The 55,598-nt window shown below is 72.3% G+C and carries 56 protein-coding genes and 4 tRNA genes (2 of these 60 cut by a window edge); 29 read left to right on the plus strand and 31 right to left on the minus strand.

Annotated features, from left to right (window positions below):
* Positions 1-1,041, minus strand: partial view of a DNA-directed RNA polymerase subunit beta gene (rpoB, locus tag IEX22_RS05730; protein WP_188667314.1) — the start only. 2,451 nt of this gene lie to the left of the window's left edge; 1,041 of the gene's 3,492 nt are visible here — the first part of the coding sequence; its start codon is at positions 1,039-1,041; its stop codon lies beyond the left edge, outside the window.
* A gap of 345 nt (positions 1,042-1,386) precedes the next feature.
* Between rpoB and IEX22_RS05735 the strand changes: the two genes are divergently transcribed.
* The gene (locus tag IEX22_RS05735) at positions 1,387-2,583 is read left to right on the plus strand and encodes an acetyl-CoA C-acetyltransferase (RefSeq protein WP_188667315.1); all 1,197 of its coding nucleotides are present in this window, start codon (positions 1,387-1,389) and stop codon (positions 2,581-2,583) included.
* A 108-nt stretch (positions 2,584-2,691) separates the two neighbouring features.
* Here the strand turns inward: IEX22_RS05735 and rplL are convergent, their stop codons facing one another.
* From rplL to IEX22_RS05780, 9 genes are all read right to left on the minus strand, one after another.
* Complete coding sequence (gene rplL, locus IEX22_RS05740; RefSeq protein ID WP_188667316.1) at positions 2,692-3,081, minus strand: 50S ribosomal protein L7/L12; 390 nt, start codon at positions 3,079-3,081, stop codon at positions 2,692-2,694.
* A gap of 157 nt (positions 3,082-3,238) precedes the next feature.
* On the minus strand, positions 3,239-3,769 hold the full coding sequence (gene rplJ / locus IEX22_RS05745; RefSeq protein ID WP_188667317.1) for a 50S ribosomal protein L10: 531 nt from the start codon (positions 3,767-3,769) through the stop codon (positions 3,239-3,241).
* A 1,039-nt stretch (positions 3,770-4,808) separates the two neighbouring features.
* Entirely contained in the window at positions 4,809-6,236 is a 1,428-nt protein-coding gene (locus tag IEX22_RS05750) for a DHA2 family efflux MFS transporter permease subunit (protein ID WP_188667443.1), read from the minus strand.
* Between the two features lie 359 nt (positions 6,237-6,595).
* Complete coding sequence (locus tag IEX22_RS05755) at positions 6,596-7,687, minus strand: GNAT family N-acetyltransferase (protein ID WP_188667318.1); 1,092 nt, start codon at positions 7,685-7,687, stop codon at positions 6,596-6,598.
* Positions 7,688-7,798: 111 nt separating this feature from the next.
* On the minus strand, positions 7,799-8,506 hold the full coding sequence (gene rplA, locus IEX22_RS05760; RefSeq protein WP_188667320.1) for a 50S ribosomal protein L1: 708 nt from the start codon (positions 8,504-8,506) through the stop codon (positions 7,799-7,801).
* Positions 8,507-8,746: 240 nt separating this feature from the next.
* Entirely contained in the window at positions 8,747-9,175 is a 429-nt protein-coding gene (gene rplK / locus IEX22_RS05765; RefSeq protein WP_188667322.1) for a 50S ribosomal protein L11, read from the minus strand.
* 140 nt (positions 9,176-9,315) lie between these two features.
* Positions 9,316-10,212: a transcription termination/antitermination protein NusG gene (gene nusG / locus IEX22_RS05770; RefSeq protein WP_188667324.1), complete on the minus strand. Its 897-nt coding sequence runs from the start codon at positions 10,210-10,212 to the stop codon at positions 9,316-9,318.
* Between the two features lie 57 nt (positions 10,213-10,269).
* The gene (gene secE, locus IEX22_RS05775; RefSeq protein WP_188667326.1) at positions 10,270-10,539 is read right to left on the minus strand and encodes a preprotein translocase subunit SecE; all 270 of its coding nucleotides are present in this window, start codon (positions 10,537-10,539) and stop codon (positions 10,270-10,272) included.
* A gap of 84 nt (positions 10,540-10,623) precedes the next feature.
* A tRNA-Trp gene (locus IEX22_RS05780) sits at positions 10,624-10,696 on the minus strand.
* A 474-nt stretch (positions 10,697-11,170) separates the two neighbouring features.
* Here IEX22_RS05780 and IEX22_RS05785 point away from each other — a divergent pair.
* The 3 genes from IEX22_RS05785 (at position 11,171) to IEX22_RS05795 (ending at position 13,780) form a co-directional block, all read left to right on the plus strand.
* Positions 11,171-12,370: a pyridoxal phosphate-dependent aminotransferase gene (locus tag IEX22_RS05785; protein WP_188667328.1), complete on the plus strand. Its 1,200-nt coding sequence runs from the start codon at positions 11,171-11,173 to the stop codon at positions 12,368-12,370.
* A 94-nt stretch (positions 12,371-12,464) separates the two neighbouring features.
* Positions 12,465-12,704, plus strand: a complete 240-nt coding sequence (locus IEX22_RS05790; protein WP_188667330.1) for a PspC domain-containing protein — start codon at positions 12,465-12,467, stop codon at positions 12,702-12,704.
* Between the two features lie 47 nt (positions 12,705-12,751).
* The gene (locus IEX22_RS05795) at positions 12,752-13,780 is read left to right on the plus strand and encodes a 6-phosphofructokinase (protein WP_188667332.1); all 1,029 of its coding nucleotides are present in this window, start codon (positions 12,752-12,754) and stop codon (positions 13,778-13,780) included.
* A gap of 21 nt (positions 13,781-13,801) precedes the next feature.
* Here the strand turns inward: IEX22_RS05795 and ygfZ are convergent, their stop codons facing one another.
* From ygfZ to IEX22_RS05810, 3 genes are all read right to left on the minus strand, one after another.
* Complete coding sequence (gene ygfZ / locus IEX22_RS05800) at positions 13,802-14,911, minus strand: CAF17-like 4Fe-4S cluster assembly/insertion protein YgfZ (protein ID WP_188667333.1); 1,110 nt, start codon at positions 14,909-14,911, stop codon at positions 13,802-13,804.
* Positions 14,912-14,986: 75 nt separating this feature from the next.
* A complete protein-coding gene (locus tag IEX22_RS05805; RefSeq protein ID WP_188667335.1) occupies positions 14,987-15,583 on the minus strand; it encodes a heme-binding beta-barrel domain-containing protein in 597 nt (198 codons plus the stop codon).
* 206 nt (positions 15,584-15,789) lie between these two features.
* Positions 15,790-16,527: a hypothetical protein gene (locus IEX22_RS05810; protein ID WP_188667338.1), complete on the minus strand. Its 738-nt coding sequence runs from the start codon at positions 16,525-16,527 to the stop codon at positions 15,790-15,792.
* Between the two features lie 201 nt (positions 16,528-16,728).
* On the opposite strand from IEX22_RS05810, the gene IEX22_RS05815 reads away from it, so the two are divergent.
* From IEX22_RS05815 to IEX22_RS05855, 9 genes are all read left to right on the plus strand, one after another.
* A complete protein-coding gene (locus IEX22_RS05815) occupies positions 16,729-17,430 on the plus strand; it encodes a winged helix-turn-helix transcriptional regulator (protein WP_188667340.1) in 702 nt (233 codons plus the stop codon).
* A gap of 308 nt (positions 17,431-17,738) precedes the next feature.
* Complete coding sequence (gene mshD, locus IEX22_RS05820) at positions 17,739-18,719, plus strand: mycothiol synthase (RefSeq protein WP_188667342.1); 981 nt, start codon at positions 17,739-17,741, stop codon at positions 18,717-18,719.
* 96 nt (positions 18,720-18,815) lie between these two features.
* Positions 18,816-21,020, plus strand: coding sequence for an RNA degradosome polyphosphate kinase (locus IEX22_RS05825; protein WP_438816600.1), 2,205 nt, complete (start codon positions 18,816-18,818; stop codon positions 21,018-21,020).
* Between the two features lie 60 nt (positions 21,021-21,080).
* A complete protein-coding gene (locus tag IEX22_RS05830) occupies positions 21,081-22,025 on the plus strand; it encodes an NUDIX hydrolase (protein WP_188667346.1) in 945 nt (314 codons plus the stop codon).
* A gap of 28 nt (positions 22,026-22,053) precedes the next feature.
* Positions 22,054-22,872: a thymidylate synthase gene (locus IEX22_RS05835; protein ID WP_438816597.1), complete on the plus strand. Its 819-nt coding sequence runs from the start codon at positions 22,054-22,056 to the stop codon at positions 22,870-22,872.
* Between the two features lie 39 nt (positions 22,873-22,911).
* Positions 22,912-23,235: a GNAT family N-acetyltransferase gene (locus IEX22_RS05840; protein ID WP_188667348.1), complete on the plus strand. Its 324-nt coding sequence runs from the start codon at positions 22,912-22,914 to the stop codon at positions 23,233-23,235.
* Positions 23,232-23,798, plus strand: a complete 567-nt coding sequence (locus IEX22_RS05845; protein ID WP_188667349.1) for a dihydrofolate reductase — start codon at positions 23,232-23,234, stop codon at positions 23,796-23,798. Before IEX22_RS05840 ends, IEX22_RS05845 begins: the two co-directional genes overlap by 4 nt.
* Positions 23,799-23,860: 62 nt before the next feature.
* Positions 23,861-25,051, plus strand: a complete 1,191-nt coding sequence (asd, locus tag IEX22_RS05850) for an aspartate-semialdehyde dehydrogenase (RefSeq protein ID WP_188667350.1) — start codon at positions 23,861-23,863, stop codon at positions 25,049-25,051.
* Positions 25,052-25,114: 63 nt separating this feature from the next.
* A complete protein-coding gene (locus tag IEX22_RS05855; RefSeq protein ID WP_188667351.1) occupies positions 25,115-25,537 on the plus strand; it encodes a hypothetical protein in 423 nt (140 codons plus the stop codon).
* A gap of 12 nt (positions 25,538-25,549) precedes the next feature.
* On the opposite strand, the gene IEX22_RS05860 is transcribed toward IEX22_RS05855, so the two are convergent.
* From IEX22_RS05860 to IEX22_RS05870, 3 genes are read right to left on the minus strand one after another with little or no spacing between them, the layout of a single operon-like run.
* The gene (locus IEX22_RS05860; RefSeq protein ID WP_188667352.1) at positions 25,550-26,623 is read right to left on the minus strand and encodes a UDP-N-acetylmuramate dehydrogenase; all 1,074 of its coding nucleotides are present in this window, start codon (positions 26,621-26,623) and stop codon (positions 25,550-25,552) included.
* Positions 26,620-27,051 carry a MaoC family dehydratase gene (locus tag IEX22_RS05865; protein WP_188667353.1) on the minus strand — a complete coding sequence of 144 codons (432 nt, stop codon included), beginning with the start codon at positions 27,049-27,051 and terminating at the stop codon, positions 26,620-26,622. The genes IEX22_RS05860 and IEX22_RS05865 overlap by 4 nt, the downstream gene beginning before the upstream one ends.
* Entirely contained in the window at positions 27,048-27,497 is a 450-nt protein-coding gene (locus IEX22_RS05870; RefSeq protein WP_188667354.1) for an FAS1-like dehydratase domain-containing protein, read from the minus strand. The genes IEX22_RS05865 and IEX22_RS05870 overlap by 4 nt, the downstream gene beginning before the upstream one ends.
* 114 nt (positions 27,498-27,611) lie before the next feature.
* Between IEX22_RS05870 and IEX22_RS05875 the strand changes: the two genes are divergently transcribed.
* Entirely contained in the window at positions 27,612-28,406 is a 795-nt protein-coding gene (locus IEX22_RS05875) for a potassium channel family protein (protein ID WP_229659794.1), read from the plus strand.
* A gap of 76 nt (positions 28,407-28,482) precedes the next feature.
* Here the strand turns inward: IEX22_RS05875 and IEX22_RS05880 are convergent.
* From IEX22_RS05880 to IEX22_RS05890, 3 genes are all read right to left on the minus strand, one after another.
* Positions 28,483-28,556: transfer RNA gene (locus tag IEX22_RS05880), tRNA-Met, on the minus strand.
* A 59-nt stretch (positions 28,557-28,615) separates the two neighbouring features.
* Positions 28,616-28,687, minus strand: a tRNA-Thr gene (locus IEX22_RS05885).
* A 102-nt stretch (positions 28,688-28,789) separates the two neighbouring features.
* On the minus strand, positions 28,790-30,703 hold the full coding sequence (locus tag IEX22_RS05890) for a DEAD/DEAH box helicase (protein ID WP_188667356.1): 1,914 nt from the start codon (positions 30,701-30,703) through the stop codon (positions 28,790-28,792).
* 420 nt (positions 30,704-31,123) lie between these two features.
* On the opposite strand from IEX22_RS05890, the gene IEX22_RS05895 reads away from it, so the two are divergent.
* Positions 31,124-32,287, plus strand: coding sequence for an SLC13 family permease (locus IEX22_RS05895; RefSeq protein WP_229659795.1), 1,164 nt, complete (start codon positions 31,124-31,126; stop codon positions 32,285-32,287).
* 48 nt (positions 32,288-32,335) lie between these two features.
* Complete coding sequence (locus IEX22_RS05900) at positions 32,336-33,439, plus strand: DNA-3-methyladenine glycosylase family protein (RefSeq protein ID WP_229659796.1); 1,104 nt, start codon at positions 32,336-32,338, stop codon at positions 33,437-33,439.
* 84 nt (positions 33,440-33,523) lie between these two features.
* Here IEX22_RS05900 and trxA read toward each other — a convergent pair whose 3' ends face one another.
* The 5 genes from trxA to IEX22_RS05925 all read right to left on the minus strand — a co-directional run bounded on the left by trxA (position 33,524) and on the right by IEX22_RS05925 (position 36,380).
* Positions 33,524-34,009: a thioredoxin gene (trxA, locus tag IEX22_RS05905; RefSeq protein WP_188667358.1), complete on the minus strand. Its 486-nt coding sequence runs from the start codon at positions 34,007-34,009 to the stop codon at positions 33,524-33,526.
* Between the two features lie 59 nt (positions 34,010-34,068).
* Positions 34,069-35,250, minus strand: a complete 1,182-nt coding sequence (locus tag IEX22_RS05910) for an MFS transporter (protein WP_229659811.1) — start codon at positions 35,248-35,250, stop codon at positions 34,069-34,071.
* Between the two features lie 178 nt (positions 35,251-35,428).
* Positions 35,429-35,911 (minus strand): MarR family winged helix-turn-helix transcriptional regulator, encoded by a 483-nt coding sequence (locus IEX22_RS05915; protein WP_188667359.1) that lies wholly within the window; start codon positions 35,909-35,911, stop codon positions 35,429-35,431.
* A gap of 104 nt (positions 35,912-36,015) precedes the next feature.
* A tRNA-Tyr gene (locus IEX22_RS05920) sits at positions 36,016-36,097 on the minus strand.
* A gap of 97 nt (positions 36,098-36,194) precedes the next feature.
* Positions 36,195-36,380, minus strand: a complete 186-nt coding sequence (locus IEX22_RS05925; protein ID WP_188667361.1) for a hypothetical protein — start codon at positions 36,378-36,380, stop codon at positions 36,195-36,197.
* Positions 36,381-36,516: 136 nt separating this feature from the next.
* On the opposite strand from IEX22_RS05925, the gene IEX22_RS05930 reads away from it, so the two are divergent.
* From IEX22_RS05930 to IEX22_RS05960, 7 genes are all read left to right on the plus strand, one after another.
* The gene (locus IEX22_RS05930; protein WP_188667363.1) at positions 36,517-37,008 is read left to right on the plus strand and encodes a YajQ family cyclic di-GMP-binding protein; all 492 of its coding nucleotides are present in this window, start codon (positions 36,517-36,519) and stop codon (positions 37,006-37,008) included.
* Between the two features lie 114 nt (positions 37,009-37,122).
* Positions 37,123-37,488, plus strand: coding sequence for a hypothetical protein (locus IEX22_RS05935; protein WP_188667365.1), 366 nt, complete (start codon positions 37,123-37,125; stop codon positions 37,486-37,488).
* Positions 37,488-38,477 (plus strand): FAD:protein FMN transferase, encoded by a 990-nt coding sequence (locus IEX22_RS05940; RefSeq protein ID WP_188667367.1) that lies wholly within the window; start codon positions 37,488-37,490, stop codon positions 38,475-38,477. Before IEX22_RS05935 ends, IEX22_RS05940 begins: the two co-directional genes overlap by 1 nt.
* The gene (locus IEX22_RS05945) at positions 38,474-39,037 is read left to right on the plus strand and encodes a ferric reductase-like transmembrane domain-containing protein (protein WP_229659797.1); all 564 of its coding nucleotides are present in this window, start codon (positions 38,474-38,476) and stop codon (positions 39,035-39,037) included. The genes IEX22_RS05940 and IEX22_RS05945 overlap by 4 nt, the downstream gene beginning before the upstream one ends.
* A gap of 3 nt (positions 39,038-39,040) precedes the next feature.
* Entirely contained in the window at positions 39,041-40,204 is a 1,164-nt protein-coding gene (locus IEX22_RS05950; protein WP_229659798.1) for an NADH-ubiquinone oxidoreductase-F iron-sulfur binding region domain-containing protein, read from the plus strand.
* On the plus strand, positions 40,201-40,419 hold the full coding sequence (locus IEX22_RS05955; RefSeq protein WP_188667370.1) for a ferredoxin: 219 nt from the start codon (positions 40,201-40,203) through the stop codon (positions 40,417-40,419). Before IEX22_RS05950 ends, IEX22_RS05955 begins: the two co-directional genes overlap by 4 nt.
* Positions 40,420-40,537: 118 nt before the next feature.
* Complete coding sequence (locus tag IEX22_RS05960) at positions 40,538-42,040, plus strand: APC family permease (protein ID WP_188667372.1); 1,503 nt, start codon at positions 40,538-40,540, stop codon at positions 42,038-42,040.
* A gap of 73 nt (positions 42,041-42,113) precedes the next feature.
* Here IEX22_RS05960 and htpX read toward each other — a convergent pair whose 3' ends face one another.
* Positions 42,114-42,983: a zinc metalloprotease HtpX gene (htpX, locus tag IEX22_RS05965; RefSeq protein ID WP_188667374.1), complete on the minus strand. Its 870-nt coding sequence runs from the start codon at positions 42,981-42,983 to the stop codon at positions 42,114-42,116.
* 139 nt (positions 42,984-43,122) lie between these two features.
* Positions 43,123-44,394 carry an MFS transporter gene (locus IEX22_RS05970; RefSeq protein ID WP_188667376.1) on the minus strand — a complete coding sequence of 424 codons (1,272 nt, stop codon included), beginning with the start codon at positions 44,392-44,394 and terminating at the stop codon, positions 43,123-43,125.
* 108 nt (positions 44,395-44,502) lie between these two features.
* On the opposite strand from IEX22_RS05970, the gene IEX22_RS05975 reads away from it, so the two are divergent.
* Both IEX22_RS05975 and IEX22_RS05980 read left to right on the plus strand, forming a co-directional pair.
* A complete protein-coding gene (locus IEX22_RS05975) occupies positions 44,503-44,994 on the plus strand; it encodes a Fur family transcriptional regulator (RefSeq protein WP_188667378.1) in 492 nt (163 codons plus the stop codon).
* Positions 44,991-46,496, plus strand: a complete 1,506-nt coding sequence (locus IEX22_RS05980; RefSeq protein WP_188667380.1) for a catalase — start codon at positions 44,991-44,993, stop codon at positions 46,494-46,496. The genes IEX22_RS05975 and IEX22_RS05980 overlap by 4 nt, the downstream gene beginning before the upstream one ends.
* Positions 46,497-46,827: 331 nt before the next feature.
* Here the strand turns inward: IEX22_RS05980 and IEX22_RS05985 are convergent, their stop codons facing one another.
* Positions 46,828-48,900: an RNA polymerase sigma factor gene (locus IEX22_RS05985; protein WP_188667381.1), complete on the minus strand. Its 2,073-nt coding sequence runs from the start codon at positions 48,898-48,900 to the stop codon at positions 46,828-46,830.
* A gap of 397 nt (positions 48,901-49,297) precedes the next feature.
* Between IEX22_RS05985 and IEX22_RS05990 the strand changes: the two genes are divergently transcribed.
* Together IEX22_RS05990 and rarD are read left to right on the plus strand one after the other, a co-directional pair.
* A complete protein-coding gene (locus IEX22_RS05990) occupies positions 49,298-50,359 on the plus strand; it encodes a DUF6882 domain-containing protein (protein ID WP_188667383.1) in 1,062 nt (353 codons plus the stop codon).
* A 242-nt stretch (positions 50,360-50,601) separates the two neighbouring features.
* Positions 50,602-51,369, plus strand: coding sequence for an EamA family transporter RarD (gene rarD, locus IEX22_RS05995; protein WP_438816601.1), 768 nt, complete (start codon positions 50,602-50,604; stop codon positions 51,367-51,369).
* On the opposite strand, the gene IEX22_RS06000 is transcribed toward rarD, so the two are convergent.
* Both IEX22_RS06000 and IEX22_RS06005 read right to left on the minus strand, forming a co-directional pair.
* On the minus strand, positions 51,287-52,096 hold the full coding sequence (locus IEX22_RS06000) for a phosphatase PAP2 family protein (protein ID WP_229659799.1): 810 nt from the start codon (positions 52,094-52,096) through the stop codon (positions 51,287-51,289). The two genes, rarD and IEX22_RS06000, sit on opposite strands and share 83 nt — an antisense overlap.
* 55 nt (positions 52,097-52,151) lie before the next feature.
* Positions 52,152-53,585: a PTS transporter subunit EIIC gene (locus IEX22_RS06005; RefSeq protein WP_188667385.1), complete on the minus strand. Its 1,434-nt coding sequence runs from the start codon at positions 53,583-53,585 to the stop codon at positions 52,152-52,154.
* Positions 53,586-53,751: 166 nt separating this feature from the next.
* Here IEX22_RS06005 and IEX22_RS06010 point away from each other — a divergent pair, with 166 nt between their 5' ends.
* Positions 53,752-53,982 carry a PTS sugar transporter subunit IIB gene (locus IEX22_RS06010; RefSeq protein ID WP_188667452.1) on the plus strand — a complete coding sequence of 77 codons (231 nt, stop codon included), beginning with the start codon at positions 53,752-53,754 and terminating at the stop codon, positions 53,980-53,982.
* Positions 53,979-54,434, plus strand: a complete 456-nt coding sequence (locus tag IEX22_RS06015) for a PTS sugar transporter subunit IIA (protein WP_188667388.1) — start codon at positions 53,979-53,981, stop codon at positions 54,432-54,434. The genes IEX22_RS06010 and IEX22_RS06015 overlap by 4 nt, the downstream gene beginning before the upstream one ends.
* On the opposite strand, the gene IEX22_RS06020 is transcribed toward IEX22_RS06015, so the two are convergent.
* Both IEX22_RS06020 and gabT read right to left on the minus strand, forming a co-directional pair.
* Positions 54,419-55,327, minus strand: coding sequence for a universal stress protein (locus IEX22_RS06020; protein WP_188667390.1), 909 nt, complete (start codon positions 55,325-55,327; stop codon positions 54,419-54,421). The genes IEX22_RS06015 and IEX22_RS06020 overlap by 16 nt on opposite strands.
* 229 nt (positions 55,328-55,556) lie before the next feature.
* Positions 55,557-55,598, minus strand: the final stretch of a protein-coding gene (gene gabT / locus IEX22_RS06025) for a 4-aminobutyrate--2-oxoglutarate transaminase (RefSeq protein ID WP_188667392.1). The gene runs 1,308 nt beyond the window's last position; the window shows 42 of its 1,350 coding nt (coding positions 1,309-1,350); the start codon falls outside the window, past its right edge; the stop codon is at positions 55,557-55,559.

Here is a 55,598-nt window from a genome sequence, read left to right on the forward strand (position 1 = left end):
GCCGTCCCGGGTGCCGGGCATGGTGTCGTGGCCGGCGTGCAGCGTGACGAGGAAGCGGATCATCGCGACGATGTCGTCGATGTTCAGCACGGACGCGCTCGGATCGTCCAGCGCGGTCTCCACGCCGAGCTTCCGGTTGATCTTGTACCGGCCGACCTTGGCCAGGTCGTAGCGCTTCGGGTTGAAGTAGAGGTTGTCCAGCAGCGTCTGGGCGGCCTCGACCGTCGGCGGCTCGCCCGGGCGCAGCTTGCGGTAGATGTCCAGCAGCGCCTCTTCGCGGGTCTGCGTGCCGTCCTTCTCCAGGGTGGCGCGGATCGAGTCGAACTCGCCGAACTCCTCGAGGATCCGGCTCTCGGACCAGCCCATCGCCTTGAGCAGCACCGTCACGGACTGCTTGCGCTTGCGGTCCAGGCGCACGCCCACCTGGTCGCGCTTGTCGATCTCGAGCTCGAACCAGGCACCGCGCGACGGGATGATCTTCGCGGTGTAGATGTCCTTGTCACTGGTCTTGTCCGCGGTCTTCTCGAAGTAGGCGCCCGGGGAGCGGACCAGCTGGGAGACGACGACGCGCTCGGTGCCGTTGATGACGAAGGTGCCCTTGTCGGTCATCAGCGGGAAGTCGCCCATGAACACCGTCTGCTGCTTGATCTCGCCGGTGACGTTGTTCATGAACTCGGCCTTGACGTAGAGCGGCGCGGCGTAGGTCGCGTCCCGCTCCTTGCACTCGGCCATGGTGTACTTCGGGTCGGCGAACTCCGGCTCCGAGAAGGACAGGGACATGGTGCCCTGGAAGTCCTCGATCGGGGAGATCTCCTCGAAGATGTCGGAGAGACCGGAGGTGGTCGGCACGCCCTTCTCGCCCGACTCCAGGGCCTGCTCGACGCGGCTGCGCCACTTCTCGTTGCCGACGAGCCAGTCGAAGCTGTCCAGCTGCAGGGACAGGAGGTTCGGAACATCCAGCGGTTCGTGGATCTTGGCGAAGGAGAGGCGGGGTGCTTCGCCGCTAGCGGTTACGTTGTCAGAGGTGCTCGAGGCGACCAAGAGGGATCCTTCCACAGACCAACAGGCGTGAACTGCGCCCCCGACGGCGACCTGCGGCCTGCAGTCGTGCCGCCCACCCGTGCTGGTCCGATCCGGACCGGGTCGCTGCCCGCGGTCGCCGCCGTGGTTGTTCACGGGCCAGGCGTCCTGCGCAGCACACGACCGAGCCCACCGCTATATGAAGGCTGAAGGTGAAAAGGGGATACGCAAAGATTCAGTCTACCCATCGAGGTGCTTGGTGTCCAGCCCGGGCTGTGGTATCGCGCGGGGACGGGTCGGTGCGGGAGGCGCGCGTCACACTAGGGTGGAGTCACCCACCCGTCGTCACGAAGGACCACCACCATCATGAGTGAGCAGCACGACAACGACGTCGTCATCCTGGCCGGGGCGAGGACCCCGCAGGGCAAGATCCTCGGCCAGCTGGCCGGGTTCACCGCCGTTCAGCTGGGCACGCTGGCCGCCTCCGCCGCGATCGAGCGGTCCGGGATCGACGCCGCCGACGTCGACCACGTCATCCTCGGCCAGGTGGTCCAGGCCGGCGCGGGGCAGAACCCGGCCCGGCAGACCGCGGTCGCCGCCGGCGTCGGCTGGGACGTGCCGGCCGTCACCGTCAACAAGGTGTGTCTCTCCGGTCTGGTCGCCATCACCGACGCCGCCCGGCTCATCCGTTCCGGCGAGGCCGACGTCGTCCTCGCCGGGGGCCAGGAGTCGATGACCAACGGCCCGCATCTGCTCCCCGGAGCGCGGAAGGGCTGGACGTACGGCTCGTTCGAGGCGATCGACGCCGTCGCGAACGACGGGCTCGTCGACTCGTTCGACCACATCTCGATGGGCGCGTCCACCGAGGCGCACAACGGCCGCCTCGGCATCGACCGGGCCGCCCAGGACGAGGTGGCGGCGGCCTCGCACCGGCGCGCGGCCGCTGCCGCCGAGGGCGGCGTCTTCGACCGGGAGATCGTGCAGGTGAAGGTACCCCAGCGCAAGGGAGCCCCGATCGTCGTCGCCGCCGACGAGGGCATCCGGCCGACCACGACCGTCGAGACCCTCGCCGGCCTGCGGCCCGCGTTCGCCACGGACGGCACCATCACCGCGGGCAACTCCTCCCCGCTCTCGGACGGGGCGGCCGTCGTCGTGGTCGCCCGCCGGTCGTGGGCGCAGGAGCGGAACCTGCCGTGGCTGGCCGTGATCGGAGCCCCGGGTCAGGTCGCCGGACCGGACAACTCGCTGCACTCCCAGCCCTCCCGGGCCATCGACCACGCGCTGGGCCGGGCCGGCTGGTCCCGCGAGAGCCTCGACTTCATCGAGATCAACGAGGCCTTCGGCGCGGTGGCCGTCCAGTCCCTCGCAGACCTGGACTACCCGCTGGAGCGGACGAACATCCACGGCGGCGCGATCGCGCTGGGCCACCCGATCGGGGCCTCCGGCGCGCGGCTGGCACTGCACGCGGCGCTCGAACTGGCCCGCCGGGGGTCCGGCCGGGCCGCCGTGTCCCTGTGCGGCGGCGGCGGTCAGGGCGAGGCGCTGCTGCTCTCGCGCGACTGACCCGCGCCCGCGGCGACCGACGAGAAGAGCCCCGCTCCGATGACCGGAGCGGGGCTCTGCTGTCCGCCCCCGAGGGGGCGAGTACCAATGATCAGATGATCGGCGAGGTCACTTGAGGGTGACGGTGGCGCCGGCGCCCTCGAGCTGCGCCTTGGCCTTCTCGGCGGTCTCCTTGTTGGCGCCCTCGAGGACGGCCTTCGGGGCACCGTCGACCAGGTCCTTGGCTTCCTTCAGACCCAGGGAGGTCAGCGCGCGGACCTCCTTGATGACCTGGATCTTCTTGTCGCCGGCGGCCTCGAGGACGACGTCGAACTCGGTCTTCTCCTCCTCGGCCTCGGCGTCCGCGCCGCCACCGGCGGCAGCCGGGCCGGCCACGGCCACGGGGGCGGCGGCGGTGACGTCGAAGGTCTCCTCGAACGCCTTGACGAACTCGGAGAGCTCGATGAGGGTCAGTTCCTTGAACGCGTCGATCAGTTCGTCGGTGGTCAGCTTCGCCATGATGGCGCTCCTTCGTTTTCGTTGCCGGTCTCGTCCCGCCCTCACGGGGCGGGATGGTGCCGGCGGGATCTTCGGTCGTGGCCCGGGGCCCGGGCCGGCAGGAGCGGGTCCTGCCTGTGCTGCCGTCGTGGCGTCACCGCCGTCGGGCAGCGGCCGCTCACGCGGCCTGGCTGGCCTCGTCCTGCTTCGCTCGCAGGGCCTCCGCGGTGCGGACGGCCTTGGAGAGCGGAGCCTGGAACAGGGCGGCGGCCTTGGACAGCGACGCCTGAGCGGCGCCGGCGACCTTGGCCAGCAGGACCTCGCGGGACTCGAGATCCGCGAGCTTGGTGATCTCAGCGCCGCTGAGTGCCTTCCCCTCGAGGAAGCCACCCTTCACGATCAGCTGAGGGTTGGTCTTGGCGAAGTCACGCAGGCTCTTCGCAGCCTCCACCGGGTCTCCGGTGACGAACGCGATCGCGGAGGGCCCGGAGAGCTGGCCGTCGAACGCGTCGATGCCCGCCTCCTTCGCCGCGATCTCGGTCAGCGTGTTCTTCACCACGGCGTATTCCGCGTTCTCACCGAGGGAACGGCGCAGCTGCTTGAGCTGGGCCACGGTGAGACCACGGTATTCCGTCAGGACGGCGGCGGTGGAGTTGCGGAAGTGCTCCGTCAACTCCTGGACCGCGGCGACCTTGTTCGGCTGCGCCATGGTTCTCCTTCCGGTCATCGTGGGCCGGCCAGGCCACGGCAGCGGAGGATGCGTTCAGAACGCAACAACGCCCCGCGCAGATGCACGGGGCGCACGGGGAGCGGACGGGAATCCCGTCGGCGTCGAGCTTTCGTTCACCTACGCAGGTCGCCCGCGGTGCGGGGCCTTCGGTTCGTTCCGGCGTCGAGCACGATGCCCGGGCCGGGACGAACGACCGGCGGTCTTTGGTACCCGTCCATGGTACGCGAGCGCAGCGGCCCGGCCAAATGCCCGGCCGCCGCGGCGAGCGCGGCGCCCGGGCGTCGACCTTGCACCCGAGCCCGAACACCGGAGCGCGGTTCGGGCTGGAGTGCGCACAACCGGGCGCGGCCACACCAGAGCCCGAACAACGAGGCCGAAATCGGGCTCGAGTGCGAACAACCGGGCGAGGCCACACCAGAGCCCGAACAACGAGGCGAAACCCCGTGCTCCAACGCCCCAGCCCGAACACCAAGGCCGAAATCGGGCTCGAGTGCGAGCACCGGACGCGGCCACACCAGAGCCCGAACACGACGCCGGCGTCCGGGCTGGAGTGCCAACACCGGGCGCGGCTGCACTAGAGCCCGGACAACGGGGCGAAACCCCGGGCTCCAGCGTCCCAGCCCGAACCCCAAGGCCGAAATCGGGCTCGAGTGCGAGCACCGGGCGCGGCTGCACTAGAGCCCGAACAACGAGGCGACACCCCGCGCTCCAGCAGCCCAGCCCCGCTCCAGCAGCCCAGCCCCAACACCAAGGCCGAAATCGGGCTCGAGTGCCAACACCGGGCGCGGCTGCACCAGAGCCCGAACAACGAGGCGACACCCCGCGCTCCAACGCCCCAGCCCGAACACCACGGCCGAAATCGGGCTCGAGTGCGAACAGCCGGGCGTGGCCACACCAGAGCCCGGACACGACGCCGGCGCGCGGGCTGGAGTGCGAGTCTGCAGTGCGAAGTCAGGCGCACACGGTCGGGCGTCCAGGTCGACAGCAAGGGTCAGCTGCGGTGCGGAGCCGAACGGCGTCAGGCGGCGTGCCGCCCGCGTCGACGACCGAGCCCGCGCGGCGTCGCCAGGAACGCGGCGACCAGGGCCGCCACCAGCAGGGCGACCGCGGGCAGCACGAGGGACTGGCCCATCGCGCCGGCGTAGCCGGCCTGCAGCGCGGTCGGCAGAGCCCCCGCGGCGGATGCGCCGGCCTCGCCCGCGGGGGCGCCGCCGGGAAGTTGCGGCAGCTCCGCGGTGAGCCGGCTCTGGATCAGCACCGCGATCGCGGCCGAGCCGAGGACCGCGCCCACCTGCCGGGTGGTGTTGTAGACACCCGAGCCGGCACCGGCGACATCCGGGGTGAGGTTGCGGGTCGCACTGATCGACAGCGGGGCCCACATGCACGAGCTGCCGAGCCCCATGATGATCGGCACGAGCGCCAGGAACACCAGGGGCGTGTCCGGAGTCATGATCGCGGCCAGGATCAGCAGGCCGACGCCGAACGCCGCCATGCCGGGCACGGCCAGGCGCCGGGGATCCACGCGGGCGATGATGCGCCCGACGACCGGCGCCATGGCCCCGGAGACGACCGCCATCGGCGCCAGCATGAGGGCAGCCTGCGTCGGGGTCAGGCCGCGGACCGTCTGCAGGAACAGCATGATCGGGAAGTTCATCGCGGTGATCGCCAGTCCCACGAGAGTGATCGCCGTGTTCGCGAGGCTGAAGTTGCGGTCCCGGAAGAGCCGCAGCGGGATCAGGGGCTCACCGCGGTTGTAGCGCTGCCACAGCACGAACGCCACGAGCACGACGACGCCGGTGATGATCAGGCCCCACACGGAGATCGGACCGGTGATGGTGCCCCAGTCGTAGGTCTCACCCTCCTGGAGGCCGAACACCAGCGCGAACATGCCGACCGCGCTGAGCAGCACGCCGAGCCAGTCGAAGCGGTGGCTGTGGGTCGGCAGCGACGGGACCAGCATCCAGGCCAGCACGAAGCCGACCACGCCGACGGGCACGTTGACGAAGAAGATCCACTCCCAGCCCAGCGAGTCCACCAGCAGCCCGCCGAGGATCGGCCCGACGAGCGTGGCGATGCCCGCGGTGGCCCCCCACAGCCCCATGGCGGCGCCCCGGTGGACGACGGGGAACATCCGGGTGATGACGGACATGGTCTGCGGGGTCATCAGCGCGGCCCCGAGTCCCTGCAGCACGCGGGCGGCGATGAGCATGGACACGTCGCCCGAGAATCCGCACCAGGCGGAGGCGAGCGTGAAGACGGCCAGGCCCACGAGGTAGATGTTCTTGGGTCCGAACCGGTCCCCGAGCCGGCCGGTGATCAGCAGCGGGACGGCGTAGGCCAGCAGATAGGCACTGGTCACCCAGATCACCGCGTTGATGTCGGCACCGAGTCCGCGCATGATCGCGGGCATCGCCGTGGTGACGATCGTGGAGTCCACGAGGATCATGAAGAAGCCGATGACGAGGGCCCAGAGGGCCGGCCAGGCGTGCGGGTCGAGCGGACTGTCGGCCGCGGGGGTGCCCGGGCGCGGGGGCGTCGCCTCGGCGACGGGGGGCTGGGCCGGCGCGGCCGTGCGGTCGCTGCGGGTGGTGGTCACGAGTGTCCTTCCGCCCGGGGTGACCCGGGGACGGGGCGGTGGCGCACGTCCGGGGGACGGCGCGATTCGGCGAGCTGGTGGAACGGGTACGGAGCGGGGGTGCGCGGCGGGCGGACGCCGACGCGCGGCACCGCCGCAGCGTCAACGTCGGGACAGGGACGGTTATGCCCGGGCCCCCGGACCCGGTGCGCCACGGGTGGCCGGCGGGGTCAGGTCAGGCGCTTCTGCCACGCGCCGACCACGCCGACCTGCCGGAAGCCGAGCTCGGCGTTGATGTCGAGCACCGGCGTGTTCTCCTCGGCGTTCCACGTGTAGACCCGGCGCACGTCCGGCCACACCGTCGCGAGTCGCCGGAGGTTGTCCGTCTTGAGCAGGATACCCAGCCGGCGCCCGCGGTGCTCGGCGAGCACGAGGGTGTCCTCCTGGTAGGCGACGGCGGGTCGGGCGTCGAAACGTTCGAGCACCGTGTGCCCCACCAGCCTGCCGGTGCGGAGGTCGCGGACGGCCGACACCAGCCGGTGTCCGCCGCGGGCAGCGAGCTCGGCCTCCTCCTGCGCCATCCGGTCCGCGTCCCACACCTCGGCGTCCTGGGCCAGGTCCGCGGACGGGATGTCGGTGCTCATGGCCGTCTTCAATCGAGCGTAGTCCGCCGCGGCGGCGGTCGGCGCCGCGTCCACCCAGCCGACGAGTTCGTAGCCGGCCGTGCGCGAGGGCGCCGGCGACACCGCGTCGAGCGTGGCGGCCGGCACCGGGAGGTCGAGCCGGCCGAGCCGTTCGACCTGCTCGAGCACGAACCCGTGGCGCCGGGCGAAGGCCGCCACCGGGACGCCGCCGGGAAGGCCGCCCTCCCCGGACCGGGCCGGCACGGTGTCCCGCCCGGGCGCGGTGCCCGGGGTCTCGGACCACCCGGCCAGCACGGTGCGACCGGCGGCGCGCAGCTCCCGCTCGGCCGCGTCGAGCAGGGCCGACCCGATGCCGGCACGACGGCGGCCCGGATCGACCACGACGTCGATCCACGCGACGTCGTGGTTCTCGCGCTGCGGCAGGGTCGCCGTCACCAGCCCGACGACGCGGGCCCGCGCGTCGAGCGCGAGCCACGCCCGCCAGTGCTCGGTCGGGGTGTTCGCGGCCAGGGCGAACTGCTCCGGCAGGCTCTCGGCGTGGTCGTCGTCGCCCCACAGGTCCCGGCGGACACGGACCGCCAGGTCGGCGGCCGCCACGAAGGGCTGGGCGTCGGGGTCGGTCAGCCGCGCGGGCCGGGCCAGGCCGCGGATCTCGACGGAGCCGTCGCGGACGGTCATCGTCCCATTCTCACCCGTGTCGTCGTGGGTGCGGGCGGACGCGAACGGGGCCGGACGAGAGGATCTCGTCCGGCCCCGTTCGACGGCCGTGCGGCCGCGGGTTCCTGTGCCTCAGGCGGCGGGCAGCACGCGGGTCACGTTCGGGTCCACCGGGATGCCGGGGCCGAAGGTGGTGCTCACCGTGGCGCGCTGGATGTAGCGGCCCTTCGAGGCGGACGGCTTGAGCCGGAGCACCTCGTCAAGGGCGGCCGCGTAGTTCTCGATCAGCTTGTCGGCGTCGAAGGACACCTTGCCGATGATGAAGTGCAGGTTCGCGTGCTTGTCGACCCGGAAGTCGATCTTGCCGCCCTTGATGTCGGTCACGGCCTTGGCCACGTCCGGGGTCACCGTGCCGGTCTTCGGGTTCGGCATCAGGTTGCGGGGGCCAAGGATCTTGCCCAGGCGACCGACCTTGCCCATCAGGTCCGGGGTGGCGACGGCGGCGTCGAAGTCCGTCCAGCCGCCCTGGATCCGCTCCATCAGGTCGTCCGAGCCGACGAAGTCGGCGCCGGCGGCCTCGGCCGCGGCGGCCCGGTCACCGGTGGCGAAGACGACCACGCGGGCGGTCTTGCCGGTGCCGTGCGGCAGGTTCACGGTGCCGCGGACCATCTGGTCCGCCTTGCGGGGGTCGACGCCCAGCCGGAACGCGACCTCGACAGTGGCGTCGGACTTCGACGGGTTGGACTCCTTGGCCAGGGTGACGGCCTCGACCGGGGTGTAGAGCTTGCCGTCCTCGATCTTGTCGGCGGCCGCCCGGTATGCCTTGCTGCGCTGTGCCATCTGCGTTTTCTCCTTGTGCAGGTGTGGTGTGACGGGCCGCGCGCGGCCCCTTCCCACGGGATGTGTCTGGTGCCGAGCGGCTGCTCGGCGGGTGGTCACTCGACGGTGCTGGACTGTCGAGTGACTGCGGTGCTTGCTATGGCGTTGTCTCCTTCGTCGACTCCGCCATACGCGAGTCCACAGCCACTCCCACTCCTCGCAAGCTCGGAGCGGGTCCCGCGTGACTGCGGCTCCACCTCGTCACTCGACGGTGATGCCCATCGAGCGGGCGGTGCCCGCGATGATCTTGGCCGCGGCCTCGACGTCGTTCGCGTTCAGGTCCTCGAGCTTCGTCTGGGCGATCTCGCGCACCTGGTCCTGGGTCAGCTTGGCGACCTTGGTGGTGTGCGGGGTCGCGGAGCCCTTCTGGACACCCGCGGCCTTCTTGATCAGCTCAGCGGCCGGCGGGGTCTTCGTGATGAAGGTGAACGAGCGGTCCTCGTACACCGTGATCTCCACGGGGACGACGTTGCCGCGCTGGGACTCCGTCGCGGCGTTGTACGCCTTGCAGAATTCCATGATGTTGACGCCGTGCTGACCGAGCGCGGGACCGATCGGGGGGGCCGGGTTGGCGGCGCCCGCCTGGATCTGCAGCTTGATCAGGCCGGCGACCTTCTTCTTGGGAGCCAATTGAAGATCCTTCTTCCATGATGGTGCCCGCCGGCACAGGAGCGTCCCGGCGGAGGTTGGCCGCCGTGGCGCGGCGGCCGCCGCCGTCGATCCCCGCAAAGCATCGGGTCACGACGACGAAGTCTGTGTCGGTGCGGTCCTCAGATCTTGGTGACCTGATGGAACCCCAGGGTGACCGGGGTCTCGCGCTCGAAGATCGAGACCAGGACGACGAGCTGCTGGGACTCCGGCTTGATCTCGGAGATCGTGGCGGGCAGCGTCTCGAACGGGCCCTCCTTGACGATCACCGACTCGCCGACCGTGAAGTCGACGACGGTGGCGCCCGGGGCGGGGCGGGCGGGCTTGCCGTCCTCGGCGGCGCGCTCGGCCTCGAACGACGGGGCGAGCATGGAGACGACCTCGTCGAGGCGCAGCGGGACCGGGTTGTGGGCGTTGCCCACGAAACCGGTGACACCCGGCGTGTGCCGGACGGCACCCCACGACTCGTCGGTCAGTTCCATCCGGACGAGCACGTAGCCGGGGATCCGGACGCGGCGCACGATCTTGCGCTGCGCGTTCTTGATCTCCACGACCTCCTCCATGGGGACCTGGATCTCGAAGATGAAATCCTCCATGTTGAGGGTCTGGATCCGGGTCTCGAGGTTGACCTTCACCCGGTTCTCGTAGCCGGCGTAGGAGTGGATGACGTACCAGTCACCCTCCTGGCGGCGCAGCTTGGCGGTGAACTCCGCCAGCGCGTCCTCGGCGGACTGGCCGGCCTCGTCCTCGGGGGCGTCCGCGTCCGCGGCGGGCTCGGCGGTGTCCGCACCGGCGGCGACGGCCGCGTCGGTCTCCTGGATGGTCGCCTCGTCGGTGGCGACGGCGTCATCCTCCTCGGCGACCACGGTGTCGGAGGCGTCGGCGTCCTGACCCTCGTCCTCGATCACGGGCTCGGCGGGCGCGGACACCGGTGCCGAGGTCGGCGCGGCGTCGCTGAACGGCGAGTCGGCGCTGGGGGCGACGTCGTCGTCGAAGTTATCGAGCCTGTGCTCGGACACGGTGTACTCCTGTTTCTCGACCGGGTTGTCTGGCGGGGTGCTCGCGCACCCGGGGCGTCACTGCTCGGGGGTGCCGACGAAGACCCACTTCGCGGCCGAGAAGAACGCGAAGTCCAGTCCCGTCACGATGAGCATCATGATCACCACGAACACGAGCACGACGGCGGTGTAGTTCAGCCACTGGCCGCGAGTCGGCGTCACCACCTTGCGCAGCTCGGCGATGACCTGCCGGACGAACAGCGCGATGCGAGCGAACACGTTGCGCTTCCGCTGCGTCGTCTCGGGCGAGGGGCGCCCCTGAGAGCTGCTGGCAGCTGTTTCGGTCACCGATTCCTCACTTGCCGTTCGTCGAGTTCGCGTGCGGTCATCGACCGACGCGCCGCGATGGCCGGCTGTTCGCCAGCCAGTGCGCAGGGCAGACAGGACTCGAACCTGCAACCTGCGGTTTTGGAGACCGCTGCGCTACCAATTGCGCCACTACCCTTCGGCATTCCCCGCGCCGACGCCGGACCACCCTGCGAGAGGGCGCGATCGACCTTCGGCGGAACACCAGTAGACCAGTCTACGCATCCGCAGCCCCCGAGTCGAACCGAGCCCCGTGGAACCCGCCGCCCGAGGACGGCCCGACCGGCTCGACGCGCGAGGACGGCCCGGCGCCGGGCGGAAGGGGACGTGTCGACCAGAGCGAGCTCTGCGAGCGCCGGGAGATCCAGTCCCCGTGCCCGGGGCCGTGCCGTCCGGCTCGCCTCGCGACGACGCCCCGGCGCCGGGCGGAAGGGGACGTGTCGACCAGAGCGAGCTCTGCGAGCGCCGGGAGATCCAGTCCCCGTGCCCGGGGCCGTGCCATCCGCACACGACCAGACCGCACACGACCCGAACGAACACGAACATCGACACCCGCGTCACGAATCCGCGCCCGCCTAGACTGGAACCGCCCCCGCCCGCAACGAAGGACGTCATGAGCGCAGCCCGCATCTCCCAGCGTGTCGGATCGATCGCCGAGTCGGCCACCCTCGCGGTGGACGCCCGGGCGAAGGCCCTCAAGGCGCAGGGCCGACCCGTGATCGGCTTCGGCGCCGGGGAGCCGGACTTCCCGACGCCGGACTACATCGTGGAGGCCGCGGTCGAGGCGGCGCGGGACCCGAAGAACCACCGCTACTCCCCCGCCGGCGGACTGCCGGAACTGAAGGCCGCCATCGCGCAGAAGACGCAACGCGACTCGGGGTACACCGTCGACCCGGGCCAGGTGCTGGTGACCAACGGCGGGAAGCAGGCCGTCTACGAGGCGTTCGCGACGCTGCTGGACCCGGGCGACGAGGTGCTCATGCCCACCCCGTACTGGACCACCTACCCGGAGGCCATCCGGCTGGCCGGCGGTGTGCCCGTCGAGGTGTTCGCCGGCCCGGACCAGGGCTACCTCGTCACCGAGGACCAGCTCGAGGCAGCCCTGACCGAGCGCACGAAGGTGCTGCTCTTCGTCTCCCCGTCCAACCCCACCGGGGCCGTCTACTCCCCCGAGCAGACCGCGCGGATCGGCGCCTGGGCCGCGTCGAACGGTCTGTGGGTCGTCACCGACGAGATCTACGAGCACCTGACCTATGACGGCGTGCCGTTCACCTCGATCGCCACCGCCGCGCCGGAGCTGGGTGACCGCGTCGTCATCCTCAACGGTGTCGCCAAGACGTATGCGATGACGGGCTGGCGGGTCGGGTGGATGATCGCCGCGCCGGACGTGGTCAAGGCGGCCACCAACCTCCAGTCCCACGCGACGTCGAACGTCGCCAACGTCTCCCAGCGCGCGGCGCTCGCCGCCGTCGCCGGCCCGCTGGACGCCGTCCACCGGATGCGCGAGTCGTTCGACCGGCGGCGCAAGCTCATCGTCGAGGGTCTGAACGCGATCGACGGGATCGAGTGCCCGATGCCGACCGGCGCGTTCTACGCGTACGCCGACGTGCGGCCCCTGCTGCAGCGCCCGGTTCGCGGTCGCACGATGGCCACCAGCGCCGAACTCGCCGCTTTCATCCTCGATGAGGCGGAGGTGGCGGTGGTGCCCGGCGAGGCGTTCGGCCCGTCCGGCTTCCTGCGGCTGTCCTACGCCCTCGGCGAGGACGACCTGATCGAGGGCATCGGCCGGATCCAGCGCCTGCTCGGTTCCTGAACCACCGGCGCGACGGACCGCCCGCCCGGCACGGTGTCCCAGCGGGGCCGGCGTGCGCTGGCGGGGGCGGGGGGAAACTGGCAGGCTGACCACCATGGACTCGTTCTTCACCGCCATCCGGTCCCTCGGGGTCCGCCGAGGCCCACACCGGATGCTCGCGGGGGTCTGCGGCGGCCTCGCCGACCGGTTCGGCGTCAGCCCGTGGCTGGTCCGGCTGCTCTTCGTGCTCAGCCTCGTGCTGCCCGGCTCCGGCGTCGTCGTCTACGGCATCGCCTGGATCCTGCTGCCGGACGAGAACGGCGTCATCCCGCTGCAGCGCTCCCTGACGCGCTGACCCGCCCGCCCGTCGACCGCCCACCGTCCCTCGAGGAGACCCACGTCATGAAGATCGGCATGCTCACCAGCGGCGGGGACTGCCCCGGCCTGAACGCGGTGATCCGCGGCATGGTGCTCAAGGGCATCGAGGTCGGCGACCACGAGTTCGTCGGCTTCCGGGACGGCTGGCGCGGCGTCGTGCAGGAGGACATCATCCCGATCCCCCGCTCGGTGGTCCGCGGCATCTCCAAGCAGGGCGGCACGATCATCGGCACGTCCCGGACCAACCCCTACGAGGGGGACGGCGGCGGGCCGGAGAAGATCGCGGCCATGCTCGAGCGCAACGGCATCGACGCCGTCGTCGCGATCGGCGGGGAGGGCACCCTGGCCGCCGCGAACCGGCTGGCCAACGAGGGCATCAAGGTCGTGGGGGTGCCCAAGACCATCGACAACGACCTGAACGCGACGGACTACACGTTCGGGTTCGACACCGCGGTGCAGATCGCCACCGACGCGATGGACCGGCTGCGCACCACCGGTGAGTCCCACTCCCGGTGCATGGTCGCCGAGGTGATGGGCCGGCACGCGGGCTGGATCGCCCTGCACTCGGGCGTCGCCTCCGGCGCGCACGCCATCCTCATCCCGGAGCAGAGCCTGGAGATGGACCGGGTGACCGGGTGGGTGCAGGAGGCGTTCGACCGCGGCCGCGCGCCGCTCGTCGTCGTCGCCGAGGGCTTCATCCCCGCCGGGTACGACGAGGCGTACTCCGACAAGGGCCTGGACGCGTTCGGACGGCCGCGGCTCGGGGGCATCGGCGAGTGGGTGACCGGTGAGATCGAGCGGATCACCGGTATCGAGAGCCGCAACACCATCCTCGGCCACATGCAGCGGGGCGGCACCCCCACCAGCTACGACCGCGTGCTCGCCACCCGGTTCGGCATGGCGGTGATCGACCTCGTCCTCGAGGAGCGCTGGGGGCACATGGTGGCCCTCGACGGCATCGACATCGTCCAGGTTCCGTTCGCCGAGGCCATCGGCAGCCTCAAGGTGGTGCCGCAGTCGCGGTACGACGAGGCAGCCCTGCTCTTCGGCTGAGTTCTCCGCCGGCCCGGGACGTCAGCCGCGCCGCGTGTTCAGCAGCCCCACCGGGCGACCGACCACCTGGCCGGCGTCGGGCGCGACGATGACCTCCTGCGCCGCCGCGTAACGGCTCTCGCCGTCGACGACGACGAGATCCGCGGCCGGGTCCACCGACCGCTTGACTACGGCCAGCGCGATCGGCCCCATCTCGCCGTGCTGCGCGACCGACGTGACCCGGCCGACCGTGCGATCGCCGCTGTGGACCTCGGCGCCGGCGGCCGGCAACGTGTGCTCCGAGCCGTCCAGGTGGAGGAACACGAGGCGACGCGGCGGGTGCCCGAGGTTGTGCACCCGGGCGACGGTCTCCTGCCCCTTGTAGCAACCCTTGGCCAGGTGGACCCCGGTGCGGATCAGATCGAGCTCGTGAGGGATGGTCTTCTCGTCCACGTCGCGGGCGTACCGGGGGCGCCAGGCCGCGATCCGCAGCGCCTCCGCGGCGCTGTTGCCCGCGAGTCCGACGCCCGCGTCGGCGAGCGCGTCCACCGTCGCCTCGAGCCCGGCGCGGGGGACGAGGAAGAGCGTCCAGCGCCATGACGCCGCGGGGTGGTCCGCGCTCACGGTGTAGGCGTAGCCGCCGGGACCGATCCTCGGCCAGGGGTCGGTGAAGCGCACGACGGCGTCGCGCAGGGGCGCGGGGGCGTCCTCGGGGTCGAGCGTGGTGCCGAGCGCCGCCCAGTCGGCGGTGACGTCGGCGACCTCCACCCGCAGCATGAACCGCATCGAGTCGAGCCACCGGGCCAGGTCCGCGTGCTGGCCGGCGTCGGTGAGCAGCCAGGTGCGTTCCCCGTCGTCGGTGACGAGCAGGTCGAACTCGATCCGGCCCTGGATGCTCAGCAGCAGGGTCTCGGTCGTCACGCCGGCCGGCAGGCCGGTCAATTGCTGGGACGACAGCGTGTGCAGCCAGCTGAGCCGATCCGGCCCGGTGACGGTCACGACGCCGCGGTTGCTCAGGTCCACCACGGCACGGCCGCGCGCCAGGGCGCGCTGCTCCTGGGCGGGGTCGCCGTAGTGGGCGGCCACGGGCGCGTCGACTCCCGCGTCGGGGACCGCGCCGTGGCGGGACAGCAAGGGGCTGGTGATGCTCATGATCTCCTCAACGGCGACGGCGTGGGCCGGCATTCCCTCGTCGGAGGAGGGTCGGTGTGCTCAGGTGCTGGGCCCTCAGGAGCGGTGCAGGCGGCCCGAGGCGTGCGTCTGCAGCGCCCGGCCGGCGGCGGCGATGTCCCATGCCCAGAGCAGGTCGCCCTCGACGAGGCCGTACATCCGGGTGGCGGCCCGGTAGTCCTTGGCGCCGGGCGCCCGCATGACGGCATCGGTGCTCAGGTCGATGCGGGGGCCCTTGATCTGGCCGACATACAGCTCGCTCACCCCACCGGGGTGGACGATGGTGGCCACGATGTCGAAACCACCGTCGTCGTTGCGCAGTTCCTCGACGTCGTCGGCGGTGCGCAGCGCGGGGACGATGTCGGCGGGCAGCATGCCGGGCCCGGAATCGGCGTCGTTCTGGGGCCGGTCCAGCTGCCAGATGCCCGTCTCCAGGGTCAACGGACGCAAACGGTGGCCGTCCTCGTCGATCAGCCACGACTCGTTGGTGTAGATCAGGTACGGCAGGCCGTTCTGCGCGAAGGTGATCTGCTGCTCGAACTGCTGGCTCTCCTCGTCCGCGTACCCGAGGACGCCGGTGCCCGTCCAGCTCCCGAGGAGCCAGGACAGGGGGACGAGTTCGGGGGTGAGGTCGGTGGGCAGTTCGAAGGGCATCGGCTCAGACTACTGCTGGCCCTTGAACAGCCGCCAGACGACGAAGCCGGCGAACCAGGCCATCGCCAGGCCGGCGATGACCAGCAGCACCAGGAAGAAGATCTCGAGAGCAACGATCGACATGCTGTCAGGGTACACGCGGCGCACCGCGTTCCCGGTCTTCCGGGACGCCCGCGACCCCGCCCCTCGGCCGGCGTCGGGCGCGGTCAGCCGGCGAGCAGCAGTTGCACCCCGTACACGGCCGAGCCGGCCGCGATCACCGGGCCGACGCCCGCCGCCACGGCACCCAACCGGGTCCGAGGCCCGCCGTCGGCCAGGACCATGCGCCGGAAGGTGGCGACCACCAGGCCCGCGACCGCGCCGAGCACCGCGGCGACGGCCGCGCCGGGCTCGTGCAGCAGCAGCGCGACCAGGGGCGCGACGGCCGTGGCCACCAGCACGCAGAGCGGGTCGATCACACGGTCCGGCCACGGCACCGCCGCCATCAGCACGGCCGCCACCGCGGCCACCGCGGTGGTGCCGATCAGCGCGGCGTGCTCATCGGTGGCCACGCGGAGCGATCCGATCCAGCCCGAGCCGAGGACGGTCAGCACGACGCCGGAGGAGGAGGCGACCAGGGACTCGAGCCGGCGGGCGGCGCCCGTGCCGCGCACGAGTTCGACCAGGAAGACGGCGATCACCCCCAGGCAGGCGACCAGTCCGGTCCAGGTCAGGTAGGCGCCGGGCGCGCGCACCGCGAGCAGGGCCGCCGCGATGCCGGCCAGGGCGATCACCACGCTGTGCGCGCGGGCCGCGGTCAGGCCCTGCAGCCGCACCCAGCCCGCTCCCGTGACGATCGCGGCCGCGATGACGACCCCCGTCATCGCCCCGACGCCCGCGGCGGCCGCCGCCACCAGCCCCACGAGCGTGAGCAGGGCGGCGGCACAGACGATGTTCAGCCTCACGCCCCCATCCTCCCGCACCGGCGGCCGGATCGGGGATGGCGGCCGCGCCCGGCACGGCTCCGCCGCGTCGCGTGTGTCACGCTTCCGCTCAGGGCGGAACGCGGATCGTATACTGGGACCGTCCTGACCTCCCGGGGGCGGGCGCCGATGACCGACGTGACCGACGACGCGCGCGTGAGACCACGACCGACGGAGGCAGAAATGTCGCACCTCCTGCTCCTCACCAACAGCACCGGTTCCTCCGTGGACGTGCTCCCTGCCCTCGAGCTGCTCAATCACCGGGTGCACATCCTCCCGGCCGAGCCCACCGCCCTGCTCGAGACCGAGCCGTGCGACGTCGTCCTGCTCGATGCGCGCCGCGACCTGGTCGGGGCACGGGCGCTCTCCCAGCTGCTCAAGGCCACCGGCCTGAGCGCACCGCTGGTGCTGGTGCTGACCGAGGGCGGCATGGCCGCCGTCTCCACCGCCTGGCGCGCCGACGACGTCGTGCTCGACTCGGCCGGGCCGGCCGAGGTCGAGGCCCGGCTCCGGCTGGCGGTCTCCCGCACGGACGCTGAGGCCGAGGACAGCGGCGAGATCCGCGCCGGCGGCGTCGTCATCGACGAGGCCAGCTACACCGCCCGCGTCTCGGGACAGATCCTCAACCTCACCTACAAGGAGTTCGAGCTGCTCAAGTACCTGGCGCAGCACCCGGGCCGGGTCTTCACCCGCAGCCAGCTGCTGCACGAGGTGTGGGGCTACGACTACTACGGCGGCACCCGCACCGTGGACGTGCACGTGCGGCGGCTGCGCGCCAAGCTCGGCCCGGACCACGAGACCCTGATCGGGACCGTGCGCAACGTCGGCTACCGGTTCGCCGCGACGCGGCTGGACGAGGACGCCCTCGAGGGCGCCGACGCCTGACCCGGCGCGCGCGGGCCGGCCCACGCACCACGAACGAACGAAGGGCCCGACCAGGTGGTCGGGCCCTTCGCGGTGCTGGTGGAGGACGTACGGGTCGAACGTACCGAGGGCACCCCACTGGTGCATCCCCCTCGTCCCGGCAGCGGGAACGGCCACGACGCTAGCCGATCCCGCGCGGCCGGCGCAAACCGCGGCGCCCCGCCCCGCCGACGTCGTCGCGCGGGTACCTCGTCACGCGGACACGCCGGTTCACGGACACGAGGCTCGCGCGGTTGCGCCGGGGCGCCCCATCGCCTAGGCAGGAGGGCATGAGTACCCCGCGCTGGCAGATCGACACCGTCCGCTCCCGCCCCACCGACGCGACCCTGGCGCAGCTCGGGTCCCTCGCCGGCACCGCCCGCAGCACCGACGGCCACCCGCCGTTCTCCGACCAGACCCTCGTCAGCCTGCGCGGCGGCGACGCCGACGGACGCCGGGTGACCACGCTGCTCGCCCGCGAGCGCGACCGGGCCGACGCGGCCGCCGCCCCGGTCGGCGCGGCGGTTCTCGTCGCCGACGGCGACGGCGCCCCCCTGCTCGAACTCGTGGTGGCCCCCCGGCATCGCCGCGCCGGGGCGGCGTCCGCCCTGCTGGCGGCCGCGGCCGCGCTGCCCGAGACCCGCGACGCGGGGGTGCGCACCTGGTCCCACGGGGACCACCCGGCCGCGCGCGTCCTCGCCGACCGGAACCGGTACACCGTGGTGCGGGAGCTGTGGCGGATGAGCGCACCCGTCGCCGCCGTCGCCCCCGCGAACGCCGTCCCGGCGTCGGCCGACGGCACCCGGGTGCGCGCCTTCCGGCCCGGCGACGAGGCGGCGCTGCTCGACCTCAACCGCGCGGCGTTCGCGCACCACCCCGAGCAGGGTGCGTTGACGGCCGGTGACCTGGCGGACCTGATGGCCCAGGACTGGTTCGACGCGGACGGCCTGTTCCTCGCCGAACGCACGACCGACCCGGCCACCGGCGGCCCGCTGCTCGGGTTCCACTGGACCAAGATCGACCCCGCCGAACCGGACGAGGGCGAGATCTACGTGCTCGGGGTACACCCCGACGCCCAGGGCCGCGGCCTCGGCCGGGTGCTGACCGCGGCGGGCCTGGCCCACCTGCGCCGCCGCGGGGTCGAGACCATCACCCTGTACGTCGACGCGGACAACACGGCGGCCGTGCGGCTCTACACCGCGGTGGGCTTCGTCCGGGCGGACGTCGACGTCCTCTACGCCCCGGCCACCGGCGCCGTCGGCAGCCAGTAATCTGGGAAACGGCCCGGCACCCGCACCCGCGACAGGAGACTCATGGACCAGCAGTCATCGGTCGACAGCACCGCGCAGGCCGACGGGGCCGCGCGGATGGGCACCGCTGCACCCTTCACGTTCTCCGAGGTGGCCGCCGCGCGCGCGACCCAGGACCGGATCGACATCCCCGACTTCGCCCCCGTGCTGCACCCGGACGGCGACGTCGGGCCGGACCGCTTCCTCGACCGGGAGCTGAGCTGGCTCGCGTTCAACGCCCGCGTCCTGGAGCTCGCGGAGGACCCGACCCTCTACCTGCTGGAGCGGGTCAACTTCCTCTCCATCTTCGCGTCCAACCTCGACGAGTTCTTCATGGTCCGCGTCGCGGGGTTGAAGCGGCGGATCGCGGCGGGCCTCGCCGTGCCCTCCCCCGCCGGCCTCAGCCCCCTCGAGGTGCTGGACCAGATCTCCGAGAAGGCGCACGAGCTGATGCAGCGCCACGCCGCCGTCTTCACCGACCAGATCCTGCCGGCCCTCGAGCGCGAGTCCATCCACCTGACGTCCTGGGACGAACTGAACGACGCCGAGCGCGCCCGGCTGACCGACTTCTTCGTCCAGAAGGTGTTCCCGATCCTCACCCCGCTGGCGGTCGACCCGGCGCACCCGTTCCCGTACATCTCGGGGCTCTCCCTGAACCTGGCCGTGATCGTCCGCAACCCGCTCACCGGCAAGGACCTGTTCGCCCGGCTCAAGGTCCCGGACCAGCTGCCACGGCTGATCCCCGTGGACGGCCCGCGCGCCGGGCACTCCCCCGGCCGCACGGCCCGGTTCCTCCCGCTCGAGGACGTCATCGCCGAGCACCTCGAGGAACTGTTCCCCGGCATGGAGGTGCTGGAGAAGCACACCTTCCGGGTCACCCGCAACGAGGACCTCGAGGTCGAGGAGGACGACGCCGAGAACCTCCTGCAGGCCCTCGAGAAGGAGCTGCTGCGCCGCCGGTTCGGTCCGCCCGTGCGCCTGGAGGTCCGCACCGACATCAATCCGAGCGTCCGGCAGCTGCTCGAGCGCGAGCTCGGCGTCGATGAGCACGAGGTGTACGCCCTGTCCGGGCTGCTGGACCTGCGGGGCCTCGGCGTGATCGCGAGGATCGACCGCTCCGACCTGCACTACCCGAAGGCCGTGCCGCACACGAACCGGGACCTGAACGAGAGCGAGACGGCCAAGGCCGCCAACGTGTTCGCCGCGATGCGGCGCCGCGACATCCTGCTGCACCACCCGTACGACTCGTTCTCCACCAGCGTCCAGGCGTTCCTCGAACAGGCCGCCGCGGACAAGCGGGTGCAGGCCATCAAGCAGACCCTGTACCGCACCTCCGGCGACTCCCCGATCGTCGACGCCCTGGTGGACGCCGCGGAGGCCGGCAAGCAGGTCCTCGCCCTGGTGGAGATCAAGGCGCGGTTCGACGAGCAGGCGAACATCTCCTGGGCGCGCAAACTCGAGCAGGCGGGGGTGCACGTGGTCTACGGCATCGTCGGTCTGAAGACCCACTGCAAGCTCTCCCTCGTGGTCCGGCAGGAGAGCGACGGGCTGCGCCGTTACTGCCACATCGGCACCGGCAACTACCACCCGTCCACCGCCCGGTACTACGAGGACATGGGCCTGCTGACCTCCGACCCACAGGTGGGCGAGGACCTCTCCCGGCTGTTCAACCAGCTCTCCGGTTACGCGCCGCGGTCCACGTTCAAGCGGCTGTTGGTCGCCCCGCGGTCCCTGCGGTCGGGATTGATCGACCGGATCGAGAAGGAGATCGCCAACCGGCGGGCGGGGCTGGCGGCGCGGATCCAGATCAAGGTCAACTCGATGGTGGACGAGGCGATCATCGACGCCCTGTACCGGGCCTCGCAGGCCGGGGTCGCCGTCGACGTCGTCGTGCGCGGCATCTGCTCGCTGCGGCCCGGGGTTCCCGGTCTGAGCGAGAACATCACCGTCCGGTCGATCCTCGGCCGCTTCCTCGAGCACTCGCGGATCTTCGCCTTCGCGAACGGCGGCAACCCGGTGGTGTTCATCGGCTCGGCCGACATGATGCACCGCAACCTGGACCGCCGGGTCGAGGCGCTCGTGCAGCTGAAGTCGCCGACGCAGATCCGCGACGTGATCGCCCTGCTCGACCGGTACATCGACGACGGCACCTCCAGCTGGCACCTCGACGAGGACGGCGCGTGGGAACGGCATTCCCGCGCCGAGGACGGCAGCCCGCTCACCGACATCCAGACCATGCTGCTCGAGTCCCGCGCCCACCCGCGGGCGGCGTCGATCCGATGACGGGTGTCTCGATCCGGGTCGGGACCGCGTCCCGGCCCCTCCGGCCCGCGAGGCGGCCCGGTGCCTGATACCGCCCGCGCCCGCGCCGTCGTCCTCGCCGCGGGTGCCCTCTGCTGGCGGCTGCGCGGCGGGCAGCTCGAGGTGCTGCTCATCCACCGGCCCCGGTACGACGACTGGTCCTGGCCCAAGGGCAAGCAGGACGACGGGGAGGCCCTGCCCCAGACCGCCGTCCGCGAGGTCGAGGAGGAGGCCGGGGTCCGGATCACCCTCGGCATCGCCCTGCCCACGGCCACGTACGCCGTGGCGGCCGGCCGCAAGGACGTCTCCTACTGGGCGGCGCAGCTGCACCCCGCCACCGTCGCCGAACCGGACGGCAAGGAGGTGGACCGGGTCCGCTGGGCCGACCCCGCGACCGCGGCCCGGCTGCTGACCAACCCCACCGACCGGGAGCCGCTCGACGCGCTCGTCACGGCGCACGACGCCGGCACGCTGGCCACCCGCGAGGTGCTCGTCATCCGGCACGCCAAGGCCAAACCCCGGTCGGGGTGGACCCACGCCGAGGGCCAGCGGCCGCTCGCGGCGACCGGTCGCCGGCAGGCGCACGCGCTCGCCGGCCTCCTGGTCGCCTGGCGACCGCACCGGATCGTCACCAGTCCGTGGCTGCGGTGCACCCAGACCATCTCGCCGTACGCCAGGAAGCACGACGTGAAGGTGGTCACCGAGTCCGCCCTGACGGAGGCGAACGCGCGGCGCAAGCCCCGCCGGGCAGCAGCCGCGATGGAGAAGGTGCTGGAGAAGTCCCGTCCGATGGCCGTCTGCACCCACCGTCCCGTGCTGCCCGTCGTCCTCGAGGTCATCGCCGCGCACGCCGGCGCGGACCTCGCGCGGCAGCTGCCCGACGCCGACCCGTACCTGAGCCCCGGCGAGGTGCTCGTGCTGCACGTGAGCACCGCCGAGCCCGGCCGGATCGTCGGCGTCGAACGTCACCAGCCCTTCGACGATTGAGCGACCCCACGGTCCTAGACTGGTCGTCGTGAGCATCGCGACGCCGTACGAAGACCTGCTCCGCGAGGTCCTCGCGGACGGCACCCCGAAGCCGGATCGGACGGGGACCGGGACCCGCAGCGTCTTCGGGCGGCAGCTGCGGTTCGACCTGGCCGACTCGTTCCCGCTGATCACCACCAAGCGGGTGCACTTCAAGTCGGTGGCCCTCGAACTGCTGTGGTTCCTGCGCGGCGATTCCAATGTGCGCTGGCTGCAGGAGCGGGGCGTGCGGATCTGGAACGAGTGGGCCGACGAGGACGGCGAACTCGGGCCGGTGTACGGCGTGCAGTGGCGCTCGTGGCCCACCCCCGACGGCCGGCACATCGACCAGATCAGCCAGGTGGTCGATTCCCTGCGGACCACGCCGGACTCCCGCCGGCACATCGTCTCCGCCTGGAACGTCGCGGAGATCGAGAACATGGCGCTGCCCCCGTGCCACGCCTTCTTCCAGTTCTACGTGCAGCCGCAGCCCGACGGGCCGGGGCGGCTCTCCTGCCAGCTGTACCAGCGCAGCGCCGACCTGTTCCTCGGCGTGCCCTTCAACATCGCCTCCTACGCACTGCTGACCCGGATGGTCGCCCAGCAGACCGACCTGCTGCCCGGCGAGTTCATCTGGACCGGCGGCGACTGCCACATCTACGAGGATCACTTGGCCCAGGTCACCGAGCAGCTGACCCGCGACCCCTACCCGTACCCGCAGCTGCTCCTGACCCGGCGGCCCGCGAGCATCCTCGACTACGCGTACGAGGACTTCTCCGTGGTCGACTACCAGCACCACCCCACCATCACGGCACCGATCGCGGTCTGACGGCGATCGGGACCCACCACCTGCAACGGAGGCACGACGATGACGACGACGCCGGCACCGCCCCTGCACGCCGACTGGGCCGACCTGACCCTGGACGAGGACCCGGACCGCGGCCGGTTCAACCTGCTGATGGGCCCCACCTACCTCGGGTTCGTCGGGTACACCGTGCGGGAGGACGGCGTCGTGGTGCTCCAGCACACGATCATCGCCGAGCAGTACGGCCGGCAGGGCTACGCGCGGGCGCTCGTGACGCTGGTGCTCGACCGGTTGCGGGAGCGCGGGGTGCGGATCGTGCCCGAGTGCAGCTACGTGCAGGACTACCTGCGTCGCTTCCCCCAGTACGACGACCTGGTCACCGCGTGACGGCGGTCCCCGCGGCGACGGGATCCACCGGTCATCACGCGCCGCCGATCGGGCTGATCTGGGCGCAGGCGCACGGCGGGGTGATCGGCAGGGACGGCGGGATGCCCTGGCACGTGCCCGAGGACCTGCGCCACTTCAGCGCCCGCACCACCGGCCACCCGGTGATCATGGGACGGACCACGTGGGAGTCCTTCCCCGACCGGTTCCGGCCGCTGCCGGACCGCACCAACATCGTGCTGACCCGCAACCCCGAGGTCGATCCGGAGGGCGCCGTCGTCGCCGGTGACCTGACCACCGCGCTGGCCGACGCCGCCCGGGCGCCGGGGGCGGAGCGCGTGTGGGTGATCGGCGGCAGCGCCGTGTTCACCGAGGCCGAACCGCTCGCCGACGTCGCCGTCGTCACCGACCTGGACCTGGACGTCGACGGGGACACGGTCGCCCCGGAGCTCGGCGACGGCTGGGCCGCCGAGCGTCGCGAACCGGCGGACGGGTCGTGGCTCACGTCGACGGGCGGCACCCGCTACCGGTTCACCTGGTACCGCCGCGGCTCGGCCCCGGCCTGATCGATCCTCTCCGTGACGCGGCCCGCAGACGGCACGGAGCCCGTTTCTCTACACTGGAGGCCATGACCTCCCCCGCTGTGACTGCCGCACGCCCCGCCCCGGACGCGTCGACCACGACCGTCGGCTTCGTGGGCTGGCGCGGCATGGTCGGATCCGTGCTGATGCAGCGGATGCGCGAGGAGGGCGATTTCGCGGGCATCGACCCGGTCTTCTTCTCCACCTCCAACGCCGGCGGCCCCGCCCCGTCCTTCGCCGAGGGCGCCCCGGCGCTGCAGGACGCGCACGACCTCGAGGCGCTGGCGAAGCTGCCGATCATCGTCACCGCCCAGGGCGGGGACTACACGAAGGACGTGCACCCGCGGCTGCGGGCGGCCGGCTGGGACGGGCTGTGGATCGACGCGGCATCGACCCTGCGGCAGGCGGAGGACTCCGTCATCGTCCTCGACCCCGTGAACCGGTCCGTGATCGACGCCGCGCTCGCCGGCGGTATCAAGGACTTCATCGGCGGCAACTGCACCGTCTCCTGCATGCTGATGGGCCTGGGCGGCCTGTTCACGGCCGGCCTCGTCGAGTGGGGCACGGCGATGACGTACCAGGCCGCGTCCGGCGGCGGCGCCCGGCACATGCGCGAGCTGATCAGCCAGTTCGGCGCCATCCACGGCGCGGTGGCCGGCGAGCTCGCGGACCCGGCGTCGGCCATCCTCGAGATCGACCGCAAGGTCCTCGCCACCCAGCAGGATCCCGGCCTGGACGCCTCCCGCTTCGGCGTGCCGCTGGCCGGTTCGCTGATCCCCTGGATCGACGCGGACCTGGGCGACGGCATGTCGAAGGAGGAGTGGAAGGCCGGCGCGGAGACCAACAAGATCCTCGGCCTCGGTCAGCCCGGCCCCGGCGGGGTGCCCGGTACCACCGCGATCCCGTTCGACAGCCTGTGCGTGCGCGTGGGCACCCTGCGCTGCCACTCGCAGGCCATCACCCTCAAGCTCACCGAGGATCTGCCTGTCGCGGAGATCGAGCGGATCATCGACGCGGACAACCCGTGGGCGCACGTGGTGCCCAACACCAAGGAGGACACCGTCCGGGATCTGACCCCGGTGGCGGTGACCGGCACGATGGACATCCCGGTCGGCCGGATCCGCAAGCTCGCCATGGGCCCGGAGTACATCAGCGCGTTCACCGTGGGCGACCAGCTGCTGTGGGGCGCCGCGGAGCCGCTGCGACGGATGTTGCGGATCGCCCTCGGCACCCTCTGATCCGCGTCATCTCGCTGACGGGCTGAGGGCAGTTCTGTCGGTGGCGCGGTCCATGCTGGCGTCATGGAGTACCGCACCATCGACGACGCGCTGCACGGCTTCGTCGTCTCCTGCCTTGGCGGCAGGACCCTGCCCGCGGCCCGGCGGATCGTGGCCGTCGACGCCGCCCTGCGCCACTGGATCGACACCGACGGCGCCGACGCGCTCCACCCGGACGAGCGCGTGCTCGTCGGTCTCGAACGCGACCTCGGCACCGCCGAGCCCCTGGCGCGACTGCTGCCGGCTCACCGGCTGCTGAGCCTGCTTCCGGGCTTCATCGCCGCCACCCCGGCCCCCACCGCGGTGCGCCGTGCCCGCCTGACCCAGGTGTGGCGGCTGGTGCAGTGGCTGCGCAGCCGGGACCTGGTCGACGTGACCGCGCACGCCGAGGACATCGCCCGGATCCGGGAAGCGCTCGCCGCCGTGCGCATCTCGCGGTACCGGTAGTCGTGGTGAGCGCTAGAGGGCGGTCCCGATCAGCAGCGGCTCGGGGTGCAGGTCGATGCCGAACCGGTCGCGCACGCCGTCGCGCACCGCCCGGGCCACGCCGAGCACGTCCGCCGTGCTCGCCTCGCCCCGGTTGGTCACCGCCAGGGTGTGCTTGGTCGACAGGCTGGCCCGGCCGTCGGCGAGCTCCTCCCCCGGGGTGCCCGGCAGGCCGTAGCCCTTGCCGAAGCCGGCCCGGTCGATCAGCCAGGCAGCGCTGAGCTTGACCGTCCCGTCCCCGGCGGGGTACCGCGGCGCGTCCTCGGGCAGCGCCGCGGCCTCCTCGACGGGCACGATCGGGTTGGTGAAGAAGGACCCCGTGCTGAACGTGTCCCGGTCCTCGGGGTCCAGCACCATGCCCTTCCCGCCGCGCAGCCGCAGCACCGCCCGGCGCACGTCGGTGGCGTAGGCCTTCGCGCCCACCTCGACGTCGAGGGCACGGGCCAGCTCGGCGTACCGGATGGGCGCGCTCATCCGGCCGATGGCGAGCTGGAAGTCCACGGTCAGCACGACGTAGCGGGGCGATCCGTCCACGGTGGTGCGCTTGAGCAGGGAGTCGCGGTAGCTGAAGCGCAGGTCGTGGTTGAACAGCGTGCGGACGGCGTTCGTCTCCCGGTCCCAGCACCGGACGCTGGCGATGGTGGCCGAGACGTCGGCACCGTACGCGCCCACATTCTGCACGGGCGTGGCTCCGGTCGACCCGGGGATGCCCGAGAGGGCCTCGAGGCCGGCGTAGGCGTGCAGGACGGTGAACTGCACCAGGTCGTCCCACGGATGCCCGGCGGCGACCCGGACGAACACGCCGCCGCAGGTGTCCTCGGAGTCGACCCGGTGACCGGTGCTGGCGATCTGCAGCACCGTGCCGTCGAAACCCTCGTCGGCGATGACGAGATTCGAGCCGCCGCCGACGATCAGCAGCCGCTCACCGGCGGCGTCGGCCTCCCGGACACATCCGATGATGTCGTCCTCGCTGCGGGCGGTGACGAGTCGCCGGGCGGGACCGCCGGTGCCGAGGGTGGTCAGCTCCGCGAGCCGCGTCCCGGTCACCAGACCTTGACCTGCGCCTGGGACTTGGCGAGCACCTTCGTGCCGTCCAGTGTCACCGTCAGGTCGATCCGGGCCAGCTGGTTGTCCTCGTCCAGCGCCCCGACGGCGCCGCTGACCTGCAGCACCGCGCCCGGGCCGGTGAGCTCGTTGGCCACGGGCACCGGTTTGGTGAACCGCGCCTGGTAGTCGACGACGGCGGCGGGATTGCCGATCCAGTCGACGACGAGCTGGACGGCCGTGCCCATCGTGAACATGCCGTGGGCGATGACGCCGGGCAGCTCGACCGAGCGGGCCACGTCCTCGTTCCAGTGGATGGGGTTGAAATCGCCGGAGGCGCCCGCGTAGCGGACGAGGTCCGCGCGGGAGATCTCGACGGTGCGTTCGCCGATCGCCGTCCCCACGGCGAGGTCGGCCCAGGTCACGCTCACGCGTCGTCCCCCCGCACGATCAGGGTCGAGACCGCGGTGGCGACCCGCTCGCCCTCGACGGTGGCGATCTCGGCGCGCGTGGTGATCATCGCGCCCGCGGCAGTGGAACGCAGCGTGTCGACGTGCAGCTCGGCGGTCAGTTCGTCGCCGGCCTGGATCGGCTGGTGGTGGGTGAAGCGCTGCTCGGCGTGCACGACCCGGGAGAAGTCGATGCCGGCCTCCTCGTCGCCGACCAGCTGCGCCTCCGCCCGCTGCGAGACGATGATGGCGAAGGTCGGCGGGGCGACGACGTCGCGGTACCCGAGATCCTGGGCGGCCTCCAGCTCGAAGTGCGCCGGGTGCGTGGCCTTCACGGCCCGGGCGAACTCGCCGATCTTCTCCCGCCCGACGGCGTACGGCGGCGTGGCCGGATACACCTTCCCCTGCAGGTCCTGGTTCACTGGCACGTCGCGGTCCTCACGTCGTTCGTCACGGGCATCATCGAGCATAGTCAGTGCCCGCCGGTGGAGGGCGCTGACCCGGCCGGCCGGGTGAGGCGGCCGCGGTCCTACCATGAGGGGGTGAACGGGCGCCGACGGTTGACCCAGGCCGCGTGGCGGCGGGCCACGGAGTGGCCGCTGATCGCCGCCGCCCTGCTCTACACCGCCGGGTTCGCGTGGCAGGTGATCGAGGAGCCGGGCGGGCCCCTCGGCGGTGCCCTCGAGGTGGGGCTGTGGCTGCTGTGGGCCGTGTTCGCCGCCGACTACGTCGTCATGATCGTCACCGCGCACGACCGGGCCCGGTGGTTCGTGCGCAACCTGCACGAGCTGCTGCTCGTGGTGCTCCCGATGTTCCGGCCGCTGCGGCTGCTGCGGCTGATCAGCGTCGCGATGATGCTGGAGCGCCGGATCGGGCCGCGGATCCAGGGCCGGGTCTTCCTCTACGGCCTGTCCTCGGCGCTGCTCGTGGTGCTGATCGGCTCGATCGCCGTGCTCGACGCGGAGAAGCACGCCCCCGGGACCACCATCACCACCTTCGGCGACGCCCTGTGGTGGGCGGTCGTGACCATCACGACCGCCGGGTACGGCGACCTGTACCCCGTGACGCCGCTCGGCCGGCTGATCGCCGTCGGGCTGATGATCAGCGGCATCGCCGTCATCGGCCTCGTCACGGCGACCCTGGCCTCGTGGCTGATGCAGCGGGTGGTGAGCGAGGAGATCGTCGAGGAGGTCGAGGACGAGGAGGCCCCGTTGCGACGGCAGGTGGCCGTGCTGACCGAGCAGGTCGCCCGGCTGAGCGCTCAGGTGGACCGGCTGGCCGGTGCGCCGCGCAGCGACGCGGCGACCGGTGATTCCGCACGGCGCCCCGAGCACTGACCGTCCGACGGGTCTGACGCCGGCGACGGAACAACACAGGCCCCCGGCTGACGCCGAGGGCCTGGTGTGTATCCGGTAGCGGTGCCGGGGCTCGATCCCGGGACCTCACGATTATGAGTCGTGCGCTCTGACCAACTGAGCTACACCGCCATTCACGGGAACGCCCGCGCCGCGTCTGCTGACGATCATGCGCGGGCGTGAACCGTGAGAGCCCCGACCGGGAATCGATCCCGGGACCTCCATCTTACCAAGATGGCGCTCTACCACTGAGCTATCGGGGCAACGATCGATTACTCTACCAGCGCGCTCACGCCGGACGAAATCGACCTCCGACGCGGCCGGTCAGGGTTCGCCGACCGCGTCGTTCCGGGCGAGGAGGGCCCTCAGCCCTTCCGGTTCCAGGGCTTGTCGCGGCCCTTCCCGCCACCGTGATCGGGCCGGTCACCGCGCTTCCGGTCGGCCCGGTCCTCGCGCCGCCGGAAGCCGTCAGCCTGGGCGGACCGGCCCGCGTGCCGATTGCCGCCGCGCGGCCCCCGGTCCAGTTCGAGCTCGATCAGCTGCCCGCCGATCCGGGTGCGGGAGAGCGCTCGCAGGGTCTGCTCGGGCAGCTCCGCCGGCAGCTCGACCAGGGAGTGGTCGGAGCGGATGTCGATCCCGCCGATGTCGGACGAGTCGATGCCGCCCTCGTTGGCGATGGCGCCGACGATCGAGCCCGGCATCACCCGCTGGCGACGGCCGACGGCGATCCGGTAGGTGGCCTTGCCGGCGCCGGGGCCGCGGCCGGAGGTCCGGCCCCGGTCCTTGCCTCCGCGCGGGCCCTTCGCCGGCAGCGGCGGCGGCTCCTCCATGAGCAGCGGGCGGCCGCCCTGGGCCATGACGGCGAGAGCCGCCGCGACCTCGACCGCGTCGACGTCCTGCTCACGCACGTACTCCTCGACCAGGTCGCGGAACACGCTGAGGTCCTCGGCCTGCCGGGTCTGGGTGATCTGCTCGGCGAAACGCCCGATGCGGGTGCTGTTGACGGCGTCCACCGACGGCAGGGTCATCTGCTCGACCGGCTGGCGGGTGGCCCGCTCGATGGAGCGCAGCAGGTACTTCTCGCGCGGCGTCATGAACAGGATGGCGTCACCGGCACGCCCGGCGCGGCCGGTGCGGCCGATGCGGTGCACGTAGGACTCGGTGTCGTGCGGGATGTCGTAGTTGATCACCAGGCTGATCCGCTCGACGTCCAGGCCTCGGGCGGCGACGTCGGTGGCGACCAGGACGTCGACGTTGCCGCTGCGCAGCGCGTCGACGGTGCGCTCCCGCTGGGTCTGGGGGATGTCGCCGTTGATCGCGGCGGCGGTGAAGCCGCGGGCGGTCAGCTTGTCGGCGAGTTCCTCCGTGGCGAGCTTGGTACGCACGAAGACGATGACGCCGTCGTACTGCTCGACCTCGAGGATGCGGGTGATCGCGTCGAGCTTGTGCGGGTTCATCACCTGCACGTACCGCTGCCGGATGTTGGCGCGGGTGGTGGTCTTCGCGGCGACCGTGATCTCCGCGGGGTCGTTCAGGTACTTCGCGGCGATCTTGCGGATGGCCGGCGGCATGGTGGCGGAGAACAGGGCCACCTGCTTCTGCTCCGGGGTGGAGGCGAGGATCGTCTCGACGTCCTCGGCGAAGCCCATCCGCAGCATCTCGTCGGCCTCGTCGAGGACGACGTACTGCAACCCGGACAGGTCGAGGGAGCCCTTGCTGATGTGGTCGATGACGCGACCGGGGGTGCCGACGACGACCTGGGCGCCGCGGCGCAGGCCGGCCAGCTGCGGGCCGTAGGGGGATCCACCGTAGACGGGGAGCACGGTGAAACCGTCCAGATGTGCGGCGTAGGTGGAGAACGCCTCGGCCACCTGCAGCGCCAGCTCGCGGGTCGGGGCGAGCACGAGCACCTGCGGCGACGAGGCCGGGCCGTGCACGTCGTTCAGCTCGGCGAGCTTGGACAGCGCGGGCACGGCGAACGCGGCGGTCTTGCCGGTGCCGGTCTGGGCGAGGCCGACGACGTCGCGGCCGGCCAGCAGCGCGGGGATGGTCGCCGCCTGGATGGGCGACGGGTTCTCGTAGCCGATGTCGGTCAGCGCCGACAGCACGCGGCCGTCGATGCCGAGGTCGGTGAAGCGGACCCGGTCCTCGTCGGCATCGGGCTGCGTGGTGGCGTGGTCCGTGGCCTCGGCGGTGGCGTTCTCCGGGGTGCTCGCCGGGGCGGCGTCGGTGCTCTGGGGGGTCGTGGCGGTCTCGGTGGTCGTGGTGTCCTCGGACATGGTCCTCATTCGTGAGCGCGGGAAGCACCGACCCGGGGCACGGGTGGTGTCGTCATCGGTGGTGGCGTTGACCCGGCTGGGCTCGGGAGCCAGTGCAGAGCCGGCACGCTGCCGGCGGGCTGATGGCCCGCGCACGTCCGGCCACGAGGCCGGACTGACGGGCATGTCCGCGGATCGAAGGTCCGGCTCCGGAAGATCGGGAGCCGGGACGCGGGGACACGAGGAACGGGCGAACCGCCACGGGGAAACAGGACCAGTCTACAGGCTGGACCCGCCGTCCCGACCGTGAGACGTGTCTCCTTCGCGCCGGCGGAAGCCGGGCGGAGGCACGGCCGACGTTCCCGCGGCCGGAGATCCACCACGTGTCGGCCGTGATCGGGCCTATGCTGCCCGGGTGCATACACCCCGGCGGGAACACCCGTGACGACCGGCCGCACCCTGACCGCTGCGGCGGTGGTGGCCGCCGCCGTCCTGCTGGTCACCGGCGCCCTGCCCCTGCGCGAGGCGCTGCTGCTGGCCGACCGCGCCGTCCCCGTGCTCGTCTTCGTGGCCGCGATGACGGTGGTGACGGAGCTGCTGGAGGCTGCCGGCCTGTTCCACCGGGTCGCGTACGGCGTCGCCCGCCTGGCCCGAGGACGCACGCTGGTGCTGTGGGCGCTGGCCGCCGCGCTCTGCGTCGTGACGACCGCCCTGTTCTCGCTCGACACCACAGCCGTGCTGCTGACGCCGGTGCTCGTGGTGGTGGCCCGGGCGTGCGGCCTGCCGGTGCGCCCGTTCGCCCTGCTGTGCATCATGCTCGCCAACACGGCTTCGCTGTTCCTGCCGGTGTCCAACCTCACCAACCTGCTGGCGCAGCACCGGCTCGCGTGGTCCCCGGTGCGATTCGTCGGCGCGGCGTGGCTGCCGGCGATCGTCGCGTGCGTCGTGCCGGTCGTGGTGCTCACCCTGCTGCACCGACGCGCGGTGACCGGTCGGTACGGCGTGCCGGACACGCGGCCCCTCGCCGATCCCGTGCTGCTGCGGATCAGCCAGATGACCGTGGTCGTGCTGATGGTCGCGCTGGTCAGCGGCATGCCGGTGTGGATTCCGGCCGTCGCGGCCGCGGTCGTCCTGCTGGTGGCGACGACCCGGCGCACCCGCGTGATCCCCTCGCCGGGACTGGTCCCGTGGCGGATCCTGCTGCTCACCGGCGCCCTCTTCGTGGCGGTGGAGACGGTGCACGCCCGCGGCCTCGACGCCGGGCTGCAGGCCGCCGCCGCCGGCGGACGGGACGCCGGGTCGCTGGCCGTGCTCGCGGGCCTCGCCGCGGTCTCGGCGAACGTCGCCAACAATCTGCCCGCCTACCTGCTGCTCGAACCGGCCGCCGGGACCGACGCGGCGCGTCTGCTGGCCCTGTTGATCGGCGTCAATGTCGGCCCGCTGATCACGCCGTGGGCGTCCCTGGCCACGATGCTCTGGCACCGGCGGCTGTCCACCCTGGGTGAGCCCGTCGGCTGGGGCGGATTCGCGGCGACCGGCGCCCTGATCGCGGTCCTCACGGTGTCTGCCGGCACACTCGCCCTGGTGCTCGTCCCGCCGGCGTGAGCCGTCCGCGCGCACGGTTCTGTCGGTCCGCGGTGACACAATCGAGGCATGACCCTGACCGCTCCCGCGCCCACCGTCGGCGGCTCCGGCACGGCACCGGCGGCCGTGCCGAAACCGGTCGTCGACGACGCCGCGCGCGTGCGGACGGACCGGGTGCTGACCGCGTCCCCCGTGGAGGCGCAGGCCGTCTTCGTCGTCCCCGGTGGCTACGACCTGAGGGCGAGCCTGGGCATCCTCCAGCACGGCGTGCAGGATCCGAGCATGCGGCTGGACCCGGACCGCGGGGCGGGGTGCTGGATGGCATTCGGAACGGGGCGCGGCCCCGCGTCGCTGCGACTCGACGCGCGCCGCCTCCCGGGACCCCCGGCGGCCGGGCACACCGGTGCCGGCCCGGCGGACGTGGCCGTGCACGCCCGCGCCTACGGCCCGGGCGCGGCCGACGCCCTCGCGGCCGTCCCGGCCCTGCTCGGCGCCCACGACGACTGGACGGGCCTGGAGGCGGAGCCCCTGGCTGACGTCCTGCCACCGTTCATCGCCCGCACCCGTCGCGCTCGCGGCGACGTCCGGCTGCCGACGGCGGGCCGGGTGCTGGACTTCGCCGTCATCGCCGTGCTGGGACAGAAGATCACCGGCCTGGAAGCCAAACGCGCGTGGCAGTACCTGGTGTCACGATTCGGCAGCCCCGCGCCCGGCCCGGTGCCCGTCGGCCTGACGATCCCGCCGACCGGGGAGCAGTGGCGGCGCGTGCCGTCCTGGCACTGGCACCGCGCCGGCGTCGACCACAGCCGGTCCACGACGATCCTGCGGATGGCGCAGCGCGCGAGCGCCCTGGAGCGGCTCGCCGCCCTGCCGTGCGGCGACGAGCTCGTGACCCGGCTGACGTCCATTCCCGGGGTGGGGCCGTGGACGGCGGCGGAGACGACGCAGCGCACGCACGGTGACCCCGATTCGGTCAGCATCGGCGATTTCCACCTCGCCAAGGATGTGGGCTGGGCGTTCACCGGCGGCGCCGTCGACGACGCCGGCATGATGCGCATCCTCGAGCCCTTCAGCGGGCACCGGCAGCGCGTGGTCCGGCTGATGTACCTCTCCGGCTTCCGGCGTCCGCGCTTCGCGCCGCGACTCGCCCCGGCGGACCACCGCTTCCACTGAGACCACCGGGCGGCTCCGGGGAAGAAGAACGGCCCGGACGCGAGTGCGTCCGGGCCGTGCGGGGGTCGTCGAGGGACGACCAGATCAGGCGAGGGGGCCGAGGTTGGCCGGGTCCTCCGTGGTGCCGGTGCGGTGCGCCGTGTCGCCGCCTTGCTGGCCGGCCCCCCCGGACTGCTGCGCCCCACCCTGCTGCGGCTGAGCGTCGGCCTGGGCCTGCTGCTGAGCGACGGCCGCGTGGACCTCGGTCATGTCCAGGCCCTTGACCGCGGCGATCAGCTGGTCGAGTGACCCCTTGTCCAGGGCACCGGCCTGGTTGAACACCATGACCTTCTCCCGGAACGCCATCAGCGTCGGGATGGACGTGATGCCGGCCGCGGCGGCCAGCTGCTGCTCGGCCTCGGTGTCGACCTTGCCGAAGACGACGTCCTCGTTCTCGGCGGAGGCGGCGTCGAAGACGGGAGCGAACTGCTTGCAGGGGCCGCACCAGTCGGCCCAGAAGTCCAGCAGGACGATGTCGTTGCCCTCGATGGTCTCGGCGAGCGTGTCATTGGTGACGGTGACGGTAGCCATGGTTCCACGCTAGCCGCCGGGCCACGCCGGGGCCAAGGATGTTCGCTGTGCGAAGAGCCTCAGACGTGGGCCGGCTCGTGGCGGTTCAGCAGGCGGCGGCCTCCCAGGATGACGGCGGCGCTCACGAGCACCAGGACGCCCGCGCTGAAGAACGGGGCCTGCGGGCCGAGGTGCTCGGCCAGGGTGGTGGCGACGAACGGCGCGAGCGCACCGCCCAGCCACCGCACGCAGTTGTAGCCGGCCGAGGCCACCGGGCGCGGAGCGTCCGACACCTCCATCGCCAGCTCGGTGAACAGGGTGTTGTTCACCCCGAGCAGGGCCCCCGACGCGATCGTGAGCACGACGACGGCGGGAACGACGCCGACGGCGCACACCGCCAGCAGCCCGAGCACCGCGGCCAGCCCGACGAGCGAGCCGACCAGCACCGCGGTGGTGCCGAACCGGTTCTGCAGCACGGGGGCCAGGAAGACGGAGCACACGGCGAGCAGCACGCCCCAGCCGAAGAAGACCGCGCCGATGCCGTAGGCGTTCATGCCCAGGATGAAGGGCACATACGCCAGCACCGTGAAGAAGCCGAAGTTGTAGAAGAACGCGGCGATCGCCGTCGTGCGCAGGCCCCGGTGGCCGAGCGCGACGAGGGGATCCCGCAGGCGGGTCTTCGTCGCGCTGGCCGGCAACGTCGGCAGCAGGATGGCGAGGGCGATGAAGGCGGCCGCCATCAGCACGGCGGTGCCGAAGAACGGCGCCCGCCACTGCCACCCGCCCAGCAGCGCACCGACGAGGGGCCCGAGGGAGATCCCGAGGCCGAGTGCCGCCTCGTAGAGGACGATCGCGACGCCCGAGCCGCCGCTGGCGACGCCGACGATGACGGCGAGCGCGGTCGCGACGAAGAGGGCGTTGCCGAGGCCCCAGCCGGCCCGGAAGGACACCAGCTGGGCGACGTCGCCGCTCAGGCCGGAGAGGGACGCGAAGACGACGATGAGGGCGAGCCCGATGAGCAGCGTCTTCTTCCCGCCGATGCGGCTGGACACGACGCCGGTGATCAGCATGGCCAGGGCGGTGATCAGGAAGTAGCTGGTGAACAGCAGGGAGACCTGGGCGTGGCTGGCCTGCAGATTCACCGCGATGGCCGGCAGGATCGGATCGACGAGGCCGATGCCCATGAACGCGAACACCGAGGCGAGCGCCGTGGCCCACAGCGCCCGGGGCTGGTGCAGCAGGCTGGTCCGCTCCCGCTCCAGGGTGGCGGCCGCGTCGGCGGTGCCGTGGTGCCCGCCGGCGCCCGGGGTCGACGGGTCCGGCCCGGGGTCTGCGCCGCCGTCCGGGTCGGGCTGCCTCTGCTGGTCGGCGTGGTGGACGCTCACGTGTTCGTGCTCCTCTCGCTGTCATCCGTGGCCGGCGTACTCGCCGGCCGGGGAATCAGCGGGAGTCGTCGTCGTGCAGGCCGACGAGGCGCTCGAGCGCAGGGACCGCGCGGCTGAGGGCCTGCCGGTCCGCGGCGTCGAGCCGGGCCAGGCGCCGGGCCAGGTAGGCGTTGCGGCGACCGTTGACCCCCTCGAGCGTCTCGCGGCCCCGCTCCGTCAGCCGGACGCGCACCGCGCGAGCGTCGTCCGGGTCGGACGTCCGCTGCACCAGTCCGGCCTTCTCGAGCCGGCTGACCAGGTCGGTCGCGCTGGGCACCCGGATCCCGGCTCGCGCCGCGATCCCGCTCATCCGCATGGGCGACTCGGCCAGCATGTTCAGCAGCCCGACCTGGGCCGTGGACCACTCGCCGTCGGCGTCGAGCCCGCGCATCAGGTAGACCGCGTGGCGCAGTCCCTGCCGCAGGTCGTCGGCCAGGTCGAGCTGGTCGGCATCGGCGGCCGCCGCCCCGGAATCCGTCGACTCCCGTGATTCCACCATTGTTTAGGTTACCTAACTATATGGATGAGAACAAGGCGAGGGCGCGTGACCCCGGATACACGACGACCCTCGATCGAATCGATCGAGGGTCGTGGTGACGAGGGTGGCAGGTGAGGGATTCGAACCCCCGTAGGCAATGCCAGCTGATTTACAGTCAGCCCCCTTTGGCCGCTCGGGTAACCTGCCTCGTCCACCCGCGGGTGGGTCGCCTCCGCGTGGGAGAACAACAGAACACTACTAGGCGGACCCGGGTTTGTCCGAATCGACGGGCGGGAGCGTCCGGTCACACCCGGTGGTGCCCCAGCCGAGCGAGCTGCTGCTCGAAGCGATCGGCCTGCTCCTGCGTCACCTGACCGAACCGGACGGCCCGGCTGAGGTCGTCGTGCACGCCCGGCGACGCCGGGAGACGGCGCACCGGCCGCATCTCGTGGTCGTCGTGGCCGGGATCGGGCAGGTCGTCGTTCATCATCACTCCATCGTGTTGACCGTGCGTGAGCAGGCTATGAGGAACGGCTTGGTGGCGTCTGAGAATCGGAGCACGAACCGGTAACGGCCCCACTACGCTGGAAGGCGAACCCGTCCCCCATCAACGGCAGGAGTGCACCATGGCTTCCGAGTCCTCGTTCGACGTCGTCAGCAAGGTCGACAAGCAGGAGGTCGCCAACGCGCTGAACCAGGCACAGAAGGAGATCGCCCAGCGCTACGACTTCAAGGGCGTCGGCGCCGAGATCGACTTCTCCGGCGAGAAGATCCTGATGAAGGCCAACGCCGAGGAGCGCGTCAAGGCGGTGCTCGACGTCTTCGAGTCCAAGCTGGTCAAGCGGGGCATCTCGCTGAAGTCCCTCGACGCCGGCGAACCGTTCGCCTCCGGCAAGGAGTACCGGATCGAGGCCTCCGTCAAGGAGGGCATCGCCCAGGACGCGGCGAAGAAGATCACCAAGCTCATCCGCGACGAGGGTCCCAAGGGCACCAAGGCGCAGATCCAGGGCGACGAGCTGCGGGTCTCCTCCAAGTCCCGCGACGACCTGCAGTCCGTGATCGCGCTGCTCAAGGGTGCCGACCTCGACGTCGACCTGCAGTTCATCAACTACCGGTAGAGCCGGCCGCCTCGCGCCCGCCGAGGGACGCGGAAGACGGTGTGATCCGGGCCTCACAGGGCGGCCGTCGGGAGGCCACAGGGCCGTGACAGCTTCGGCTCCGACCGTGGAGACATGGAAACCTCCCCGCTTCCCACAGGCCGCGTCCCCGCCGGTACCGACCGCATCCGGTCGCGCAACCGCGCCCTGTTCGCGCGCCGCGTCGTGACCCTGGCCGTGGGCGCCGGCTCGATCGCCACCGCCGCGACCATGACGGCGGTCTGGGCGCAGGACGCCGTCGCCGCCCCGGCGTCCTCCACCTCGCCCAGCACCACCGGCAGCGACACGCCCAGCACCACCGGCACCGGCACCGACGGCGGAGGCTCGAGCGGCCAGTCGAACAGCCAGTTCGACGGCAGTTCGTCGGACAGCGGGTCCTGGGCCGGGACCGCGCCGCAGTCGGGCGGCAGCGGGGCGCAGGGCTCGACGGGCGGTTCCTGATGGACGCCGCCCGGACGAATCCCGCCGACGACGCCGGCGCGGACGCCCCGCACCTCGGCGCCGCGCGCTGGGAGGCCCTCGGCACCACCTGCGCAGTGCACACCACCGATCCGGCAGCCGTCGTCGAGGCTCGTCACCTCGTCACCGCCCAGCTCACCGAGCTGGACGTGGCGTGCTCCCGCTTCCGGGACGACTCCGAGCTGACCCGGCTGCCCCACGGCCGGTGGGTCGAGGTCTCGCCCGTCCTGTTCGCCGTGATCGAGGCGGCCCGGACCACCGCCCAGCGCACCGGCGGCCTGGTGGACCCGACGATCGCGACGGCCATGGACGCCGCCGGCTACGACCGTGACCTCGCCGCCGTCCGCGGCCGGTTGCCCGAGCACCACGATCCCGCGCCGGCCCCGGGCTGGTTCCGGGTGATGACGGACCCGGCCACCGGCCAGGTCCTGCTCCCCCACCGGGTCGACCTCGATCTCGGGGCCAGCGCCAAGGCCTGGGCCGCCGACCGCGCGGCCACCACCGCCGCCGCACGGCTGAGCTGCGGCGTCCTGGTCAACCTCGGCGGGGACCTCCGGGCCGCCGGACCCGCACCGGACGACGGCTGGCAGCTCACCGTCGACGACGGCCGGCGGGACCCGCGACCGGCCGTGACGATCCGGTCCGGCGGCCTCGCCAGCTCCTCGACGACCCGCCGCACCTGGTGGACGCGGAGCAGCGACGGCGGGCTGCGCCGGCGCCACCACATCCTCGACCCGCGCACGGGCGGCCCGACGCCGGGCACCTGGTGCCTGGTCAGCGCCACGGCGCCCACCTGCGAGGCGGCGAACGCCGCGACGACGGCCGCCGTCGTGCTCGGCAGGGATGCGCCCGCGTGGCTCGAGGAGCGCAGCATCCCGGCACGGCTGGCCGGCCGGGGCACCGACGGGGAGCGCCGGATCGTCACGACGGCGGGCTGGCCCGTCGACGACACGGTGGCCGCGGCGTCGTGAACGAGATCCTGTGGGGGATCTGCCGCTCGACCGGACTGATCGCCCTCGTCCTGCTGACGGCGGCGCTGGTCTGCGGCGCCCTCGTCTCGGGCCGCGCCGGCCGTGGCACCGCCGTCTCCCTGCTGCCCGCCGGCCTGCACCGCAGCTTCTCGCTGATGGCGGTGGCCTTCCTCGTCGCGCACATCGTCAGCGCCGTCGTCGAGGGCTACGTCGCCATCGGCTGGCTCGCCACCGTCGTGCCCTTCGTCTCCGACTGGAACCCGCTCGGCGTCGGCCTCGGCACCCTGGCCGTCGATCTGCTGGTCGCCGTCACCCTGACGACGGCGTTCCGGCACCGGCTCTCCCCGCGCGCCTGGCGGGCGGTGCACCTGAGCGCGTACGCCCTGTGGCCGATCGCCCTCATCCACACGGTCGCGACGAGCACCGTCGACGTCGGCCTGGCCTGGACGGTCGCGGCGCTGTGCTCGGCGGCCGGCGCCGCCGCCCTGGTGTGGCGGGTCCGGCAGCCCGATCCCGACGCCGCCGTCCGGCGGCTGACCCCCTCCGACTCCTGGCGGTGACCCGTGAGCCTGCTCGACACCTCCCTGCCCGGCGCGCTGCCCGACGTGACGACGATCCCGCGCGGCACCGGGCACCTGCCCCGCCTGATCCGGCTGCTCGCCGAGGCCGGCCTGACCGGACGCGGCGGCGGCGCGTTCCCGGCCGCCGCGAAACTGCGGTCGCTCACGTCCGCCCCGGTGCGACTCATCGTGAACGCGTGCGAGTCGGAGCCGTGGGTCTACAAGGACGAGGTGCTCCTGCAGCGCCGGCCCGACCTCGTGCTCGGCGGCGCTGCCCTGGTCGCCGAGGCCGTCGGCGCCGCCGAACTGGTCCTGGCCGGCGGGCGCGGGACACCGACCCTGGCCCGGCTGCGCCGGCTCGTCGCCGTCACCCCGGGCCTCCACCGTCGGGTTCGGGTCCTGGACGTCCCCGAGCGCTACGTCTCGAGCGAGGCCAGCGCCCTCGCCTCCCTCGCCGCCGGGGGTCCCGCCCGGCCCGCGTTCCACGTAGGCCCGATGACCCAGGCGGACCACCCCGGCGGGCCGGTTCTCGTGCTCAACGCGGAGACGGTGGCGCAGGCCGCCGCCGTCTGGGCGTCCGACGGCGCCGCCGTCCCCACCCGGCTCCTGACCCTCTCCGGCGATGTGGCACGACCGGGCGTCGTCGAGGTGGGCGGCGCTCCCCCGCTGGTGGACGTCCTGGCCCGGGGCGGCGGCACGCCGGTGACGCCGCGGGCGGTGCTCCTGGGCGGCCTGGGCGGCACCTGGCTCCCCTGGGCGACCGCGCGCGACCTGCCCCTCGACCCGGTGGCCCTGCGCGCGGTGGGCGCCTCCCTCGGTGCGGGCCTCGTGCACGTCCTCGGGGTGGACACCTGCCCCCACCCGGTGGTCGCGGACATCCTCGACCTGCTCGCGGCCGAGAGCGCGCGGCAGTGCGGCCCCTGCATGTTCGGGCTGCCCTCGATCGCGGCGGACTGGCGTGCCGCGGGCGCGGGCCCGGGGTCGGCGGCGGCGCGCGAGCGGCTGGCCCGCCGGCTGCCCGTGATCGCGGGTCGCGGCGCCTGCGCCCATCCCGACGGAGCGGTGCGCCAGGCGGCCTCGGCGCTCGCCGTGTTCGGCGCGCACCTGGCGGAGCACGACGCCGGCACGGTCGTGCCGCCCACCGCCCACCTGGAGACGGCGTCGTGACCAGCGCGGCCCCGCGCCCCGGCAGCGTGTTCGTCGACCCCACCAGCTGCGCCGCCCACGGGCTGTGCGCCGCGTGGCTGCCCGAGCGGGTGGCCCTGGACGAGTGGGGTTACCCGCGGGTGGACGGCGCCCCGCTCGACGAGGACACTCGACGGCGGGCCGAGCGGGCCGCGGCGGAGTGCCCGGTCCGCGCGTTCCACCTCGCCCGCTCCTGACCGCGGACCGGCTCCCGCAGGCGGCCCGTCGCACGTCCGCTCGGGGTACGACGTCGCGCCCGTCACACCGTAACGTTGGACCAATCATCATCCGACGGACACCACAGCGGGAGCGGTCATGAGCCTCATGAGGACCAAGTCGATCGAGCAGTCGATCAGAGACTCCGACGAACCCGGGCACGACCTCAAACGGTCGCTGAACGCCTGGGACCTGGCGATCATGGGCGTGGCGGTCGCCGTCGGCGCCGGCATCTTCTCGGTCGGCGCGAAGGCCGCTGCCAACTTCGCCGGCCCGGCCGTCAGCGTCTCGTTCGTCCTCGCCGCCGTCACGTGCGGCCTGGCGATCATGTGCTACGCCGAGTTCGCCTCCACCATCCCGGTGGCCGGCAGCGCGTACACCTACACCTACGCGACGCTCGGGGAGCTGCTCGCCTGGATCATCGGCTGGGACCTCATCCTCGAGCTGCTGGCCGCGGGCGCCGTCATCGCCAAGTACTGGGGCATCTACCTCTCGAACGTGTTCAGCCTGTTCCACATCGACGTGCCCACCACGCTGCACCTCGGGCCGGTGGCCTTCGACTGGGGCCCCTTCGTCATCGTCGCCGTCTTCACCGTGCTGCTGATCCTCGGGACGAAGCTCTCCACGATGGTCAACAACGTGTTCACCCTGATCAAGGTGGGCATCGTCCTCTTCGTCATCATCGTCGGCTTCACCTTCGTCAAGGCGGAGAACTACACGCCCTTCGTCCCGCCCTCCCAGCCGCCCGCCGGTGGCGGCAGCGTGCTGACCCAGTCGTTCCTCTCGTTCCTGACCGGTTCGGCACCGGCCCAGTACGGCGTGTTCGGCATCTTCTCCGGCGCCGCGCTCGTGTTCTTCGCCTTCATCGGGTTCGACGTCGTCGCCACCTCGGCGGAGGAGGTGAAGAACCCGCAGAAGAACCTGCCGCGCGGCATCTTCGGCGGCCTGATCCTGGTCAGCATCCTCTACATCCTCACCACCCTCGCCCTCACCGGCATGGCGTCCTACCAGGAGCTGGCCAAGGCGGAGGATCCGTCGCTGGCGACCGCGTTCATCCAGGTGGGCGCCCCGTGGGCCGCGCAGGTGATCTCGGTGGGCATCCTGATCGGCTTGACCACGGTGATCATGGTGCTGCTGATGGGCCTGTCGCGGGTGCTGCTCGCGCTCAGCCGCGACGGCCTGCTCCCGCGGTGGCTCTCCGCCACGTCCTCGACCCACAAGACGCCCGTGCGGCTGCAGCTGATCTGCGGCGCCGCGGTGGCCCTGATCGCGGCCCTGACCGACGTCTCCTGGCTCGAGGAGATGATCAACATCGGCACGCTGTCGGCGTTCGTGCTGGTCAGCGTCGGCGTCGTGGTGCTGCGCCGGACCCGGCCGGACCTGCCGCGCGGTTACCGGGTGCCCTGGTCCCCCGTGCTGCCGATCCTCTCGGCCGTGCTCTGCTTCTACCTGATGCTCAACCTGACCGTCGAGTCCTGGATCCGGTTCGTCGTCTGGCTGCTGCTCGGGTTCATCATCTACTTCGCCTACGGGCGCCGGCATGCCCGGGTCGGGTTGATGAACGACCCGGTGCGCTCCCGGTGGGCGGACACCGGGCGCTGACCGCGACCGACGCGACGACGGCCCCGCACCTCGGTGGTGCGGGGCCGTCGTCGTCGCGTCGAACCCGTGCGCGTCAGCGGCGGCCGGCCATCCGTTCGAGACGTTCGACGCGGGCGTCCATCGGCGGGTGGGAGGCGAACAGGCCGGCGACGCCGGCGCCCGCCTTCCGGAACGGGTTGGCGATCATCAGGTGGGACGTGTTGACCAGCTTCTGGTCCTGCGGCAGCGGCGCCCGCTGGGTGCCGGCCTGCAGCTTGCGCAGCGCGGACGCGAGGGCGAGCGGGTCGTTGGTCAGCGTCGACCCGTCCTCGTCCGCGTCGAACTCGCGCGTGCGGCTGATCGCGGTCTGCACCACCATCGCCGCGATCGGGGCGAGCAGCGAGGTGGCCAGCACCGCGAGGATGTTGCCGTTCCGGTCCCGGCCGCCGAAGAAGAGGGCGAACTGGGCCAGCGAGGTGATGACGCCGGCGATGGCGGCCGCCACCGAGGACGTGAGGATGTCGCGGTTGTAGACGTGCATCAACTCGTGGCCGAGGACCCCGCGCAACTCCCGCTCGTTCAGCAGGCCGAGGATGCCCTCCGTGCAGCACACGGCCGCGTTCTGCGGGTTGCGGCCGGTCGCGAAGGCGTTCGGCGCCGCCGTCGGCGAGACGTACAGCCGTGGCATCGGCTGGTCGGCCCGGGCGGAGAGCTCGCGCACGATGCGGTACATGCCGGGCTGTTGCGCCTCGGTCACCGGGTACGCCTGCATGGATCGCAGCGCGATCTTGTCGCTGTTCCAGTACCCGTACGCGGTGGTGCCGAGCCCGATCAGCAGGAAGATCCAGATGAAGCCGCTGTTGCGCGTGCCGACGGCGAGGGCGCCGCCCACGAGGAGCAACAGGCCCATCATCCCGCCGAGCAGCAGGGTCGTCTTCAGGCCATTGTGGTGCTGGTGTCTCACGGTCCGTCCCGGGTCGTCGGTGTCAACAGGGTCTCACCGGGGTCAACGGCTCACAAGGGAGCGCTGTTCCGGTTCAGAGCGAACTCACGGGTCCCGTCCAGCCGGCGTCGAGCCGCCGGCGATCCGGGTGGACGGCGGTTCAGGGCGTGGGGTGCCGCGCGTCGTAGCGGCGGAAGCCGGGCTGCCGCCAGGCCATCACGCCGGTCAGAACGACGCAGAGGATGCCGCCGAGCAGGAGCACCGTGCCCTCGGAGACGATCGTCGTCGCCCCACCGGCCACCGCGTCGCCGATCCGCGGGCCTCCGGCCACGACGACGACGAAGACGCCGGACAGTCGGCCGCGCAGGTGGTCCGGGGCGGCGCTCTGCAGGATGGTCGACCGGAAGACGGAACTGATGGAGTCCGCCACCCCGGCCGCGGTGCACGCCAGCAGGGCCGGCACCACCCAGGGGGAGACGACGCCGTCGGTGTCCCGGCCCGCGGCGAGCACCGTGAGGCCGAGGGCTCCGATGCCGACCCCCCAGGCGGCGACCGACCAGAGCACCGCGAGCCCCTGACGCCGCACCGCTCCCAGCGGGCCGGAGAACAGCCCGGCCAGGAACGAGCCGAGCGCGATGGCGGCGAGCAGGGCGCCGGCCGTCGCCTCACCTCCGCCGAGGGCGAGCGCCCCGATGGCGGGGATGAGGGCGCGCGGGGCGGCGGTGATCATGGCGATCAGGTCGATGACGAAGGTGCCGCGCACGTTGGGGCGGGTGGCCAGGAAGGCGAATCCCTCGAGCACCGAGCGCAGCCCGGGGGGCCCCGAGGCGCCGACGGGCTTCAGGGGTGGGAGAGTGACCAGGCCCCACCACGCGAAGGCGAACGAGACGACGTCCAGCGTGTAGGTCCATCCGTAGCCGACGCTGGCCACGAGGAAGCCGCCCACCATCGGCCCGACCATGGCGGCCATCGTGAAGGTGATCATGCCCAGCGCGTTGGCGGCGGGCAGGAGCTCCTTCCCGACGAGCTGCGGGATGATCGCGCTGCGCGTGGGCTGGTTGATGGCGGTGCCCGCGCTGTTCAGCGCCACCAGCAGGTAGAGCACCACGATGTTGTCCAGCCCCGCCCACGCCTGGACCGCCAGCCCGGCACTCGACGCCCACATCACCCCGGCGGAGAGGAGGGCCACCCGGCGTCGGTCGTGCACGTCGGCGATCGACCCCCCGTACAGCCCGAAGACGATCAGCGGGACGAGGGCGAAGATGCCGAGGATGCCGACGTACAGGCTCTCCCCCGTGATGGCGAAGACCTGCAGGCTGACGGCCACGAGCGCGATGTTGCTGCCCATCGCCGACAGGGACATGCCCGTCCACATCCGCCGGTAGGCGGTGCTGCGACGCAGCGGCGTCAGGTCGGCGAGGAGTCGGGGCACCGGATCAGCCTACGGTCCCCTCACGACGGCGCCGCAGGTCACCGCCTTATCGGGTGGTCACCAGAGCGTTGTTGTGAGTCATTCAGAAAAAGTGTTTGACTGGGGGCGATGACGACGACCGCGACCCCGCGTGCCCGGCCGGACTGGCCGGCGCAGCTGCGCGCGCACGCCCTGCGGGTCACGCGGCCGCGGACGCACGTGCTGGGCGCCGTGCACGAGCACCCGCACGCCAGCGCGGACCAGGTGCACCGGGTGGTGCGGACCGCCCTGCCGGAGATCACCGTGCAGTCCGTCTACGTCGTCCTCGCCGATCTGGAGCGGCACGACCTGGTCCGTCGGATCGACGTGCCCGGCTCCCCCGCCCGGTACGAGACCCGCACCGGGGACAACCACCACCACGCGCAGTGCGTCCGCTGCCTCCGCATCACGGACGTGGACTGCGTCGTCGGCTCCGCCCCCTGCCTGCATCCGGGCAGCGCGGCCGGCATGACCATTCTTTCCGCCGATGTCCTGTTCCGGGTCATCTGTGCGGACTGCCGGGAGAACGGCCCGGAGAGCACCACCGCACCAGCATCACCACCAAGGAGTGAGCACGTATGACGACCACCCCCCGCGAGACGGGCAGCTACACGACGGCGAACAACGGCGCCCCGGTCGCCAGTGACAACGAGTCACTGACCGTCGGTGCCGACGGTCCCGTCGTCCTGCACGACCACTACCTCGTCGAGAAGCTCGCCCAGTTCAACCGGGAGCGCGTTCCCGAGCGCGTCGTCCACGCCAAGGGTGGCGGGGCGTTCGGCGTCTTCACCACCACCGAGGACGTCTCGCCGTACACTCGGGCGGCGCTGTTCCAGCCGAACACGACCACCGAGATGGTCGCCCGGTTCTCCACCGTGGCCGGCGAGCAGGGTTCGCCCGACACGTGGCGCGATCCCCGTGGTTTCGCCCTGAAGTTCTACACCTCCGAGGGCAACTACGACCTCGTCGGCAACAACACCCCGGTGTTCTTCATCAAGGACGGGATCAAGTTCCCCGACTTCATCCACTCCCAGAAGCGGCTGCCGGGTTCCGCGCTGCGGGACAACGACATGCAGTGGGACTTCTGGTCGCTGCGCCCCGAGTCCTCCCACCAGGTGACGTGGCTGATGGGTGACCGTGGCATCCCGAAGACGTGGCGCCACATGGACGGCTTCGGCTCCCACACCTACCAGTGGATCAACGCCGCGGGTGAGCGGTTCTGGGTCAAGTACCACTTCCAGACGAACCAGGGCAACGAGTACCTGACGCCGGAGGAGGCGGAGCGGCTCGCCGGTGTCGACGCCGACGCGCACCGCCGCGACCTGTTCGACGCCATCGAGCGCGGTGAGTTTCCGTCGTGGACCCTGTACGTCCAGGTCATGCCGTACGAGGACGCCAAGACCTACCGGTTCAACCCCTTCGACCTGACCAAGGTGTGGCCCCACGGCGACTACCCGCTGATCAAGGTCGGCACCATGACGTTGAACCGCAACCCGCAGAACTTCCACGCGCAGATCGAGCAGCTGGCGCTCGAGCCGTCCAACTTCGTGCCGGGCATCGCGACCAGCCCCGACAAGATGCTGCTGGCCCGCATCTTCTCCTATGCCGATGCCCACCGGTACCGGATCGGCGCCAACTACCAGGACCTGCCGGTCAACTACCCGAAGAACGCGCAGGTGAACTCCTACTCCAAGGAGGGCCCCATGCGGTACACGTTCAACGACCCGCAGGTGCCCGTGTACGCCCCGAACTCGTTCGGCGGGCCGCACGCCGCGCCGGAGCGGGCCGCGGAGTCCAACGGGTGGGACGCCGACGGCGAGCTGGTGCGCGCCGCCGCGACCCTGCACCCCGAGGACGACGACGTCACGCAGCCGCGGAACCTGTACCGCCACGTGCTCGACGCGCAAGCGCAGGAGCGCCTGGTGCACAACATCGCCGGGCACATCGCCGGTGTGCGCAGCGCCGATATCCGTGAGCGGGCCTTCCAGTACTGGGAGAACATCGATCCCGAGCTGGGTTCCCGCGTCCGCCATGCCTACGCCGAGGCGCAAGCGGAGCAGGATCAGCCGGTCGCGACCGTCTGACCTCGCACGGCGTTCTCGCGGGCCCGTCCGGCCGTGTCCGGGCGGGCCCGCGGTGCGTCCGGCTCCCGGGCGCCGACACGCCCGGCACGGGATCTCGACACGAAAGTCGTTTGAGATTCGGTAAGTCGGCTGCCATACTGAGACAAGGCGACTCGTGATGATTTCCCCCATCATTCACTGAGAGCCTGCACAGCCGGCCGGACTGGTCACCTATCCCCCCACTGGTAATCAGCCCGGCCGGCATTCAACTCACCGGATGCCCGGTGGCGCGACGATCCGTCGGCCACCGGGCATTCGTCGTTTCCGGGCATTCGCCGTAGCCGGGCAGCGGTCAGTTCCGTCCCAGCAGCGAGGCGGTGATGGTGGGGACCGCCGAGACGGTGACCGAGGGCGCCGTGGTCGTCGGGCCGGTCGCCTCGCCCGACGGCGGTGCCTGCGGGGGTAGCGTGCCGCGCGCGGTCGCGCCGTCGAGCGCATCGGTCAGACTCCAGGGGATCGCCGGGACGGTCGACGACCGGACCGGCGTCGAGATGCGCACGGCCACGAGCTGTACCGTCACGGCACGCTCGCCGGCCGGCAGGGTGGTCGTCACGGGGGGCACCGCCGCCGTGAGGGCATCGAGGATCGCGCGGGCGTCCGCGTCGGTCAGCGGGGGCTCCGACGCGTCGTCCGTCGACGTGGCCGACGGTGCGGTGGTCGCGGCGGCGGGGGCGGTCGCCCCGACCCCGGCGTCTGCCGACACGCGACGATCGGCGCCCGCTCCGACGAGGACCGGCCGTCGGATCACCAGCCAGCCGTCCGTGCTCGTGAACCGCAGGGTCAGTCGGCGATCCACGGTCGCCACCGGCGCGGTCACGGTGATCCGTGCCGTCGCGATCCGGTCCACCGGGCCGGTGCGCCAGAATCGGCCCTCGGCGTCCAGCTCGGCCGTGACTCCGAGGCCGGTTCCGGTCGTGGGCGGCGCAGTCGTCGGCGGCGCGGTGGTCGGCGGCGCAGTCGTCGGCGGCGCGGTGGTCGGCGGCGCGGTCGTGGGCGGCGCGGTCGTCGGGGGTACCGTGATCGGCCGGGTCGTCGGCGCCGGCACGCCCGGAGCAGCACCGTCCCCCGCGGCGCTCGGGTCGGAACCCGGCAGCGGGGAGCCCGGCCACGGCGAGCCCGGCGACCACGGAACGGCCCCCTGGTCGGATCCGAGGAACCCAGGGTCGAGGAGACCGAGATCCTGCGTGCCCTGGTCGTTCTGCGTCCAGGGCGCCCAGACCCCGTCGCCGGGTACGTCGCCGACCGCGCCCGCGCCGGGATTCGAGCCCGCGTTCCCGTTCGCCCCGAAAGCACCCGGGACGGACGGTCCCCCGGCACCCGAACCACCGTTGCCGTACCCCAGGGAGCCGCTGCCGCCCGGCACGACGGGGGCCGACGCACTCCAGGACGTCGCCGGATTCTGCGCCGCGGCGAGCGTGTCGGCCGGAGCCGGCTCGGCGGTCACCAGCCGGCCGGCACCGATCACGACGGCGACGCCGACGATCACGACCGCAGAACTCACCGCCGCCGCACCCGCGGAACCGCCCGGTGCACCCGCCAGCGCCCAGCGGTCGGCGCGCCCGGACGGACCGGCCGTGGCGCCGAGCCCGAGGGCAGCCAGCAACCCCCCACCGGCGGGCGCCGCCGCCAGTGGCAGGTACGCGGCGCGCAGTCCCCGGTTCACGTCGCGCAGGTGCAGGACGGCGGCGGAGCAACTCAAGCAGTTCTCGACGTGGAACCGGGTGCTGGCCAGGGCCGGTCCCCGCAACCGGCCTGCGGCGTAGGCGGCCAACGACGGGCCGATGTCCCGGCATTCGCGGTCCGGCACCGCCCGCACGTGGCACTGCAGATAGGCCTGCGCCAGTCGTTCGCGCGCTCGCTTGAGCGCCACCGACGTCGCATTCGGGCTCAGACCGACGAGACGACCGATCGCGGCGGGCTTGAGATCCTCGACGGCGGCGTACCAGAGCACCGCGCGGCTCCGCTCCGGAAGCGTGAGAAACGCCCGGCGGATCGTCTCCGCGTCGAAGCTCTTGAGCACGGGGTCTTCGAAGACCTGCGGCAGCTCCGCCAGCTCGATCGCCTCGGTGCTGTACTGACCGCGAGTGGCCCGAGCGGCACGGGCGGCCTCGTGCGTGACGATCGTCAGCAGGTACGCGCGGACATTGTCGCGGGGGCCGGCGCCCCGGCGAACCGCGGCCAGCAGGTTCGCGAAGGACTCGGCCACGAGGTCGTCGGCCTGGGCAGCACCGTTCGCGTATCGGCGCGCCACCCGCCAGGCGGCGTCGCGGTGACGTTCATAGAGCTCCCCGAACGCGCGCCGGTCCCCGGCGCGTACCGCGTCGATGAGGTCCCGGTCGCTCGCGTCGTCGTCCGCGACCGGCATCGCAGAAGCATTCACTGCGTACCGTCCGTCTTCTCTCGCCCCCGGATCATGGTAGCGCTGCACCCGGCGGACGGACCGAGTCGATCCGCCGTCGTCGGCCGTCCGCTGGGCTTGGTGCCGGTGCCCGCGTCTCCCCCGAGCGCGGGCACCGGCACCGGTACCGTGCGGATTCCCGCACGTGTCGTGCCGCCTCACCCCCGCGTGACGGCACCCGGCCCCCTCCGACGACGATCCTGCGGCTGCCCCCGCCGCTTCGCCGTTGCACCCATCAAGAGGACGAAGCGCCTCGGGTGTGACACGGCGTTATCGAACTGTTATGAGGAAGGTGGTCAGGAGGTCGCCCGACCGGGGCGGCCAGCACGCGACCGGCGCCCGCGGCCGACCTTAGGGTGGAGGCATGACCTCCGCTCTCCAGTCGCTCGTCGACCGTGGACTCTTCCTCTCCGTCGAGCATCAGCGCGCCTTCGAGGACCAACTGGTCCCCGATGCCGCCCAGGTCGACTTCGCCGGCCCCCGCATCGTCCTTCCCGGTCTCGACTCCCCCGCGACGCCGTACCTGCTGGGCAGCTCCTCCCCCACCCGGGGTACGTGGATCTGGTCGTGGCAGGAGCCCGGGCACTTTCTTCCCGCGGTCCTCGCGGCCGCCGAGTCGACCCGCCGGTACGGGGTCGACCACGACGTCGCCGAACTGACCGACGACGAGATCCCGTTGATCCCCGGCCTGGACGAGCGTCTGGTCATCGCCGCGAAGACCGTCACGGGTGTCCACGCCCACTACACGGCCGGCGCCGGTGGGGGCGCCCGCGTGTGGATGCTGGTCCGCTCCGACGCGCTGACCCTCGACCGGCCGACGGTGCGCACGGTCGGGCGCACGATCGCGGAGGGCCTGCACACCGGGCTGGCGGTCGATCACCGTGCCGCCGTCGAGGGGTACGCGCGGCGCCGTGGGCTGCACCTGAGCGCGGACGGCGAGGACGCCGTGGTGGTCAGCACCGACGACGGCGGGGTCGAGCTGCGGTTCGACGGGACGACGATCCGCGGGATCGATGTCGTGGCGAGTCGACGCCCCGCCGGCTATGCCCCGGAACCGGTGCCGGTCACGCTGATCGAACCGGCGCCGACCCCGCGCCCGGAACCCGAGCCGGTTTCCGAACAGCCCGCCGCGACGGAGGCCGCGCCGGTCCCCGAACAGCCCGCCGCGACGGAGGCCGCGCCGGTCCCCGCACAGCCCGCCGCGACGGAGGCCGCCCCCGAACCGCAGCGGTCCGCACCGGAGCCCGAAACCCGGGCCACGCCCGCCCCGCAGGCGGACGAGGAGCTGGAGGAGCGGGAACCGGAGGAGCAGGAGCCGGAGGAGCGGGAACCGGAGGAGCAGGAGCGCGTGGAGCGGGACGAGAGCCGGGACGAGGAGCAGGAGCCGCGGCGACGGGGCTTCCTCGGCCGCCTGTTCGGCCGCTGAGAGGACCGGCGGACACGCGGCGGAATACGCGGGTGCCCGCACGACTTGATGAAGGGATGTGACCAGCACGCGCAACGCCTCGACCCGCACCCCTCGACCGGACTCCGGTCAGCTTCACTCCGGCGGGCGGCTGGGCACCACCGGCGTCGGCCTGCTGAACGGCTTGGCCGCCTACGGGCTGTGGGGCCTGCTGCCGCTCTACTTGGCCCTGCTCGGCGCTCTGTGCGCTGCTGCTGACCGTGATGCGCGGCTGGGGTGCCCTCGGCCGGGCCCTGACCGACCGCCGGGTGCTCGGCACGCTCGCCATCGCCGCGGTGCTCATCGCGATCAACTGGCTCGCCTTCGCCTACGCGATCACCACCCACCAGGCGATCGAGGGATCGCTCGGGTACTTCATCAACCCGCTGGTCTCGGTGGTACTCGGCGTGCTCGTGCTGCACGAGTCGTTGCGCCGTACCCAGTGGGTGGCCGTGGGCATCGGCGCCCTGGCCGTCGTGGTTCTCACGATCGCCTACGGCAAGCTGCCGTGGATCGCCCTGATCCTGGCGTTCTCGTTCGGCTTCTACGGCCTGGTGAAGAACCGCGTCGGCGGACGGGTGGACGCGCTCACCAGCCTCACCGTGGAGACCGTCGTGCTGCTGCCCCTGGGACTGGCCGTCATGCTGGGGCTCACTTTCGCGGGGTCGGCCACCCTCACCACGGACGGCGCCGGGCACTTCTGGCTGATGGTCGCCAGCGGCGTCATCACCGCCCTGCCGCTGCTGTTCTTCGGTGGCGCCGCCCGTCGACTGCCGCTGTCCACCGTGGGGCTGCTCCAGTACCTGGCCCCCGTGCTGCAGTTCATCTTCGCGATCTCGGTCCTGAAGGAGCACATGCCGACCGAGCGGTGGATCGGCTTCGGTCTCGTCTGGGTGGCGCTGCTGGTGCTCATCGTCGACGCCGTCCGCCAGATCCGTCGTCGTCGCCCCCGGTCCGCGGCCGGCCCGGCGACTGCGGACGTCGCCGTCTGACGACGTCGCCCTCCAGCGCCGACGCCGCGGCGACCGCGAGCGCGACCAGCACGACGGCGGCCGCCACGTCCAGCAGGTAGTGGTTGCCGGTGCCGATCACCACCCCGATCATGACCAGCGGGAACAGCCACACCAGCCCCGCCACCCGTGATCCGTGGACCCGTAGCGCCCGCCAGGCGGCCCACGCGGCCAGCAGCGACCAGCCGACATGCAGGCTCGGCAGGGCCGAGAAGTGGTTCCGGCCGTCGGCCAGGTCGCGTGACCCGGTGTTCCCGAGCACGTCGTGGTCGGCGACCACGTCGACGATGCCGGGGACGGCGAACCGGGGCGGCGAGACCGGCAGGAGCCAGAACACGAGCAGCGCGAGCAGCGCCGTCACGATCAGTGCCCAGCGCACCCGGGGGTAGAGGGCACGGTGCCGGAACAGCACCCACAGCAGCACGCCGCCCAGGGGAACGTAGTACAGGCGGTAGACCAGCACCGCGGCCTGGACGAGGGCGGCGTCGCCGGCCAGCCAGCGGTTGACGGCCGGCTCGATGTCCAGGTGCAGGGTGGCCTCGATCGACCGGATGGTCCCGGCGTGCGCGGCGGCCGCGGCGGCATCGGTGCCCAGGGCGTCGTGCAACCGGGAGAACACGACGAATCCGGCCAGCAGGCCCGCCAGTTCGAGCCAGGGCAGGACCCGGCGGCCGCTCGCCGGTGTGATCCCCGCGGGTCCCTCGGGCACCGGCGCCGTCGTCACTCGACGACGGCGCCGGCTCCGAGCGGCGCGGGAGCGCCTCTCAGGCGCTGGGGTCCTCGCCCGCACGCGGGGTCCTGTCGCGGCGGGGCTCCCCCACCGGTGACGCGTCGGCCGGCGGGGCCTCCGGTCGCGTCACGGTGCCGTCCGAGGGTCCGACGGGCGCCGAACCGGGCTCACCGGTCCGCTCGACCACCCGGTCGGCCGGGCGATCGCCCACGGCCACCGCGGCCGGATCGGCCGCCACGCCCGCCGTCGCCGGTGCGGCGTCGTCGAGCGCGTCCTCCCGGCCCGGGGTGCGCATGTTCCAGCGCCGGATCACGAACCGGAACACCACGTAGTAGATGACCGCGTAGACGAGGCCGATGGGGATCAGCCACAGGCCGCCGGTCGACTTGCCCAGGTTGAGCAGGAAGTCGATGCCGCCGGCCGAGAACGAGAACCCGTGGTGGATGCCGAGCGCGTTGACCAGAGCGATGGAGGTACCGGTCAGCACGGCGTGGATGACGTACAGCGGCCACGCGACGAACATGAAGGAGAACTCGAGCGGCTCGGTGATGCCGGTGATGAACGACGTCAGGCCGGTGGAGAGCATGACACCGCCGACCACCTTCCGCTGCTCGGGCCGCGCCTCGTGCCAGATGGCCAGCGCCGCCGCCGGCAGGGCGAACATCATGATGGGGAAGAAGCCGGTCATGAACAGGCCGGCGTTCGGGTCGCCCGCGAAGAAGCGGGTGAGGTCGCCGTGCGCCCCGTTGTAGTCCCCGATCAGGAACCAGACCACCGAGTTGATGATGTGGTGCAGGCCCAGCGGGATGAGCAGCCGGTTGAGCACCCCGTAGATGCCGCCACCGACGACGGCGTTGTCCTGCACCGCGTTGCCCACCGCGGTCAGCCCGGTGTTGAACAACGGGTAGATCAGCGCCAGCACGACGCCGATGATCATCGCCGACACCGCGGTCAGGATGGGCACCAGGCGACGGCCGCCGAAGAAGCCGATGTAGTCCGGCAGCTTCGTCCGGTAGAACCGCTGCCAGAGGCCGGCCGAGAGCAGGCCGATGACGATGCCGCCGAGGACCCCGAAGTTGATCATGGCCTGCGTGCCGTCGGTGGCCTTCTGACCGGCGAGCACGATCGGGGACATCACCTTGAACACGCCGGCGAGCACGAGGTAGCCGACGACGGCGGCGAGCGCGGTGGAGCCGTCGGCCTTGCGCGCCCAGCCGATGGCGATGCCGACGGCGAAGAGCAGCGGGAGGTTGTCGAACAGGGCGCCGCCGGCGGCGGAGATCACCGAGCCGACGGTCTCCAGCCCGGGCAGCCCGCCGATCAGGTCCTTCTGCCCGAGCCGCAGCAGCAGGCCCGCGGCCGGCAGGGCCGCGATCGGCAGCATGAGCGACCGGCCGAACCGTTGCAGGTTGGCCATGCCGCGCCGTTCCTTGCGCGGGGCCGCCGCCCCGGTGGCGATGGAGGTCATGGATCCTCGTTTCCTCTCGTCCCGGCCGCCGGGGTGCCGGCGACCGCCGTGGCCGGACGCGCGGTTCACGCACGGTCCGGCTCACGCTGAGAGAACGCTCGTAGTATTGGTCCCGGTTGTCAACGAGGCTCGCTGGCGCAGGTCAGCGAGGATGAAGGAGCTGGTCATGGCCAAGGCGGACGACATCGTGGCGGCGCTCGGCGGCGCCGGGAACATCGTCGAGGTGGAGGGCTGCATCACGCGGCTGCGGACCGAGGTCTCGGACGCCTCGGCGGTGAACGAGGCAGCCCTGCGCGCCGCCGGAGCGCACGGCGTCGTCGTCTCCGGCCGCGCCGTCCAGGTGGTCGTGGGGCCGGAGGCGGACTCGCTGGCCGAGGACATCCAGGACCTCCTGTGAGCCTGCCGGTGAGCGCCCCGCTCGCCGGCACCGTGACGACGCTCGCCGAGGTGCCCGACGAGGTGTTCGCCGCGCAGATGGTGGGGCCGGGGGTCTCCGTGGCGCCCGACGGCGGGGGTGCGGTGCTCGTCCTCGCCCCGGTGGGCGGGACCATCGTCAAGCTGCATCCGCACGCCTTCGTCATCACCGTGCCCGACGGCCCGAGCGTGCTCGTGCACGTGGGCATCGACACCGTGGAGCTCAAGGGCCGGCACTTCACGCTGCACGCCACCCAGGGGCAGGTGGTGGCCGCGGGTGAGCCCGTCGTGACGGTGGACGTGGACGCCGTGCAGGACGCCGGCTACAGCGCCGCGTGCCCCGTCGTCGTGCTGGGCGCGGCACCGGACACCGTCGACAGCGACGTCGTCGGGCGCCGGGTGGAGGCCGGGGACCGGCTCTACGAGCTGCCCTGAGCCGCCTGGTCGCCGGCTTCCTCGACGGCCTCGGCGACGGCGTCCGCCGCGAGTGCGGCCGCGCTCTTGGGCACGACCACCATGGGCACCGGCAGCGTCCGCAGCATCTTGGACGCCGTACTGCCCATGAACAGCCGATTCCCGTGCGCGAGCCGGCTCGAGCCGACCAGCACGAGATCACCGGGCTCCCACGTCATCCGGTCGATGGCGTTCTCGATGGTCTTGCCGGTCGCGATCGCCGTGTCCACGCGGGCGCGGGCCGGCAGGGTGCGGGCCGCCTCGTCGAGCATCCGCTGCGTGTGGCGGCGCGCCTCCGGGCGGTCCTTGACGTTGCCGAGGGCGAGCAGCGAGATCAGGCGCAGCCGCACCCGGCGGCGCGCGGCCGCCGCGAGCCCGGTGTCCAGGACCGCCTGGGCACCCGGTCGCGAGCCGATCGCCGCGCTGATCCGGGTGATCTTCGGTGCGTCGTAGCCCCGCGGCGCGAGGGCCACGGGGACGGCGGAGCTATGGAGGAGATGGTTGGCGACGGTGCCGACGCTGAAGCGGGACCACAGCCCCGAGCTGGAGGCGCCGACGATGATCAGTTCGGCGTCGAACTGCTGGGCCGCCGTCATCAGGCCCTCGGCGAAGGAGCTCGCGGTGCGCGTGTGGGTGCGGGCGTCGACGTCGTCGGGCACCAGGGAGCGGGCCCGGTCGAGCAGCGTGCGCGGGGAGGGGCGGCCGCCGCGCTCGGCCCCCGGGTCCTGCTCGGGGTAACTGGGGTTGAAGGGCTCGGACCGGCGACGCACGTGGACGATGTCCAGCGACGCGGACTGCGCACGGGCGATCGCCACGGCGAGGGCGACCGCGTCGGCGCCCGTGTCCGCGGCGCCGAAGCCGACGACGTACCTCATGCTCCCCATCTCCGTTCCCCGTCCCGTCCGCCGACCGCACCCGTCGCCCGGCCTCGCCTGCTCGCTGGCCTGCGGGGATGCCGTCGCGCCGGTTCCTCCGGCTTGTCGGGTCCATTGTCGCAGCACCGGCGATCCCGCCCCCGTCCTGCGGGGTCATGAAGCGATCACCACGCGAACCGGCCGGCACCCGGTGTCGGGTACCGGCCGGTTCACGTCGCCCACGAGCCGCTCAGGCGGCGAGGATCGCGGCCTCCAGGACGTCCAGGGCATC

It is taken from the genome of Tersicoccus solisilvae, assembly GCF_014643255.1.
In the GTDB taxonomy this organism is placed as follows: Bacteria; Actinomycetota; Actinomycetes; order Actinomycetales; family Micrococcaceae; genus Tersicoccus; species Tersicoccus solisilvae.

Bases quoted from the DNA above. Each gene is read 5' to 3' on its own strand.
- IEX22_RS05735 (WP_188667315.1), top strand. From the start codon at position 1,387: ATGAGTGAGCAGCACGACAACGACGTCGTCATCCTGGCCGGGGCGAGG.
- rplL (WP_188667316.1), bottom strand. From the start codon at position 3,081: ATGGCGAAGCTGACCACCGACGAACTGATCGACGCGTTCAAGGAACTG.
- rplJ (WP_188667317.1), bottom strand. From the start codon at position 3,769: ATGGCGCAGCCGAACAAGGTCGCCGCGGTCCAGGAGTTGACGGAGCAC.
- IEX22_RS05750 (WP_188667443.1), bottom strand. From the start codon at position 6,236: ATGATCCTCGTGGACTCCACGATCGTCACCACGGCGATGCCCGCGATC.
- IEX22_RS05755 (WP_188667318.1), bottom strand. From the start codon at position 7,687: ATGACCGTCCGCGACGGCTCCGTCGAGATCCGCGGCCTGGCCCGGCCC.
- rplA (WP_188667320.1), bottom strand. From the start codon at position 8,506: ATGGCACAGCGCAGCAAGGCATACCGGGCGGCCGCCGACAAGATCGAG.
- IEX22_RS05785 (WP_188667328.1), top strand. From the start codon at position 11,171: ATGAGCGCAGCCCGCATCTCCCAGCGTGTCGGATCGATCGCCGAGTCG.
- IEX22_RS05790 (WP_188667330.1), top strand. From the start codon at position 12,465: ATGGACTCGTTCTTCACCGCCATCCGGTCCCTCGGGGTCCGCCGAGGC.
- IEX22_RS05795 (WP_188667332.1), top strand. From the start codon at position 12,752: ATGAAGATCGGCATGCTCACCAGCGGCGGGGACTGCCCCGGCCTGAAC.
- ygfZ (WP_188667333.1), bottom strand. From the start codon at position 14,911: ATGAGCATCACCAGCCCCTTGCTGTCCCGCCACGGCGCGGTCCCCGAC.
- IEX22_RS05805 (WP_188667335.1), bottom strand. From the start codon at position 15,583: ATGCCCTTCGAACTGCCCACCGACCTCACCCCCGAACTCGTCCCCCTG.
- IEX22_RS05815 (WP_188667340.1), top strand. From the start codon at position 16,729: ATGTCGCACCTCCTGCTCCTCACCAACAGCACCGGTTCCTCCGTGGAC.
- mshD (WP_188667342.1), top strand. From the start codon at position 17,739: ATGAGTACCCCGCGCTGGCAGATCGACACCGTCCGCTCCCGCCCCACC.
- IEX22_RS05825 (WP_438816600.1), top strand. From the start codon at position 18,816: ATGGGCACCGCTGCACCCTTCACGTTCTCCGAGGTGGCCGCCGCGCGC.
- IEX22_RS05840 (WP_188667348.1), top strand. From the start codon at position 22,912: ATGACGACGACGCCGGCACCGCCCCTGCACGCCGACTGGGCCGACCTG.
- asd (WP_188667350.1), top strand. From the start codon at position 23,861: ATGACCTCCCCCGCTGTGACTGCCGCACGCCCCGCCCCGGACGCGTCG.
- IEX22_RS05855 (WP_188667351.1), top strand. From the start codon at position 25,115: ATGGAGTACCGCACCATCGACGACGCGCTGCACGGCTTCGTCGTCTCC.
- IEX22_RS05890 (WP_188667356.1), bottom strand. From the start codon at position 30,703: ATGTCCGAGGACACCACGACCACCGAGACCGCCACGACCCCCCAGAGC.
- IEX22_RS05900 (WP_229659796.1), top strand. From the start codon at position 32,336: ATGACCCTGACCGCTCCCGCGCCCACCGTCGGCGGCTCCGGCACGGCA.
- trxA (WP_188667358.1), bottom strand. From the start codon at position 34,009: ATGGCTACCGTCACCGTCACCAATGACACGCTCGCCGAGACCATCGAG.
- IEX22_RS05915 (WP_188667359.1), bottom strand. From the start codon at position 35,911: ATGGTGGAATCACGGGAGTCGACGGATTCCGGGGCGGCGGCCGCCGAT.
- IEX22_RS05925 (WP_188667361.1), bottom strand. From the start codon at position 36,380: ATGATGAACGACGACCTGCCCGATCCCGGCCACGACGACCACGAGATG.
- IEX22_RS05930 (WP_188667363.1), top strand. From the start codon at position 36,517: ATGGCTTCCGAGTCCTCGTTCGACGTCGTCAGCAAGGTCGACAAGCAG.
- IEX22_RS05935 (WP_188667365.1), top strand. From the start codon at position 37,123: ATGGAAACCTCCCCGCTTCCCACAGGCCGCGTCCCCGCCGGTACCGAC.
- IEX22_RS05940 (WP_188667367.1), top strand. From the start codon at position 37,488: ATGGACGCCGCCCGGACGAATCCCGCCGACGACGCCGGCGCGGACGCC.
- IEX22_RS05960 (WP_188667372.1), top strand. From the start codon at position 40,538: ATGAGCCTCATGAGGACCAAGTCGATCGAGCAGTCGATCAGAGACTCC.
- IEX22_RS05975 (WP_188667378.1), top strand. From the start codon at position 44,503: ATGACGACGACCGCGACCCCGCGTGCCCGGCCGGACTGGCCGGCGCAG.
- IEX22_RS05980 (WP_188667380.1), top strand. From the start codon at position 44,991: ATGACGACCACCCCCCGCGAGACGGGCAGCTACACGACGGCGAACAAC.
- IEX22_RS05985 (WP_188667381.1), bottom strand. From the start codon at position 48,900: ATGCCGGTCGCGGACGACGACGCGAGCGACCGGGACCTCATCGACGCG.
- IEX22_RS05990 (WP_188667383.1), top strand. From the start codon at position 49,298: ATGACCTCCGCTCTCCAGTCGCTCGTCGACCGTGGACTCTTCCTCTCC.
- rarD (WP_438816601.1), top strand. From the start codon at position 50,602: ATGCGCGGCTGGGGTGCCCTCGGCCGGGCCCTGACCGACCGCCGGGTG.
- IEX22_RS06005 (WP_188667385.1), bottom strand. From the start codon at position 53,585: ATGACCTCCATCGCCACCGGGGCGGCGGCCCCGCGCAAGGAACGGCGC.
- IEX22_RS06010 (WP_188667452.1), top strand. From the start codon at position 53,752: ATGGCCAAGGCGGACGACATCGTGGCGGCGCTCGGCGGCGCCGGGAAC.
- IEX22_RS06020 (WP_188667390.1), bottom strand. From the start codon at position 55,327: ATGAGGTACGTCGTCGGCTTCGGCGCCGCGGACACGGGCGCCGACGCG.